Here is a 56,769-nt window from a genome sequence, read left to right as displayed (position 1 = left end):
CGGCGCCTTGGGCAGAGCCGACACGAAGTCCACGGACCGAGGCTTCTGGTACGACGCCAGGTTCTTCTTCGCGACATCGATGATGTCCTGCTCGGAGGCAGACGTTCCGGGCTTCAGCACGACCACGGCCTTGACCGCTTCGCCCCATTCGTCGTCCGGAATGCCGATGACCGCGCATTCGAGCACCGACGGATGAGCGCCGATCGCCTCCTCGACCTGCACACTGAAGATGTTCTCGCCGCCCGAGATGATCATGTCCTTGGCGCGGTCGACGATGTAGATGTATCGGTCCTCGTCCCACGTCGCGATGTCACCGGTCCACATCCAGCCGTCTCGCAACGTGTCTTTCGTCAACTCCGGACGGTTCAGGTATCCGATCATGTTCGATTCGGACCGAACGACGATCTCACCCGGCGTCCTGCCGTCGCGCGGAACTTCGTCACCGAACGCGTCGACCACTCGAATGGTCGTCACGAAACCCTCACGCCCGCAGGATTTCAGCCGATGAACATCGTGCCCCTTGACCGCCGCGAGGTGATCCTCCTGCGACAGGAAGGACATCGTCGTGCCCTCCGTCTGACCGTATCCCTGAATCAGCGTGCAGGGGAACGATTCCAGAGCAGACCGGACGATGGTCGACGGCATCGGTCCTCCGCCGTACTGGATATTGCGCAGACTCGACAGGTCGTAGGAGGCGAAGTTCGGTACCGCCATCATCCAGTTCAGCATCGTCGTGATCCCGAGAAATGCCGAGACCTTCTCGGACTCGATGATCTCCAGCGCTTGCTGCGCCTCGAAATTGACCAGCACGACCGGGCATCCGTGCTTCATGTAGTTCATCGAGAGCACGACGGGAATGTGGTACATCTGCCCGGTCAGCATGTAGACGTCGGTGGGGACGACGCGTTCTGCGACAGTCTGGTTCAGCATTCCGTTGGCCGCGCTGGTGTGGGTGTGAATCGCGCCCTTGGATTCACCCGTCGTACCACCGGTGTAGAGGATGAAGAAGGGATCGTCGCCGCCGATCGACGGTGTCCAGACAGGCTCCTCGGCGCTCGATCGTGCCAGGAGTTCGTCGTAGGAGCCGTCGGAACCGGGTCCGAATTCGAGCCAGTGGTCGACGTCGACCGTCCTCTGCATGTCATTTCTGACCTCGGACCATTCCGACGAAGTGATGATCACCCTGGGTCGAGCGTCCGCGATCAATCCGATGATCTGCTTCGTACCCAGGCGCCAATTCAGCGGCTGCAGAACAAGTCCCGCTCGGCCCACCGCGAAGTAGAGTTCCTGGAACTCGACGCTGTTGCGCGTGAGCACCGCGACGCGATCGCCTTTGTCCAGCCCCAACCCTCGCAGACCGTTGGCGAGCCGGCGCACGCGCTCGTCGAGCTCGGAGAACGTGATTCGTCGGTCGTTCGGAACGTCGAAGACAGCCTGCTTGTTCGGCGTCAGCGCCGCCCACTTGGCCGGTATAAGTCCTTGATTGAGCACGTCGTCTACCTCAGTACGGGAGGTCGAGGGCGATGTGCCGCTTGGAAATCAGCCACGTACCGTCCACCTCGGTGAACTCGTCCTCGTACTTGCCGCACGACAGAACGGTCAGGGCTCCGTCGGCGACCGAGACGATCGACAGGTAGGACACGACTTTCGCGTGTTCGGCATCGAGGTCGTCGATCAGGATATTGGTCGTCAGGTGCCGCCGCTGGTCGGACTGCGCATGCGCCGACCCGTTCATCAACTCCATGATGGCGTCGATTCCCTCGAACGGGCCGATGGGATCTCCGTCGGCGATCTTCATGGACAACACCGCGTCCTTGGTGAAGGACGCCTCGATCATCTCGGGATGATGATCGTCGTACCCCAGCGCATAGCGGCTGAGGGTGTTCTCGATTCCAGGGCGGGACGTCATGACAGGCTCCTCGCTACGTGATGGTTGTCACATCAAGGCCAATCATATTCATCAATTCCGTTGCGTCAAGGGCGATTTCGGCCACGGGCTGCCCATGCCAGGGCACGACGACACCGCCCACGGTGGATCACACGTGGGCGGTGTGAGAGCTACGCAGTAGCCGACCTACAGAACGTCTCCCTTGACGAGTTGCTTCGCCAGCGAATCGAGAATGACCTCGGTGGATCCTTCGTAGATGCGCATCGGGCGCGCTTCTCGGTACAGCCTTTCGATGACGCTTCCCCGCGTGATGCCGTAGCGGCCCATCACCTGCACGGCCCGATCCACCACACGGCCCGCGACTTCCGTTGCCGCGACCTTGGCCATCGACGACAGGTGCAGATTGGCACGTGCGTCGCGCGCCGACGCGGCAGCGGCCCGGTAGGTCAACGACCTGGCCATCTCGATGTCCGTCCAGCACAACGCCAGATGCTCGGGCACCGAGCCGAGACGAGAAAGACTGACACCGAACTGTTCTCGCGCGTTCGCGTGACGTAGCGCCTCTTTCAGGGCAGCCTCCGCCAGCCCGACCGCAGCGCCGGCGACCGACACACGGAACGTGGCAAGAGTAGCCAGGACGAGCGAGAAGCCCTTGCCCGGCTGACCGATTCGATGATCGAGCGGTACCCGAACATCGTTCAGGACGACGTCGGACAACACGTGCGGTGCGATGATCTGATGAGGGCGCTCGGTAGTGACGCCCGGAGCGTCTGCGGGAATCAGGACCAGCGAGTAACCGTCACCCTCCCGCCCGAGGATGCTGTAGAAGTCGGCGTCGCCGCCGTTGGTGATGAACGATTTGTGCCCGTTGACCACGAGCTGCCCGTCGACTTCCTCGATCGACGTCGTCAACGCCTTCAGATCGGAACCGACGTGTGGTTCCGTGAGCCCCAGCGCGGCGATCGCGTCGAGGTTCGCGACCTTGGGTAGCCAGTACTCCTGCATGGCGGGTGTTCCGCCGACCGCAAGCCCGTAGCTGCCGATCCCCTGCATCGCGAACAGCGAGTCCAGGTGCGCACACTCCGCAGCGAGCCGCTCGCGTACCACCGTGACCGCCAGCGAGTCGACCGCCTCGAACCGTCCCCCGAACGCCTTCGGCACCGTCACTCCGGCGAGCCCGGTCGCCTGCAGCCGTTTCCGCACGTCGACATCGATGCTGTCCGACTCGTCCGCCCGATCGGCGATGTCACGGACGGATTCGGCAAGTGCCCGTGCTTCAGCCTGTAGTTCGACATACTTACTCGGTAGGTCGAACAGTTTCTGTTCCGATTCCGACACAGCGCCTCCATTCATGTATCTATGATTACCATACTCATCAATTGCAGTCCGTGGTCCGAATCAGGAGAAATACATGCCCGAGTACGACGCCCCCGCCCAATTCGACCTCAGCGGACGCGTAGCGCTGATCACGGGCGGAAGCCGTGGTCTCGGTAAGGCAATGGCCTTCGGTCTTGCACAGGCAGGTGCGGACGTGATCATCGCGAGTCGGGACCTCGAATCCTGCCAGCTCGCCGCGAAAGAGATCTCGCAGTCGACGGGCAGGCGTGCCTTACCGATTGCGGCCCACGTCGGGAAATGGGACGCACTCGACGACCTCGTCGACGCGTCGTACGAGCACTTCGGGAAGGTGGATGTGCTGATCAACAACGCTGGTATGTCGCCGCTCTACGACTCCGTGGACACCATCTCCGAGACTCTGTTCGACAAGGTCCTCGGGGTGAATCTGAAGGGACCGTTCAGGTTGGCCGCACTGGTGGGAACGCGGATGGCCCAGGGCAACGGCGGCTCGATCATCAACATCTCGAGCGCAGCGTCGACGAAGCCCAGGCCGGATGTCCTCCCCTACGCCGCTGCCAAGGCCGGACTGAACGCGATCACCGTGGGGCTGGCGAAGACGTTCGGTCCGTCGGTGAGGACCAATGCCATCATGGCGGGCACCTTCCTCACCGACGTCTCGAACGCGTGGGACATGGACGCGTTCGCCAAGCGTGCCGAGACATTCGCGGCCAAGCGCGGCGGTGATCCGAACGAAATCGTCGGCGCTGCACTGTATCTCGCCAGCGACGCGTCCAGCTACACGACCGGTTCGATCATCACCGTCGACGGCGGAATGTAAGCGAAACGCCTGTACCCTCGACGGCGGCCGATCAGGCCCGCAGACCCCGCCACGCCATGGTCCCGCCGTCGACGGGGACATTGGCGCCCGTGATGAACGACGCGGCGTCCGACCCGAGGAAGCACGCCACCCGCGCGGCCTCGACCGGATCGCCCAACCGCGGGATCAGGTGCGCCCCACTCATGTTCCGTTCCTGTTCGATCGGGTCGGCGGCTGCGTCGATGTGCCGCTGCGACATCGACGTTCTGAAGCTACCCGGGCTGAAACTGTTGCACCGGACCTCGTTCGCCAGGTTGATCGCCGTGACCTTGGTCAACTGGATCACCGCTGCCTTGCTGACCGAATAGGCAGCAGTCCGGTACCCCATCATGCCGGAGACGGACGCCGCGTTGACGATCGACGGCCCTCGATCGGACGTACGAAGCTGCGGCGCAGCATATTTCGTCGCGAGCCACATGGACCTGACGTTGATCGTCATGACGGCGTCCCAGACGTCCTCGGGGAGGTCCACGACATTCGCTCGATCCGCGTGCACGAAGCCCGTGTCGATGACGCCGACATTGTTCACGAGCGTGTCGAGCCCACCCGCCGCGGCGACCGCGTCGTCGATCATGGACCGGACCTGGTCGCTCTCGGACACGTCGACACGAAGTACGACGCTCTTGGCCCCCGCTGCCGCAACGAGAGCTTCGGTCTCGGCCAACAGTTCTGCCGAGATGTCCGCGACGACGACGGTCTCGGCTCCCTGTGCAGCCGCCTCCACCGCGATGGCCCGTCCGATTCCCGAGCCACCGCCGGTGACGAGAACCCTCTTGTCCTGCATGCTCAGCCTTCCTTCACGAAGGGCGGGTGCCCCGAAATCGATTCGGCCACAGCGGTCGTCGGCGCACTCTCGCCGCGAGTGTGCTTCCACAGCAGATACGTGGCAACAGCGCCGACCGCCATCGGTACAGCAGAGAAGTAGTACAGAGTCTGCGGCGCGAACACGGCCAACGCGTAACCCACGGCGATCGGAGCGGATATGGAGAACAGACGACCGATCCCGAGCATCCACCCGATCGCCGTCGAACGCACCCCGACCGGGTACAGGAACGGCACGACGGCTGCGGCCGCGGTGATCGCGATGTACGTGAACAGGCCGACGGCGACGGTCAACGCGATTGCGATGCCCGGGTGACCGAACAGCGATGCGAACGCGAGGATCGCGACCGCAGCGATGGCCATGGACGTCCACAACAGACGGCCGGCCGAGATCTTCAGCGTCCAGGCGCCGAAGACGAGGGCGCCGACCAGTCCGCCGAAGCTGAGGATCAGTCCGGCGGTCGTGCCCAGGTCCGCGCTACCGCTGGACTCCTTGACCAATTGGGGTGTCCACGTGTTGGCGAAATAGAACGCGGACATCAAGCAGGAGTACATCACCCAGGTGAGCAATGTCCGGTAGTACGTTCCGCCGGCGAACAGACCGCGCACCGACGCGTTGTTCTCGACGACCGGAGCCAGCGCAGGCCGGGCATTCGGGTCGATCGTGGGGTTGTTCAGCTTCGCGACGAACGACCGAATTCGAGCGTCGGCTTCAGGGGTGTTCCTGTTGATCAGGAAGTCCACCGACTCCGGGATCATGGCGACCGTGACGACGACGGCGCCCGCCGTGATGATCGCACCGAAGACGAACATGACCTGCCACGCACCGTCGAATGCAGCCACGAGCAGCGCGCCGATACCACCGCCGACGAGGCTACCGAGAGGAAAGCCGATCGAATAAACACCCATGATGGTGTTTCTGCGCTTTTCCGACGACATCTCCTGGACGAGAACGATCAGGCTGGCGGCCATACCGCCGATACCGATTCCGGTGACGAAGCGGGCGGCGATGAGGGCTTCCACATTCGGAGACATCGCCGACGCGACCAATCCGGCGAGGTTGATCACCAAGCCCCAGAGGATGAGACGCCGTCGCCCGATCCTGTCGGCGAGAGGGGCGAGGAATATCGATCCCACCGCCATGCCTGCCAGGCCTGCACTGAGCAGGTAGCCCTTCTCGGCGTTGCCGTCGAAGAATCCGTCGGGCAGATGTGGGAGAACGAAGCCCATCACGAACACGTCGAACCCGTCGATGGTGATGACGAGCAGACAGGCTGCGAGCACTTTGTACTGATATCGGGAGATCGGCGACTTCTTGATCGCGGTCAGAACGTCCATCTTGGGTTCCATTCCGAAAAGGGTGTGGGTTCAGTCGAGCACGAAAACGGGCACGAACTCGTGCTCGTTGGCTGCGCCGGATTTGTGAAATTCGGCGTGGACGGACGCGCCGGTCGTGACGTCGGAGTCGGCGACGAGGCGGGTCCACCACCAGGGGCCCTCGTCGAGTTCGACGACGGCGAGCACATGTTGTGGGACGACCTCTCGTTCGGCGTTGCGGCCGTACACGGTCGTCCAGGAGATGACTCGTCCGCGGCCACTGGCGGGTACCCAGCGGTAGTCGGATTCGTCGGTTACTGCAGTCTGCGGCGTGAAAAGCTCTCCGGTGGAGATCTTCTCGCGGAGGAGAAATTGCCCGCGAGCGGTTCCGTCGAAGAAGTCCGCCGTCTGCGCGTCTCGGCGTACCGCGGTCAGCGGGATCGACAGCATTGCAGTCATCGGCCTGCTCCCAACAGAAGAGTCGAGTGGTGATCGAGTACGCCGCCGTTACCGGACACGAGCGCGGTGTCGTGCTTGTCGACCTGACGCGCACCGGCTTGACCCCGAAGTTGAATGATCGCCTCGGACAACGGCGTCATTCCCCACATGTAGTACGAGGACAACTGTCCACCGCCGGTGTTGACCTTGAGCGAGCCGTCGGGACCGAGAACGCCCGGTGTCGACACGAACTCCCCGCCTGCACCCTTGGCGCAGAAGCCGTAGTCCTCGAGCGAGATCATCAGCGTGTAGGTGTAGCAGTCGTAGAGCTCGACCACATCGATGTCGGACGGCGTCAGACCCGCTCGAGCAAAGGCCTTTGGCCCCGATTGTGCTGCGCCGCTGACCAATCCGAAGTCTTCGTTCCTACGCATGAAGTGACCCGGATGGCATTGCGCCGATGCCAGGATGTCCACGGGCGGCTGAGCAAGATCCCGCGCGCGTTCCCCACTGGTGACGATGACCGCAACACCACCGTTGGAAACCAGGCAGCAGTCGAGCAGGTGAAACGGCGAACTGATCATCCGAGATTCCTGATGGTCGGCGAGCGTGATCGGATCACGCATCTGCGCCAGCGGATTCAGGGCGGCCCACGCGCGCTGCGCCACGGCAACGGAACCGAGCTGCTCGGAGGTGGTCCCGTAGGTCTGCATGTGTCGGTTGGCGGCGAGTGCGTACAGCGAGTTGGCGCTGTTGACACCGGTCGAACCGAGAATTCCTTCCCACCCGACTCCACTGGAATTCGCCTGGGCGTACGACGCACCCGTCGACACGCGCTCCTTGAGCGGCGCGTCGGCGAACACGCAGGCGACAGTAGTTGCCTGCCCTGCTTCGATTGCGAGAGCGGCGAATTGGACCATGGCGCCCGCGGTCGAACCATACGACTGCATGACCGACAGCAGCGCGAGGTCCGTGAGTCCCAACTCCTGCGCGAGCGGAAGGCCGAGCTCGTCGGTGACACCACCGCTGATCAGCAGACCGTCGATCTCGTTCAGTTCGATGCTCGCGTCGGCAGCAGCTCTGCGCACCGCGTCGGCGCCGAAGTTGGTTGCCGTCTTCCCGTAGATTCTGCCCATCTCGGTGATGCCGAGACCGGCAATGGACGCCGTCATACGCGTACTTCCTGCAGTGGCAGTTCGACTTCGATCGTGCCGGGACCGACGGTCACGACACCCGAGTTACGACTCACCAACTCGACGGTGACGACGCCCTTGTCGCCACGAAGCTCCTTGGCGACGACGGTTCCGTGCACGGTGGTCGTCGTCCCCACCAGGTTGAACTTCTTCATCGAAAATCCCTTGACCGAACCGATCACTGCGCGATCGCCTGCCCAGTCCCGCACCGCGCGCTCCCACATCCCCATCAGGAACAGGACGTTCGCGTACGCTTCGGGCGCGCCGGACGCCTTCGCGTATTCGGAGTTGTGGTGAATGGAGTTGAAGTCGCGGTTCGATCCCGCGGCCATCACCAGTCGATACATCGACAGTGGGTACTCGGGCACCGGCAACTGCTCACCTTCGGTGACGTCGTCGAAATATGTCGTCATCTGTCTTCCTCGCTCACTGGGTTGTAGGCGTACACGACATTGCGGACTCGGGCGACGACGTCGCCGCGGTCGCTGACGATGTCGTTCTCCCACGAGAGAAATGCACCGCGTCCCAACGATGTCTGCTTGGGGCTGCACGAGATCAGACGCCGCCCCCGGTTGCCGAGTCGCTCGCCGAGAACGACGGGACGCACGAAATCGAGTTCCATGCTCGCCGTGAGAAATCCGCTCGTCGTGGGTCCCGGATAGGGGTCCTCGTTGTTGATCGGACTACGAGTCGGCTGAGCGTCGCGCGCCTCGTCGCCGTAGAGCGTCTCCTCGCCCGGGTTTCGCATCGCGGCGATCGCCCACGACAGAAGACCCGTCGCCGGGGCGATGACGCCCTCGAAACCCGCTGCGCGAGCCGCGTTCTCGTCGTGGTGGATCGGACTGTCGATCTCGAGCGGTTCGAGGTATCGGCGGACGGTACCCGATTCCACCGGGTCACCGCCCCAGCGGATACTGCCGTCCGAGAAGTCTTCGCCGACGCGGTCGACGAGTTCGTCCCACTCCGCCACCCACGACGGACGGGTATCCGTCAATTCTGCGGTCATGCCAGTGCCCCTTCGTTTTTCAGTGCGTCGATTCGTTCGGCCGAGAAGCCGAGGATGTCGCGCAATACGTAATCGTTGTCCTGGCCGCACACCGGCGCGGCACGGTCGACACTCAGCGGTGTGTCGCCGAGCTGGTACCGCGGACCCTCGACGGTGACCCTCCCGTGCAGAGGATGATTCAGTTCCACGAGGTGACCACGGTGACGAAGCTGCGGATCCTCACAGAAAGCCCGGCTGTCGGCCGACACGTGGGCTGCGATACCCACGCGCTGCAGCAGGTCTTCGAGATCCTGCGCTCGGTGACGCGCGGTCCAGTCGGCGACGAGGTCGTCGACCTCGTCGGCGCGGTCGATTCTGTCACCGGCAGCGCCGAACTCGTCGATCGCGTCCGGAACATTCATGATCGTGGCCAACATGCGCCACTGGTCGTCGTCGCCTGCGGTGATCGCGATGAAACGATTGTCCGCACACGGATACACCCCGTTCGGGGAGAGTGCGGGGTCGGAGTTCCCACGACGCTCGACCACATCGCCCTCCGCGAAATACTTGGCCAGGTAGGGAGATTGGAGATACGCGCCTGCTTCGACCTGTGAGATGTCGATGTAGGTTCCGACGCCGGTCTGTTGACGTCTCAACAGTGCCGCGAGAAGTGCCGCGAGCCCGAAACGTGGTGCGAGATAGTCGGTGTACGGCCCGAAGGGTCCGACGGGGAGTCGATCCGCCCATCCCACCACGGATTGGAACCCGGACAGCGCTGCGCCGACGTTTCCGTACCCGGCGAGTCCGCTGTAGGGACCGTCCTGACCGTTGATGGAACTGCTGACCATGATCAGACCCGGGTTGGTCTCGCGCAGCGTCTCGTACTCGAGCCCCCACTTCTTCATTCGACCCGGCGCGTAGGACTCGAGGACGACGTCGGCCCAGTTCGCGAGCGATCGTGCGACCTCACGCGCCTCGGGCACCCGAAGGTCCAGTGAGACACCGAGTTTGCCCGCGTTGACGTTTCCGTACAGCGCAGAGTTCTCGTGTCCCGCGATGCCGTTCTCGAACGGAGGCATCAGACGGGCCGTCTCGACCTTGGTCCCCGACTCCACTCGAACGACCGTCGCCCCTGCGTCGGCGAGCGCCCGCCCGACCAGCGGCCCTGCTACGACCCACGACATGTCGAGAACCTTGACCCCGTCCAGCGGCTTCACGACGCGTTCTCCATCGCCCGGTCGCCGACCCACTCGCCGAGTACTTCGTCGGTGTGCTGGCCGAGCGTCGGGGCCGCCGTGCGCACCGACAGTGTTTCCCCGGTGATCTTCGCGAACGCGCCTGGCAGTCGGATCTGCCGGCCGGCGGCGTCGGACACCGTCGAGTAGAACCCGCGTGCGCCGAGCTGAGGACTGGACACGACGTCGCCGGTGTCGTAGACCGGCACGCACAGAAGCCGGCGCTCCCGCGCAGCCTCGAGAACCTCGTTCTTGGTCTTGCCTGCCAGGAAACGGGCGACAGCACTGCGGGCCTCGTCCAGCCGAGTGCTGTCGAATTCCCCGCGAGCCGCCATCTCCGGCACCGTCCGCCAATCGATCGCGGCGTACTCTGCGTACTCCTCGTTCTCTGCCGCCATCCATTCGAAGAACGCCGTCGTGAACGCACCGGACGCCGGCCCGACGGAGAGGTGGAACTCGATCAACCCGTCGACGCAGATCCATTTCTTCTTCGCCGGATCCGTACCGGACCCACTGCCGGACTGGTCCATCTTCTTCGCGGGGCCGTCGACGAGCTTCTCCCACTCGGGCGCCACATCGCCTGCGGTATGGGCCAGAACCCTACCGAGAGTGGCGGTTCCGAGACACGCCTGCGCAGACACGTCGACGTGCTGGCCCCGGCCGGAACGCTCACGAGCCAGCAACGCGAACAGGGCGCCGTCTGCTGCATCGGCAGCCGCGTGCAGAAACGCCTGGGGAATAGAGATACGAACCGGAGGACGATCGCCCTCTCGGTGCGGATCGAGCGGGCCACCCGCCGCCCACACGGCAAGATCGCTCGCGGCGTACCGTGCTTTCGGGCCTGTCGAACCGAACGCCGAAATCGAGACGTAGATCAGCCGCGGGTGTCGAACGTGCAGCTTGTCGAAGCCGAGCCCGAGCGACTCCATTCCGCCCGGGCCCGCGGACTCGATGACGACGTCCGCCTGCGCGATCAGGTCGTCGAGATGCGCGCGCGATTGCGCGTCGTCGAAGTCCACCGCGATGCCGCGTTTGTTCGCGGCGTACGTATCCCAGAAGTAGGACCCGTGCGCACCCATCGGTTCCGCGGTACGAGCTGAACTGCCGGTGACGGGTTCCACCTGCACGACGTCCGCGCCCAGATCCGCGAGGATCCGGCCTGCGAGCAAGCCACGATCATCGGTGAAGTCGAGCACGCGGTATCGCTGCAACAGCGCCATTGCGCCCACCAATCATGAAGAGGGAGAACGCCTTCCCGAGTCATCGGAAGGCGGAACGTTTCTGAACGTTCTTCGTCCGTAAATGAGAACGTACACTCAGTCCAGGCCTGAATCAATGGTTTCGAGTGGTTCAGCTCACAAAATGTTCGAGCGACAGGAGACGGCAGTGTCGGACAATTCCAAGACGGGTCGCCCCCGCGACCCGGACCTGGAACGACGCGTGTTCGACGCTGCAGTCGACATCTTCGGAACCCGGGGATGGGCCAAGTTCTCCATCGAGACCGTTGCCAGGCAGGCATCCGTCGGCAAGGCGTCGATCTACCTTCGATGGCCCAACAAGACCACCTTGCTGCAGGACGCCATCGAGGACCGCATTGCCGTGGTAGCCACGCAGGACTCGGGAGACATCCGTACCGATCTCCTGGAGCTCGCCCGCCACACCATGGGTCTGTATCTCGGAAGCGCCGGTCGAGCCATCTTTCGCATGGCGATCGAGGGCAACACCATTCCCGGCGTCACCGACAAGTTCGCCGAGTTCCGGGATTCGCAGACCCTCGCCGCTCGCGACATGGTCCGCAGGGCCATCGCACGCGGAGAACTGCCCGCCGACACCTCGGTCACGCTGCTCCTCGAAACACTGCTCGGAGCGATCATTCTCCACACGCTCAGCACCCCGAAGTCGTTGGACGACGAAGTGCGGGCGCACTCCGAGGAGTACGCCCGCACGTTGGTCGACCACGTTCTCGGATCTATGCGCTGACGATCCCGCGACGCGCGAGTGCGCCGAGTTCGTCTGCGGTCAAGTCGAGTTCGCCCGTCAGGATCTCGGCAGTATGCTCGCCGATCCCGGGAACGCCGTCGTACACCGGGCCGTCGTAGCCCTTCATGTGCAGGACCGGCCCCGGCATCAGAACCTTGCCGAGGACGTCGTTACCGGTGATCTCCACCAGAGTCCGCTCGAGGAAGTGCGGGTCCTCTACGACATCGGACGCATCGTTGACCGGGGCGCTGACCACCTCGAACTTCTCGAGAGTGCTCAGTACCTCGGCTCTCGGCATCGTCCTGCACCAGTCGATCACCATCTTCTGAACGTCGTCGTTGTTGCGTAGGCGATCCGCGTTGGTCGCGTAGCGCGGATCCTCGATCACCTCGGCCTTCCCCATCGCGGCGAACAGCCGCTTGGCAATGGCCTGGTTCGACGCGGCAATGGACAGAAACTTGCCGTCGGCGGCCTCGTAGATTCCGCGCGGTGATGCCGCGCCGGTCGAGTTGCCGATTCGCTGCTGTATCTCTCCCGTCGCCGTGTACTTGAGAAACATGTCACCGACGATGAACATCAGCGGCTCGTACAGAGCTACGTCGACTTCCTCACCGACACCGGTCTTCTCGCGCTTGAACAGCGCCATTGCCACGCCCATCGCTGCGGCGAGGCCTGCGATCGAATCCGCGAAACCGAACGGCGGCGACGTCGGCGGGGATTCGGGCCATCCGTTGACGTTCGCGAAACCGCTCGCCGTCTCCGCAACCGTGCCGAATCCCGGCAAGAGCCGGTTGGGTCCGGTCTGGCCGAAGCCCGAAACCCGTGCCATCACCAAGCCCGGATTGTTTCGGCGCAGCTCGTCGAACCCGAGCCCCCATGCCTCGAGCCGGCCGGGACGGAACGACTCGATCACGACGTCGGCACCCGCGATCAGCTTCTCGACCAGCGCGCGCCCCTCTGCGTCACGGAGATCGATTCCGACGGAACGCTTCCCGGCATTGAGTCGTGAAAACCCGAGCGAGAGCCCCTCCTTCTGCGGAACCCATTGCCGCGCATAGTCGCCCGACGTCGGGTCTTCGACCTTGACGACGTCGGCCCCGAAATCGCGGAGCATGCGTCCCGCAGTCGGTGCCGCGTACATCGTGCCGAGTTCGACGACCTTCACCCCTGCCAGAGGTCCGGTGGCACCCATCAAATCCTCCACTGAATGTGCTTGACCTCTAGGTATTCCTTCATTCCCCATTCGCCCAGTTCACGGCCGACACCGGACCGTCCGTACCCACCGAACGGGGCGTCCGGACGCATCGCGCCGCCGCCGTTGATCCACACGGTGCCCGCACGCACTTGCTCGGCAACGCGCCGCGCCTCGATCGGGTCGTCGCACCACACGTTGGCGGCGAGTCCGTAGGCCGTGTCGTTTGCCAGCCGAATGGCTTCTTCGGTGTCCTTGAAGGGCACGATGACGGCCACCGGGCCGAAGATCTCCTGCTGTACTGCCCGAGCACTGTGCGGAAGGTCGCCCAGCAGAACAGGATTGACGAACCACCCCTTCTCGGGCAACGGCTTGGTGACCTCGAGCAGCTTCCTGCCACCGTCGTCGATCGCGCCGTCGACGAAACCGTTGACGCGAGCCTGGTGATCGGGACGAATCATCGGGCCGATGTTGGTGGCCGGATCCCATGGATCGCCGACGACCATCTGATCGAACGCCGACGCGCCCGCCTCGAGGAACTGGTCGTACACGCTGTCGTGCACGAGGAGCCGGGCCAGAGCCGCGCATCCCTGGCCTCCGTTACGTGCCCAGCGGAGATGCATCTCGACGGCGATCTTCTCGACGTCCACGCCTTCGAGGACGATGCTCGGCGACTTGCCCCCGAGTTCGAGCGTCACCCCCGCGAGGTTCGCTGCTGCCTGTTCCATGATCTTCGCGCCGACGCCGTCGGAGCCGGTGAAGGACACGCGATCGACGCCAGGATGCGACGAGAGCTGTTGCCCCACATCGGCGCCACCGACGATGACGTTCATGACGCCGGGCGGCAGCCCTGCTTCCTTGATCAGGTCTCCCAGGAAGAGGGTGGTCAGCGGAGTGCGCGGCGACGGCAGCAGCACCACGGTGCATCCCGCGGCGAGCGCGGCGCCGAACTTGAAGATCGCCAGATTGAGCGGGTAGTTGTACCCGGTGATGGCGGCGACGACTCCCACCGGCTGGTGAACGACGTCGCTCATCGTCGGGACCGGCTTGTCGTACTCGCCGAGATGGATCGTACGGTCGGTCTTCGCTGCCTCCGCTGCCCACCGAAGATGTTCGTCGACAGCCATTTTCACCTGCAGGTACGACGCCAGAGAGACCGGGCAGCCGACTTCGTTGACGATCGAGGGCAACAGGCGGTCGGCGGCCTTCTCGAGTACGTCGGCGAAGCGATGCAGATACTTCGACCGCTCGGCGCCGCTCAATGCAGCCCACGCCGGAAACGCTTTCCGTGCCGCGGCGACCGCAGCGTCGACCTGGCTGCTCGACGCTCCCCCGACCGTCGCGAGAACGTCCTCGGTGGCCGGGTTGTACACATCCCATGTCTCGCCCTGCGGCGACGCGTCGGTGTCCCCGATCAACAGAGTGCGCGTGCTCGGAACCCAATCCTGTTGTACCTCTGCCACTGCGGTCATCTCACGCACCTTCCTTCTGCAGGTCTTGCCCTGACAGGTCGTTCCTGCCGGCTCCGCTTCCCGGAAGCTTGGCCATGAGGCCGACGCGTTCGAGGAGGCAGACGAGCTCGTCTCGTTGATTGAATCCCTTGTGCTCGAACCAGACGATGCCCGAGTCGTCGCGACTCTTGGACTCGCGCTTGTCGAGGATGGTCGTCTCGGCCCGCAGTGTGTCACCGTGGAACACCGGGTTCGGGAACTTGACCTTGTCGTAGCCGAGGTTGCCGAGCGTCGTACCCATCGTCAGCTCGGGCACGTGGAACGCGCCGATCAGCGCCACGGTGAAGAGACTGTTGAAGACCCGCTGTCCGTGAATGGTCCCCTTGCAGAACTCGGCGTCGAGATGCAACGGCTGGATGTTCATCGTCAAGGACGTGAACATGACGTTGTCCATTTCGGTCACGGTTCGTGTCATTGCATGCTTGTAGTGCTTGCCGACTTCGAACTCTTCGAAATACAGTCCTCTCACTTACTTCTCGCCTCTTCTCGTGATGGCTTCGGCGCGCTCCAACCACTGGACGGCCTTTTCGTAGTGCGCCTTGTCGATGTGCAGTCCGCGATACCGCAGGGCGCCGGTCCCCTGCGCCTCCGCCTTCTCGTACGCCTCCGCCATGCCGCGGTAGAACTCGATGTCCTGCTGCGTCGGGCTGAAGACCTCGTTGACCGTCTCGACGTGCGACGGGTGGATCGCGATCATGCCGCGGAAACCGAGCTGCCGACCCCTCGTCGCGAAAGCTCGTAGACCATCGAGGTTTTCGAGGTCCTCCCACAGTCCGGTGAGCGCATGAATCCCGGCCTCGCGGCAGGCGAGCAGAACACGGCTGCGTAGGTACAGCGTCTCCAGTCCTTCGGCGGTCCATTCGTATCCGACCTCGCGAGCGATGTCGGCGTGTTCGGCCGACGGCCCGATCATCGCGCCGACGCGGGGTGACGCAGTCGCGACCTCCAGGCAGTTGTGGATCGCCTTCACCGTTTCGACCGGAACGATGTACTCGAGTCCGTCGACGCCGTTGCGCGCCTCGAAATGATCGAGCAAGGCATCGTATTGCAGGACGTCGACGGCTTTTTCGATCTTCGGTGCGAACACTCCCGTCAACCCGGGTACGACGACCGACTCCAGGTCGGCTCCCGCCAGACGGGTGGCCAGGGGGTTCACGCGAACGAACAATCCGACGTCCGAGTTCGTTTCCCTGACGCGTCGGATCGAGTCCGCGACGACGGCGCGAGCGGATTCCTTCTCGGCGGCGGGAACCGAATCCTCCAGATCGAGTACGACACAGTCCGCCCCGGACGCAACTGCTTTGTCCACCCATCGTGGACGATGGCCGGGAACGAACAGAATGGAGCGGTACGGCTGCATGTCAGCTGTCCTCTCAGTAGCTACGGGGAAGGCCGAGAACGTGTTCGGCGGTGTAGTTGAGAACCATCTCCTGGGAGATCGGCGCGATCCGCATCAGCCGTGACTCGCGGAAGTACCGTTCCACGTGGAACTCCTTGCCGAAGCCGAACCCACCGTGAACCTGCAGGGCCGCATCGGCGGCGAAGAATCCCGCTTCGGCGCACAAGTACTTCGCGGCGTTGGCTTCTCGTCCACACGGCAGACCGGCGTCGACCATCCAGGCAGCCTTGTCGACGACCGCGGTCGCGGCATCGAGCTTGATACGTGCCTCGGCGAGCTGGAATGCGATGCCCTGGTTCTTGCCGATCGGCCGGCCGAACACTTCGCGTTCCTTCGCATACTGCGTGCCGCGACGCAACGCGGCTTCCCCGATACCGAGCGCCGCGTTGGCGGAGATGACGCGTTCGGCGTTGAGCCCGCCCAGGATGGTGCGGAAACCGTGGCCGACCTCGCCGACCACGTCGTCGTCCGCGACGAAAAGTTCGTCGATGAACAACTCGTTCGTATCGACGGCGTTGCGTCCCATCTTAGGGATGGGACGAATCTGCACCTTGCTGCGATCCATGTCGGCGAACAGCAAAGTCATTCCGGCAGTGCGCTTGTCGCCGTCGGCTCGCGGGCTGGTGCGGCACAGCAGCAGCATCTTCTCTGCTTCCTGCGCCTTCGTGATCCACACTTTCTTCCCGGAGACGAGGAAACCGCCGTCGACCTTCTTCGCGAATGTCTTGATATTGGTGGTGTCGGTTCCCGCGTCGGGTTCGGTGACCGCGAACGACGTGTGCAGTTCTCCGGTGACGACGCGCGGCAGGTATTTCTTCTTCATCGCCTCGCTGCCGTGGTGGATGATCGGCTCGAATCCGAAGATCCCGATGTGCACTGCGCTGCATCCACCCATACCTGCGCCCGACGCCGAGATCTCGCGTTCGACGATCGCCGCCTCGGTCACGCCGAGACCACCACCGCCGTACTCCTCGGGAACGGTCAGCCCGAGCCAACCGCCCTCTGCGACAGCGTTGTAGAACTCCCAGGGGAATTCGTGACTCTCGTCGTGCTCCATCCAGTACTCGTCGGGGAACGCCTTGCACAGTGTCTTGACCGCTTGACGAATGTCGTCGTGCGTCGAGTTGCTCGAAAAGTCCATCGACTTGCTCCTGCTCTAGGCGACCGGCACCGCAGTGCGATCGAACGTATCCGCGGTGACGCCTTCGTCGCGGAGAACCGCCTTACGCACTTTCTCCGACGGCGTCTTGGGCAGCGCGTCGAGGAACCGGACGTAGCGCGGCGTCGCGAACGCTGGAATCCGTCCTTCGCACCACTCGAGAATGGCTGCGGGATCGGCATTCTCGCTGAGCACGACCGCGGCGAGCACCTCGTCCTCACCTGCTTCTACGTCGGCGGGAACGCCGATGACGGCGCATTCCACCACTGCCGGATGTCCGAGAACCGCCTGCTCGACCTCGTAGGAACTGATGTTCTCACCGCGTCGGCGCAGCGCATCCTTGTACCGGTCGACGAAGTAGAACCACCCGTCCTCGTCCCGACGCAACGCATCTCCCGTGTGGAACCACAGGTTCCGCCATGCTTCGAGCGTCTTTTCCGGCATCCCGTAGTAGCCCATGCTGCAAGTCCACGGCTGTACCGGGCGCACGACGAGTTCGCCGACCTCCCCGACCGGGACCTCGCGATCGGTTTCCGGGTCGACGAGCCTGATGTCGAACCAGTCCGACGCCACCTTGCCTGCCGCACCGGGCGGAATCTTCTCGCCGTACGGCGTCAGGATCGGGGCGCACGTCTCGGTCAGCCCGAACGCGTTGACGAACGCCTCGATACCGTAGCGCTCCTTGAACTGTTCGACGACCGTGTCGGCGATCGGCGCCGCGTACACCGCGCGGAGCTTGTTGTCGCGGTCGTTGTCGCGGGGTGCTTGCTTCCACGCGAAGTCCATCATCACACCGACGAAATTGGTGACCGTGACGCCCGAGTCGCGCACCATGTCGATCCACCGGCTCGCACTGAATTTCGGATGCACCACCGCGCTCGCTCCTGCGACGAGTGCCGGGTAGACGGCCATGAACTGGGCATTGCCGTGGAAGAGCGGTGTCGTCGTCATGTAGCGATCGGCGGGTGTCAGCCGGGTCAGCGACACGACTTCCTGAGCGAAGAAGTACAGCTGCGAATGCGGCATGGCCACACCCTTGGACGGGCCGGTCGTGCCCGAGGTGAAGAAGATGGCACCCAGATCCTGCGCCCGCGGTGCAGGCACCGAGACCGCAGTGCCGTTCTCCAGCTCGTCCCACTTCTCGGCCTGCCAGCCGTTCTCGCGCAACAGCGCGACCGCCTTGTCCGCCGTGCCGGTATCGATGACCCAGAACTTCTCGATGCCACGGCAGTGATCGGCGATCGCGACGAAACGCTCGGCGAACGTGTCGTCCACGACGGCCCACCGTGCCCCGACGGTGACGATCTGGTGGCGAAGGAACTCACCCTCGTAGTTGGTGTTGATCGGAACCTCGACCGTGCCGCCGACGGCAGCGGCGAACCAACTACGCACCAAGCGTGAGGAATTCATCGCCATGATGACCACGCGGTCACCTTGCAGGGCTCCGGCGGCGTGCCACGAACCGGCGATGCGTTCGGCGGCGTCGAGGATCTCGGCGTAGGTGAACTCGAGGCCCTCGTCCGGCGTCACCAGAAACGTCGCGTCCGGAGTCGCGGCCGCGTGCGTGCGCAGAACGTGATCGAGCGTCCACGTCTGCGGGTCGGCGAAATTCGGATGCAGATCCCGGTAGGTCGCGTTCACGAGAAGTCCCGGAAGGGTTCGAGAGCCAACATCGACGGAACGACGTCCTTGCCGAGCCGCTCGATGGCGGCGATGGTCTCGTCCCCGTCCATCGTCGGCCACTGCGGACGTAGCAGCAGTGGGTCGACTGGGAGCGTGGTCACCAGGTCCGTGAGCTTCCCGACGACGTCGTCCGCAGTTCCGACGATGACGTGATCGGAGACCGACTCGGCGAACTGGTTCGCAAGGTCGCGGCCGGCCATGACGTCGAGACCCTTTGCGGCGTAGGTCAGATAACGACCTTGGGCGACGCGCGCGTATTCGACCATCGCCTCTTCCTTGCTGTTCGCGACGAGCACGTTGCGACGGAGCGGCTGCGATCCGAATTCCTTGCCGCGGGCCTCGAAGAGCTCTTTCACGACGCGATAGCGCTCGATCACCTCGTGCTTCGGCGTTTCGGGTGGCACAGCGTAGCCGTCGCCGTACTTGCCTGCGCGGCGCACGCCTCCCATTGCGTGCGCGCCGATCCAGATCGGAACGTGCGGCTGCTGCACGGGATGGATGTGCGGCTTGACCCCGTCGAGCTGGAAGTACTTGCCCTCGAACGAGACCTCGTCCTGGGTCCAGAGCTGCTTCATGATCTGCAGGGACTCGTCGAACCTGCCTGCGCGCTCCCTGTAGGGAATCTGCAGATAGTCGAATTCCTCAGGCCGGTAACCCAATCCGGCGCCGAAGATCAGACGCCCCTCGGTCACGACGTCGAGGGTCGCGATCTCTTCAGCCAGGAGAACCGGGTTGTAGAGAGGTGCGATCATGATCTGAGTGACGAGCTTCGTGGTCGGCGCGACGTGCGCGGCGAGACGAGCGAGCAGCGGAACCGGCTGCAGCCAGCGAAGATCGCCGTACAGGAAGTGCTGGCCGATCGCGATGTAGTTGAAACCGTTCTCCTCCGCCGCCGCGACGATCCGGAGAATGTCGTTGAACTGCCTCGACGGTGACACCGACTTGGGAACGTCGCTGAGCAGTAGGCCGACCTGAACCATGAAAAGCCCTTTCCTTCTGTGCTATTGAGCGGTGAGGCCGCCGTCGACGGGGATGGTGACGCCGGTGATGTAGCTGGCGTCGTCACTGTTCAGAAACGCGATGACCGACGCGATCTCTTCGGGCTCGGCGCCGCGGCCGAGCGGGATGGTGGCGACGAAGTCCGCAGTCAACGCCGAGACGTCGGCACCGGGCTCGCGTCCGAAGAACTGGGCGAGCATGGGCGTCTTGACCTGCCCCGGGCAGATGACGTTGACACGGATGCCGTCCTTGGCACCGTTGAGGGCGAGAGCACGACCGAACGGGACGAGCGCACCCTTGGTCATCGAGTAGATCGGGCTGAACGGAGAACCGATCAACGCCGACGTCGAGGAGGTCAACGTGACCGATCCCTTGCCGCCTGCCTTCTTCAGCAACTCGAACCCGAGCGTCGTGGAGTAGTACGCACTCTTGACGTTGACGTCGATGTTCTTCTGCCACGCATCGTCGCCCACCTCGAGACCGCCGGGTCCCGGCATACCTACTTGCGCGTGCAACGCGTGCAGGACGCCCTTCTCCTCCTCGATCCGGGCGAACAACGCGCGGAGATCGTCGTTGTTCGTCGCGTCGACGGTGACCGCTGCGGCACGTCCACCCTCTGATTCGATCTCGGCGGCGACTTTCGACGCGGACTCCTCGCTGAGGTCGGTGACGTAGACGAACGCGCCTTCGGAGGCGAGTCGGTGACTGATCGCACGGCCCATTCCCGAACCGCCGCCGATGACCGCTGCGATGCGGCCTTCGTAACGCTGCATTGTTGTACTCCTTCTCAAGTTACTCGTCTATTCAAGCGCGTTGATCGAACGACCGTCCCAGTAATTCGGAAACTATTCGGGTCCGCTGCATCGTCGGCGTACCGCCGGCGAGTGCCCACCCGTGCGCGTCGCGGTGCATGCGCTCGATGCCGAACTCCTCGGTGTAGCCGTTGCCGCCGTGCAGCTGCATCGCGAGATCGGTGACTTTCTTCGCCATCTCGTTGGCAGTGCACTTGGCGAGCGACACGTGCAGCGAGTTGGGCAACTCTTCACCGTCGGTCACCGACGCCGCAGCCCGCTGCAACAGCAGCCGCGCGGCCTCGACCTGAAGCGTCATGTCGGCGATGGTCATCTGGACGGCCTGGAACTCGATGAGCGGCTTGCCGAACTGCATCCGCTCCTGGACGTAGCGGATCGACTGATCGAGGGCAGCTTGTCCCAGCGCGAGACTCATCGTCGAATTGCCGAGGCGCTCGATGGAGAACGCCGTGAAGAGCGTTCGGAATCCACCCGGCCGCACGACGATGTTGGACGCGGGCACCACGACGTCGTCGAAGTAGATGTCTGCGGATGGGATGCCTCGAAAGCCCATGAGCTTCTCCCGAGCTCCGAAACTGACACCTTCGCGATTCGCCTCGACGAGAACCGCGCCGATGCCTTTCGCACCCGGCGCGTCGTTCAACCTCGAATAGACGAGGTAGACGTCGGCTTCGGAACCGTTGGAGATCCACCGCTTGTTTCCGCTGACGCGGACCGTGTCACCGTCTAGCGTTGCCTTGGTGGTCAAGTCCGTCGCTGCCGAGCCTGCGTCCGGTTCGGAAATCGCAACGGCCATCGTGATGTCGCCGGCAATGATTCCGGGCAGGAAGCGCTCGCGCTGCTCTTCCGTGCCGATGCGGGCGACAACCTGGGCAGGTCCCGTGTTGGCCTCGAAGATCTGGAAGGCGGCCGGCCGGCAGTGGTAGGCGAACTCCTCGATCACGTTCAGTGCCAGCTGAAGTGGCGCCCCTCCCCCTCCGAATCGCTCGGGGAGGGCAATGCCCAGCAACCCCAACGACCCGAGGAACCGACGCTCTTCGAGCGGAAATGCCGTTCGGTCCGCGTCCCACTGTGCCGCTTTGGGCGCATACCGCTCGCGGGCGATCTTGGCGGCCACTTCTCTGATGGCGCGTTCGTCGTCCGTAAGAGTGCTGGCAGACATGGCCACCCCTTTCATGCTCATGATTATACTAATCTGGTGTGACCCACGGTACAAGATTCACACCGTCGGGCACTAGGTTCATGCTAAACATAATCATCAATCTCTCGAAGAGTTTCCAGAAACCTGCTTCAGGAGGGTTTTCATGACTCGAGCAGTCATCGTCGATGCCGTTCGATCACCGATGGGCAAGGGAAAGTCGGGCGGGGGCCTGTCGCACCTGCATCCCGCAGATCTGCTGGGCCAGGTGCTGCGGCACCTGGTCGATCGATCCCAGCTCGACGCCGGACTCGTCGACGACGTCGTCATCGGCTGCGTCGGCGGCAACGGCGAGCAGGCAGGCACGCCCGGGCGTCAGGCAGTCCTGTCCGCAGGGTTCCCGGTGCACGTCCCGTCCGTGACTGTCGAGCGAAAGTGCGGGTCAGGCCAGCAGGCAGTCGATTTCGCCGTCCAGGGGGTGATCGCAGGCGCGTACGAGATCGCGATCGCAGGTGGTGTCGAGTCGATGAGTCGGGTGCCGATGGGAAGTGCCTACGGCGACGCGGACCCCTTCGGCGAAGGCGTCCGCAATCGTTTCCCGACGCTCGTTCCCCAGGGAATTTCGGCCGAGCTCGTCGCCCGAAAATGGGCTCTCTCGAGGTCGGAACTCGACGACTACTCGGCGCGCTCGCACGAGCGGGCGTCCGCTGTCGACTTCTCGGGTGAGATCGTGCCGGTCGGCGGACTCGACGCCGACGAGACCATCCGAACGGGTACGACGACCGAGAAGCTGAGCGGGCTCAAGGCAGTGTTCGGAACCGACGAACGACGTGCACAGTTCCCGGATCTCGAGTGGACGGTGACCGCGGGCAATGCGTCTCAGATCACCGACGGTGCGGCGGCGCTGCTGGTCATGAGCGAGGATCGTGCGAAGGAACTGGGCCTGCGTCCACGCGCGAGGATCGTCGCGTCGGCCGTCGTCGGCGATGACCCGCTGTTGATGTTGACCGGTCCGATTCCTGCCACCGAGAAGGTGCTGAAGAAAGCCGGACTCACCCTCGCCGACATCGATACGTTCGAGGTCAACGAGGCATTCGCCTCGGTGCCGCTGGCATGGGCGAAAGAACTCGGCGTGTCGGAGGACGTCCTCAATCCCGTCGGTGGCGCGATCGCGCTCGGTCATCCACTGGGTGCGTCCGGGGCGCGGATCATGACCACCATGATCAACCACCTCGAACGCACCGGCGGACGCTACGGACTGCAGACCATGTGCGAAGCGGGCGGCATGGCAAACGCCACCATCATCGAAATTCCGAGATAAGGAGCCAGAATTCATGGATCTCAGCAACTCGTCCGCCGTCGTCACGGGCGGCGCGTCCGGCCTCGGGCTCGCGACGGTCAAACGGCTCACGGCCGCCGGAGTGCACACCGTCATCGTCGACCTCCCACAGTCCGCGGGTAAGGACGTCGCGCAGGAACTCGGCGACCTCGTGCAATTCGGTCCCGCCGACGTGGCCGATCCCGACGCCGTGGACGCGGCCCTCGACCTCGCCGAGGCGCGGGCGCCACTGCGGTCCGTGATCCACTGCGCCGGACGCGGGGGTACGGTGCGCGTCGTCGAGAAGGACGGAAGCCCAGGCTCGCTGGAGCTGTATACCTCACTGATCCAGACCAACCTGATCGGAAGCTTCAACGTCCTGCGCCTCGGCGCTGCGCGCATGGTGCGCAACGAGCCGGTCGACGGCGAACGAGGCGTCGTGATCATGACGGCCTCCGTGGCCGCATGGGAAGGCCAGATCGGTCAGATCCCGTACGCGTCGGCCAAAGCAGGCGTCGTGGGCATGACGCTCGTCGCGGCCCGGGATCTCGCCCGAAAACTGGTACGCGTCAACAGCATTGCTCCCGGCATCTTCGACACCCCGATCCTGTCACGGTTCTCGCAGGACATTCGCGACGGTCTGGCCGCTCAGATTCCGCACCCGGCACGGCTCGGCGATGCAGACGAGTACGCGAAACTTGCGCTGCACATCGTGGACAACGCGATGATCAACGGTGAGGTCATCCGTCTCGACGGCGCGATCCGAATGGCACCGCGATGACCGTGAAGATCGAGCAGATCGACGGTGTTCAGGTCGTGACCATCGCGCGCCCGGAGGTGCGCAACGCGATCGACACCGCCACGGCGCGGAGCATCGCCGACGCGATGGACGAGCTCGACGAACGTGACGACCTCGTCGCAGGCGTCATCGCCGGAGAAGGTAAGAGCTTCTGCACCGGTATGGACCTGAAAGCCTTTCTCGCAGGGGAGAAACCGTCGATACCGGGACGCGGTTTCGCCGGTCTGGCCGAGACTCCTCCTGCCAAACCGCTCATCGCCGCAGTCGAAGGACACGCCGTAGCAGGCGGTTTCGAGATCGTGCTCGCCTGCGATCTCGTCGTGGCGTCGGAGACCGCGGTGTTCGGACTGCCCGAAGTCAAGCGCGGACTACTCGCCGGCGGCGGCGGATTGCTGAGGCTCCCACAGCGGGTTCCACGTGCTCTCGCCGTGGAATGGTGCCTCACAGGCGATTTCATCAGCGCCCAGCAAGCAACCGACGCCGGACTCGTCAACAGACTGACCCCTGCCGGTGAAGCGTTGTCCACCGCGCTGGAACTGGCCAGGAAGATCGCGAAGAACGGGCCGCTTGCAGTCCGCGCGACCAAGGAGATCATCACCAAGGCACGCGACTGGTCGAACGACGAGCAATTCGCCGAGATGTGGAAGATCTACGAGCCCGTCCGCTCGTCGGAGGATGCCCGCGAAGGTGCGACGGCATTCAAGGAGAAGCGGCCACCCGTATGGAAGGGCCGGTGATGTCGGTCGCCATCGTCACGGGCGCCGCGAGCGGCATCGGCCGTGCCGTCGCTCTCGAACTGGCACGCGGTGGTACCCGAGTGCTGGCGGTGGACATCGATCTGTCGGGCGCCGAGGAGACCGCATCGCTGGCGGCGGGCACGGTGGTGCCGCATCGGGCGGACGTGTCGAAGCCGGACGAGGTGGAAGGTTACGTCCGAGCGGCACTGAGCTCGCTGGGCACGCCGGACAAGTTCTTCAACAATGCCGGGATCGCCGGTGCCAATCGCACGATAGTCGACATGTCCGTCGACGAGTGGTCGTCCACGCTCGCGATCAACTTGAACAGTATGTTCTACGGCCTGAAGTACGTTCTGCCACACATGATCGACGCGGGACGCGGCCAGGTGGTCAACACCGGTTCGATCGCCAGCCTTCAGGGCGCACCGAAACGGGGAGATTACGTCGCGTCCAAGCACGCGACGCTCGGCCTCACGCGGACAGCGGCCGCAGAAGTGCGACAGTTCGGGATCGCGGTCAACTGCATCTGCCCAGGGTCGACCGACACCCCCATCATCGGGAAGTTTCGGGCGTTGCTCGCCCGCGACGGGCAACCGATCCCCGCACAGGGCGTCGGCGGCCGCGGCATGGCGAGCGCCGACGAAATCGCACGCACCGCAGCGTTCCTGCTTCGCGACGACGTCCCCTTCCTGACCGGAACCATGCTCTCGGTCGACGGGGGCGCGTCGGGCCAGTATTGAACGGTCGCCCGATTCGTCCATTTGTATTGCTACGCATCATTAATATGGATAAGGTAATCCGCATCACATCATTCGAGCGGAGACTCCACCTTGACAACTCCTGCCGGCGAACGCCTGTTCAAGATCGTCGAGATTCCTGCCGTCGTCGGACTGTTCGCGATGATGGTACACACCGTCGCAAACGCATTCTCGCGCACCGTCTTCGGCGAGCCGATCACGGGAACACTCGAACGCGTCCAGTACTGGTACATGCCTCTGGTGGTACTGCTGGGCTTCGTCATTGCAATGCACCGCGGTGAACACGTCTGGGCCGACATGTTCTTCACACGGTTCCCCCGAGCATCGAAGCGCTACGTCGCGGCGGGCGCGAGCATCGTCTGCGCAGCGGTGTGCATCCTCGCAGCCGTGTACTCGTTCGCGCACGCCCAGCACAACCGCGCCATCGAACTGACCGCGGGCCTGACCGATATCGCAGCATGGCCGCTGACCTACCTGGTCCCGATCACGTTCGCGATCTTCGGCACCCAGTACCTCGTACTGACGTCGAAACAGTTGCGCAACAAAGAGATCGACGACGCCGGATCGGCTGTGGCCGTCGAGCCCGAAGCCGCCACGACCGCCGAAACGGAGACAGCCCGATGACCGCCGTCGCGACCCGGGAACGCCCTCGTCCCCTTCCAGGACGTGTCCGCGCAGGCCGATTTCCCACAGGATCGGTCACGCTGACGGTATTCGTGCTTGCCGCAGCGGGGTCGTCGGTCGGGATGTTCCTCGGCGGCTCGAAGGAAACCATCGGCGTGCTGTCGATCGTTCTGCTGCTGAGCCTGATCTTCCTGCGCATGCACATCGGATTCGCGCTGCTGGTGTCCGCCCTTCTCGGAATGTGGGCGTTGCGCGATTTCGGCGTGGTGACGAGTACCGTGAGCAAGCTGCCGTACCACAACGTCGCGCAATGGACGTTGAGCGTCGTTCCGATGTTCGTCTTCATGGGACTGCTCCTCTGGCGTTCGGGTGTGACCGAGAAGCTGTACGACGTAGCTCGCACGTGGCTCGGATGGATGCCAGGCGGTCTGGCCGTCGGCACCAATCTCGCCGGCGCCGGATTGGCGTCGGTCAGTGGTTCGACCGTCGGAACCACATACGCCCTCGCGCGCATCGGAATTCCCGAGATGCTCCGAGCGGGATACGACAAACGACTGGCGATCGGGTCGGTGATGGCCGCAGGACTTCCGGGCCAGCTGATTCCGCCGTCGATCACACTGGTGGTCTTCGCGGGCATCGCCGAAGTTCCCGTCGGAGAGCAGTTGCTCGCCGGCGTCGGACCCGGTATCGCGGTGGCGATCCTGTTCAGCATCGCGCTGATGGCCGCCGCGGCGGTCGTGAAACCCAAGACGCCCGAAAGGGTCTCGACAGACGTGGCGTCGCCAGCTGCCAAATGGCGTGCGCTGGCGTCGGTGTGGCCGGTACCGGTGCTCGTACTCGTCGTCGTCGTCGGTATGTTCTCCGGCTTCTTCACCGCGACCGAAGCAGGCGCGGCTGCCGCGATGGTTGCGTTGTTCGTCGCGCTGTTCGCACGTCGGCACGATCGTCCGTGGTCGGCGGTGAGCGAAGCAGCAGTAAGTGCGGTTGCCAGCACGGGATCGATCTTTTTGATGCTCCTCGGCGCCACTGCCCTGTCGCGCATGCTTCCGCTCACCGGACTGACCACCGGATTCACCGACTGGACAACGGGTCTCGGCCTCAGTGCGTGGCAGTTCCTGGGATTGATGACGGTGGTCTACCTCGTCATGGGCATGTTCCTGGACGCCCTCGCGATGATGCTGCTGACCGTTCCACTGCTGATTCCCACGCTCGCTTACCTCGACATCTCGTTGCTGTGGTTCGGAGTGTTCGTCGTCTTCATGGGCGAACTCGCGGTCATCACTCCACCCGTCGGGATCTTGTCGTACATAGTCCACGGTGTCGCCCAGGACCCGGAAGTCAACCTCGGCAACAAGATCAGCCTTCGCGACGTCTTCGCGAGCGTCGCCTGGGTCATGCCGATCGCGTTGATCTTCGTCGTCCTCATGGTCCTCTTCCCGCAGGTGGCGACCTTCCTTCCAAGCCAGATGGGTGGGTAAGAATACGGTGTTCGGCTACAGGAAGTCTCTCCCCTGCGCGGCTGCAGTCGCCGCGTCTCTCGTCGTCACATCGTGTGCGGCGATCTCCGCACCCGCAGGCGGTGGACCCGGAATCGAGTTCGGCGCAACCGCAGAGGAGTACCGTGACGCGTTCGACGAGATCGAGCCCATCCACCTCTACGCTCAAACTCCAGGCCCACAGGGGTCGTTCGTGAGCGACAAGATGGAGGTGTACTACGACGCGGTGACCGAGTGGTCCGGCGGCAAGGTCACATTCGAGATCTTCTATGCGAACGCCATCGCCGGGGCCACGGAGATCGACGACGCGCTCGGCGATGGCCGCACCGACATCGACGGGTTCGCCCCCGCAAACCAGCCGGCCGAATACCCCGCCGTCAACACGCTGATCAACGCGTCGTTCCTGGGCGACATGTCGCCTCTCGCCGGCATTCTGCAGTCGCACGCCTGGCTGCTCGAATCTGCTTATGCGACGGACGAAGTCGCACAGGAGTTCGAGGACAACGACATGCACCTGCTGATGCCGTCGTACAACGGCGGCGGGATGGCGCTGCTGTGCACCGACGAGGCGCGGACGCTCGATCAATTACGCGGACGGCAGATTGCTGCCGCCGGACGTACACAGGGTGCGCAGATCAGCGGACTCGGCGCGATCCCGGTGAGCGCCTCGTACTCCGAGCTGTACGAGAGTCTGCAACGCGGCGTCGTGGATTGCACGGCTACGTCGATACAGAATGCGGTCCTCGGTGGCTATCTCGACATCACCCCAGAGGTGATCATCGAGCCCGAAGCAGGATTCGCGCTCACCTTCGGGTCGGTCGCGTTGAATCAGAACCGCTGGGAACGCTTGCCACTACTCGTTCGGCAACTCTTGTTCGATCGGCTCGACGTATTCCTCGAGACCAACATCCGAACGGCATGGGAGGCGATGGTTCAGGGTGTGCACACCATCCAGAACGCGGGAGGGACGATCAGCGATTTCGCACCCGACGCACGCGATCGACTTCGGACGGTGAACGCCGAGCAATTGGAGACATTGAAGAATTCGACTGCACTCGAGGATGCGGCGTCGTCGTTGACCCAGTGGTCGGACACCGCGGACCGTTGGAGTGTCCTCGTCCGAGAGCTCGGATACGACGAGTCGATGACCTACACCGAGTTCGCGGATTTCTACGACGACGAAGCGGTCGATCTCGGACCGTATGTCGACGCCGTGTTCGACGAGATCCTGCTTGCCCACCGGCCGACCGCGCCGCAGGACGACGCATGAGCGATCCGGTAGCGGTCACGGTCGGCGCGGAAGCGGTGTCCATCTCTGCCATTCGACGTTTCGTCGAAGCCCACGAGATGACCGATCCCCGGTACTCGGACCCGGTGAATCCGATTGCCCCCTGGGCGATGCTGTCGTCGTTCTCGATGCCTGCCTACTGGACACCGGGTGACGCCACGCTGCCCGACGACGTCCTGCCGCCGCTGCCGTGGGATGCGTGCGGGATACCCGCGGCACAGTCGATGACCAATCGGATGGAGTTCGACTACTTCGAGCCACTACGGCCGGGCGACGTCGTGACCACCGAATACCGCGTCACCGGCGTGACTCCCAAGCGGACGAGCGTCGGCGACGGTTCGTTCGTCGACTTCGAGCTCACGTTCCTCCGACAGGACGGGGTCGTCGTCGCGATCGAACGATGCAGTGTGTACCGGTACTTTCCTTTCGAGGATCCACGATGACAGTGCAGTTGCCCGAAGTGCGGCTTCCTTTGACGTTTCAACGACTGATCATGTCGGCCGGGGCGAGCCGCGACTTCGCGCCCGCCCACATCGACCCCGACGCTGCCCGGGCCGGCGGCGCACCCGGGGCATATGCAGACGTCATGTTCGTGCTCGCCATGTTCGAGCGATGCGTCGGCGAGTGGGCCGGTGGACGTGGAACGCTGCAAAGTCTCGACGGGATTACGCTCCACGGATTCGTACTTGCAGGCGAGGACGTCGTCGTTCGAGGAGTCGTGACGCAGGAATGCGACACGTCGACGACGGTCGACCTCGTCCTCGTTCAAGCAGCCGATCGACGCGCCGCGTCGGCAACAGCCGTGGTGCGCTGGGAAGGTGCATGATGCTCCGAGCCAACAGCCGCATCGAGACGATGAGCGAGCAGGACGCACGGAGCTTCGTCGACGCGGCAATCGTACGCGCCGTACGTCTGGCCGCGGCCGAGTCACCGTTCCACCGGTGGTTCTACGCAGAGCACGGCGTCGACGTCGAATCCGTCACGGACGCAGTCACGTTCACGACATCGGTACCGGTGGTGCGCAAACGCGACTACCTCCGATTCCAGGAACGCTTTCCCGACGCCTGGCGGGCCGACGCACGACAGATCCACTCGACCAGCGGAACGAGCGGTGTGGGCAAGGAGCTGCACCGTCGAACGTCGCACGACCTGGCTTCGCTCGGAACAGGTGGTGCCTACCAGTACTTCTGGGCCGGGTTGCGACCGGGAGAGCCGATTCTGTTCACGATTCCGTACTCGCAGACGATGGCAGGCCCCTACTTTCAAGCCACGGCGACTGCGGCAGGCATGGTGCCGATCAACGGGTTCACCGGCTCGACCGTCGAACGGATCGAGATGCTGACGAGGTTCGGCTGCACCGGGGTGTCCATCACGCCGTCGTACCTGCATCGCATGACCGCCGAAGCCAAGCGAATCGGATTCGATCCCCGGCACGACGGGTGTGCGCTACGCGCGATTTTTCTGTCCGGTGAGCCCTACGGAGTCGAGTGGGCCATCGAGATGCAGCAGTTCTGGAACGCCACAGTCCACGAGGGATGGGGGGCGACCCAGACCCTCGGCGTGGTCATGGCGACCAGGTCCGGCGCTGTCTCCGGCCACGGACGCGGTGTCCTGCACGGGATCGGACACCGCTGCTTCATCGAGGTTCTCGGCGACGATGGAGCACCGGTTCCGCCGGGAGAACGCGGCGAGATCGTCGTGACGACGCTGCGCACCCGGGGCACTCCCAGTATCCGGTTCGGAATGGGTGACAGCATCAAGCTCCTGCGCGACGGCTTCTTTCCCGAGTTCGAGGCCGGTTCCATCGGTCGCATGGACGACATGATCAAGGTCAAGGGCATGAACATCTGGCCGAGCGCGGTCGATGCCGTCGTGTTGCGCGATCCCGTCCTCGACTACCGAGCCACCGTCCACACCACCGAACAAGGCAGCGAGACAGTCGATCTCGAACTCGAAGTAAGCGGAGACAGGCATCCGGCGTTGTGCGATCGAATCGCAGACGCGGTGAAGCGGGACATCGGTATCTCGATGACGGTGTCGGTGCTGCCGCCAGGGACGCTGGGAGAGCAGCACTTCAAGTCACGGCGATGGACGGACCGGAGGGCAGTGCGATGAGCGAACTGACAGACGAACTGGAGAAGGCACGTAGACATCTCGATGCCGTAGCGTCTCGCGTGGCTGAACTCCCCGAGTCGCCGATACTGGTCCAGTTCTGCGAACGAATAGATGCCCTCGTGGACGAACTGGCCTGGGAACTCGGCACACAGAGCTGATCGATCGCGTGGCCCGTCGAGAAACTGTCCGGCCCGAGTGCCCACCAACGCACTCGGGCCGGATCGTCTTCGGGTCGTCAGACCCCGAGTGCCGCTTCACCGAGGAACGCGAGGACCACCGAGGAATGTGTCCGTGCCTCTTCCGCGCTCCCGGAGTACACGGACTCGCCGCGGTTGACCACGACGACGTCGTCGGCGACGCGGAGCCCGGCTTCAGCGTTCTGCTCGACCATCAACACACCGAGCCCACGGTCGGCTATCTCGCGCACGCTCGACATGACGGTGTCGACGACGGCCGGAGCAAGTCCCATCGATGGTTCGTCCATCATGATGTATTTCGGGTCGGACATCAGTCCACGCCCGAATGCCAGCATCTGCTGTTCACCGCCGCTCAACAGGCCGGCAGGACCGTCCTTGCGCGTCCGCAGGATCGGAAACAGCTCGTACGCCAGCTCTGTGTTCTGTTCGCGTTTCGCGCGGGACGACGTGTAGCCCCCGATCCGGAGGTTCTCCGCGACGGTCAGGGATGCGAACACCTGTCTGCCTTCCGGAACCAACGAGATGCCCTGCCGGACCACCTTGTGTGCCTTCAGACCGACGAGTGATCGTCCATCGAGCTCGATGGTTCCGTGGACGGGCTCGACGAGACCCGCCACGGTCCGCAGCGTGGTGCTCTTGCCCGCACCGTTTGCGCCGAGCACCAACGTGATTCGACCTGGCCGAACAGTCAGGCCGATGTTCGTGACTGCACGGACCTTCCCATATCTGACATGCAGATCACTGACTTCGAGCATCCTGCGCTCCTCGCTTTCCGAGATAGGCTTCTTGCACGCTGGGTTCACGGACGACCGCTTGTGGTCTGCCCTGCGCGATCAGGACACCGAAGTTCATCGCGATCAACGTGTCACAGGTCTCCACCATCATCTGCACGTCGTGCTCGACGAGTAGTTGCGTCAGGCCCTCCTCACGCAGTTTCTTCAACAACGACGAAACTTCCTGGCGTTCCGTCTTGTTCATTCCTGCCGTCGGCTCGTCGATTAGTAACAGTCTCGGGGACATGGAGATCGCACGGGCGATCTCGACGCGCCGTTGCAATCCGTAGGACAGTTCGCCGGGCCGAATGTCTTCCATTCCCGTCAGACCGGTGCGTTCCAGTGCATCCTCGACGGCGTCGCCAGACCGCTTCAGCAGGCCTTTGCGGTCGAGCAACAGACTCCGCAGACCACCGGTCTCCGCCCCGAGATCGGCTCCGAGCGCGATGTTCTCGCGAACGGTCAAGTCCGGCAACAGCCGAACGGTTTGGAACGTACGAGCTATTCCGAGTTTTGCGACCTTCTGCGGCGGTACCGTCGCGAACGACGAACCCTCGAAGGTCAACCCTCCGCGGGTCAACGGGGTCAGACGGGTGATGGCAGCCAGCAGGGTGCTCTTCCCGGACCCGTTGGGTCCGAGTATCCCGAAGATCTTGCCGCGCGTGATATCGAACGAAATGCCGTCGACTGCCTTGATTCCGCCGTAATGGACTGCGACATCGGAGATTCGAAGAACGACGTCGGTTTCTCCGGCGTCGACGGCGCTCGCGCGTGATGCGGCGTCGGTGCTCATGACGTGCCTCCTGCTTTCGCGAGATCCAATTCCGGGGTCGGGTCGTCCGGCGGTGCCGTCGGAACTGCATGCCGCTTCGCCTTGGATTTGCGGATCAGGTCGAGCACCGTTCCATAGATTCCGCCCGGGACGTAGACGGCCGCGATCGCGACGATGATGCCGTAGACGATCGCCTGGTACTGCCCCACGATTTCCAGGTAGTACGGCAACCAGGTGAAGATGATCGCGCCGAGAACGATACCGAGCCACGAACGCCCACCACCCACGATGATGATCGTCAAACCGAGTACTACCAGGGGGAACCCGATGCTTTCCGGGGCTACGGTCGTGCGAAGTAGAACGTTGATCGCGCCGCCGAGCGCGCCGATGAAGCCACTGATGACGAACGACGCGATGCGATATCGGGACACGTTCACACCCATCGACGACGCAAGCTCCGGATCTTCCCGGACTGCATCTATCCGTCGTCCCATGCGCCCGCGTTCGGTCAGCGCCAGCAGTACGACCACCAGAACCGTGATCGCCACGATGTGCCAGATCGTCAACTGTGGGAACGCGAGTGCACCGAACAGACCGACCGAAGCGCCGGTCAACGATCCTCCGTTGTGTGCCACGACAGTGATGATGAGGTCGAACGACACCGTCGCCATTGCCAGATACAAGCCGTTCAACCGCTGTACCAGCAGTGCGAGCAGAAAGCCGATCGCCCCGCAGACGAGCATGATGGCCGCGATGGCCGCGAACGACGAGAAACCGTATCGGATGACGAAGATCGCCGCACCGTACGAGCCGATGCCGTAGAAACCTGCACCGGCGAACGAGAACACCCCCATACGCAGTTGGACCTGAATGCTCAGGGCCAGCAACAGAACGGTGAACGTGCTCTGAAAAAGGACGATGTGGGAGAAATAGAAATCGCTCATACCCGTCGAACCTCCTTGCGGCCGAACAGTCCCTGAGGCCGAAGGAGCAAGACCAGGAAGATCATGCCGAAGCACACCGCGTCGACCCACCCACCTCCGGTGAAGCGGAGGACGAGCGTCTCGGAAAGCGCAAGGATGTAGGCCCCGGCCGCAACACCGGCGGTGCTTCCGACGCCACCGAGAATGATCACGGCAAACGCCTTGATCAGCAGCGTCTCACCGCTCTCCGGTGTGATGGCACCCAGGTTGTACGTCAGCAGCGCGCCCGCGAGACCGGCCAGTCCGCCGGCGAACGCCATGGTGGACAGCGACAATGTTCTGCGATCGACACCCATCAGCGCGGCAGTCTCGGAATCGACGCCGATCGCGCGCAGAGCGAGACCCGACATGGACTTGCGCAGCCACACTGCCATACCGACAGTCAGCACCACCGCCGACAACACGATGATCAGTCCGGTGTTGGAGATTCGCAGGCCGAGGAACGAGAACACCTGTACGGCATAGGAACTGTTGGAGAAGCCGAACGGCTCGGATTTGGTGACGTACTGCGCGATCGCGAGTGGGATTGCGGCAACGCCGATTCCGCCGATCAGGATCTGCAGTTCGGCTATTCGGTGCGTCTTCGCGCGTTTCAGAATCGGCTGGAAGGCAAGCACCTCTATCGCCGTCGACAACAAGGCGCCGACGGCCACCGAGATCGCGATCACCCCGATCATCGGTAACTGCTGATCCTTGACCACCAGGTATCCGACGAACCCCGCGAACATGAAGATAGCGCCGTGGGCGAAGTTCAGGATTCCGACGGTTCCCCAGACCAGACTCATTCCCAGACAGAACAGTACGTAGATGGATCCCAGAATTGCAGCGTCGACGAGTGTCTGCCCCATATCGTCAGATCACCTCGTTCCGCGCTCGTCGGACGTTGGTCATTCCGCCAGCAACCCCTCTGCGCTTCCATCCCACTCGACGACGACGCCCTCGACGCGTTGGTCGTTGCCCTCGAACGTCACGGGCCCGACGGCACCGTCGAAACCTGCTGCCGCAACGGCATTCAGACCGTTCTTGATGTCCTCACGTGAGGCGCCACCGGATTCCTTGATGGCGCGCGCGATCATCCAGGTTGCGTCGTAGCCCTCGGCCGCGTAGTTGAGTGGGTTCTTTCCGTACCTCGTGGTGTACGCCTCGACGAATGCCACGGACGACGGCGCGGTCTGGAGATAGTTGAAGTCCGTTGCCCAGAACATACCTGCGCCTGCCGGGCCTGCGGGGGCGAGATTGCCCGCGCCGGCTGCCGGATTGCCGACGGCCGGGCCGTCGAACCCAGCTTGGCGCAATTGCGACATCGCGGTCGAATTCTGAGCGCCGACGAGGAGGAACACCACCGCGTCCGGCTTCTCGCCGACGATCTTGGTGATCGTGGCCGCGAAGTCCTGCGTCGTCGACTGAACGCTGGTACTGGACAGAATCTCGAGGTCCTCGCTCTCCTGCATTGCAGGTAGCTGATTCTCCGCGATTTCGGCAAGCGTCGGCTGGCCGGCGTTGTAGAGCACGCTGATTCGCTTGGCACCGAGGGACTTCAAGTGATCGATCGCCTTGGGAAAGTACGTCTCCTGCGGCGCGGTCGAGCGGAAGGTGTAGTCGCCGATGACCACGCCCGCGCTGCCGGATTGCGTGAACACGACGGGAGTTCTCGACGATTCGGCTATCGGTGCCACGGCAACGGACTGTGCACCGGACACCGTACCGAGAATGGCCGCGACGTCGGGGTTCGCGATCCCCTCGGTCACCTGACTCGCTGCGGTTTGGGCATCACCCGCCGTATCGCGGCTGTCGAGCTTCAGGGTGGAGTCACCGAGAAACCGCTGCTGGTTGATCTCTTCGACCGCCAGCTCGATTCCCTCGAGTTGGGATCCACCGACGTAGGCGAGCGTGCCCGTCTTGTCCGTCGTCGACAGCAGGGTGATCTCGCTCGGCATCTCGCCCGATGCGGTCGAACCAGATGGTCCCGACCCGCCGCAGGCAGTCACCGTCATCATCGCTGCGGCAACCCCGAGCAGGGCGAGCCTGCCTGGACCGGTGGCGTATTTCATCGCTCCTCCTATTTCATGGCAATGATGCGCATGAACTCGTGATCGGAGTCACACTAAGGCGTCTCGCGGGAGTTGTCCAGATCACACCTGAGATGAAATCCCTGCACAGCGGAGTGCGAACGAAAACGTTGCGGCGAATGATTATAACGGTTTAGAGTGAGCTCCATCACCTGAACGGTATCCGTCTGTAATCAGAGCACCCCGAAGGAGTCGATTCCATTGGCACTCGACGACGCCACCGCCGCGTTCCTCGCACAAGCCGCCGAGGGAGGCGGGAAAGCGCTGCACGAGATGACTCCAAGTGAGGTGCGGGCGATGAACGACACGTTCGTCGATCTCTACGGCGCCGGACCCGACATGCACAGCGTCGAGAACCTGACGGTCACTGCGGCCGACGGTCACGCGATCCCGACCCGAGTACTGACACCGAACGAGTCACCCCGTGGGTTCTTCGTCTATTTTCATGGTGGGGGCTGGGTCGTCGGCAACCCCGATCAGTTCGACACCCTCGCGAGGCGAATCGCCGCCGAGACCGGCTGCACCGTGATCTTGCCCGACTACCGTCTCGCCCCCGAGAACCTCTACCCCACGGCAGCCGATGACGCTTGGGATGTTCTGCAGTGGGCGGCATCTCGGCGTGATTCACTCGACTCTGCGCTACCCCTCGTCGTCGGCGGCGACAGCTCGGGTGGCAACCTTGCTGCGGTCGTGTCGCAACGTGCGGTACGTGACAACGGACCTGCCGTTGCGCTTCAAGTGCTGGTCTACCCGGTGACCGACCACGATTTCGACAACGACTCCTACGTTGACCCCGCCAACCAACTCATGCTCGACCGAGCTTCGATGATCTGGTTCTGGGACCTCTATGCACCTGACCGGAGTGTCCGAGACAACTGGAATGTCTCGCCGTTGCGCGCCGACCGCCTCACCGACGTCGCGCCGGCGGTGGTTCTACTCGCCGAACACGACGTACTACGCGACGAAGGCCAGCGCTACGCCGACAAGCTGACCGCCGCAGGGGTGTCCGTCGACGTGAAGGTGTTCGAGGGCCAGATGCACGGCTTCTTCCAGTTCGTGAACATCCTCCCCGGTGCGGATCTCGGAATCACGCACGTCGGCACCAGCGTTCGCGCTCACCTCGATTCACTCGTCGCGTAAACAGGAGTTTCAAATGAGCACACCAGATTACGATTCGATCGTCATCGGCGCGGGCTTCTCCGGCGTCTACATGACACACAAACTCCGGGAGCTCGGCCTCACGGTACACGGCTTCGAAGCTGCGGAAACCGTTGGTGGGACATGGTTCTGGAATGTCTACCCCGGCGCGAGATGCGACGTCATCAGCATGGAGTACGCGTTCACCTTCTCGCAGGAGATCATCGACGAATGGGCGTGGACCGAACGCTACCCAGCGCAACCGGAGATTCTCCGCTACATCGATTTCGTCGCCGACAAACTGGACGTGAAGAAGTACTTCGAGTTCGGCGTCCGTGTCGAATCGGCAGTGTGGGACGACGATTTCGCGCACTGGACAGTAGGAACCGACAAGGGAGAATTCGTCACCGCGAAGTACCTGATCACCGCGGCCGGGTGCTTGTCGACGTCGTCGACACCCGATTTCGCCGGACTCGACGCGTTCGAGGGCGAAACGATCCACACCAGCGCGTGGCCTCGCGACGGCGTCGACTTCACCGGGAAACGAGTGGGCGTGATCGGCACGGGTTCGTCCGGCGTGCAGGTGATCCCGAAGATCGCCGAGCAGGCCGAGCACCTGACGGTGTTCCAGCGAACCCCGGCGTTCAGTCTCGACTGCGGTAATCGCCTGCTGACCGAGGACGAGAAGGAATCCTTCAAAGCGCAGATCGAGAACTACAAGGTCGAATCGAAGGCGTCGGGTGGCGGCCAACCGGTCGACACGTTGGAGGTGAACACGTTCGATCACTCCGACGAAGAGCGACTCGCGGTTTTCGAGGAGCGGTGGAACCGCCACCGCGCAATCGATCTCATCGCAGCGTATCCCGACCTGCTCAGCGATCGCGAAGCCAACGAGACCATCTCCGAGTTCTTCCGCAGCAAAATTCGATCCGTCGTCGAGGACCCTGACCTCGCCGAACAGCTGTCCCCACGCGAACACCCGCTCGGTGCCAAGCGAATCACACTGGATACGAACTACTTTCAGACCTACAACCGAGACAACGTCTCTCTGGTCAGTGTGCGGAATGCACCGATCGAGGGTCTGACACCCGCGGGGCTGAAAACAGCGGACGCCGAATACCCGTTGGACGTGATCGTGTTCGCCACCGGATTCGACGCGATCACCGGGCCTCTACTGAAGATCGACATCCGTGGGCGAAACGGAAAAACGCTGCAGGACAAATGGTCGGACGGTCCCACCACCTATCTGGGGATCGCGGTCGACGAGTTCCCCAACCTGTTCACGCTGACCGGGCCCGGCAGCCCCAACGTGTTGACCAATGTCGTCTGCGCCATCGAGCAGCACGTGGAGTGGACCGCCGACACCATCGCGCATCTGGAGTCGATCGGTGCGCGGACCGTCGAGGCCGACGAGACCGCCGCCAAGGAATGGACCACCGGGGCGATCGAACTCGCGGATCAAACCCTGTATCCCGAGGGAAACTCCTGGTACACCGGCGCCAACATTCCAGGCAAACCCCGCGTCATCATGTCCTACGTCGGCGGGTTGAACGTGTACCGCGAGATCTGCGATTCCGTGGCAGCCAAGAACTACGAAGGCTTCACGATCACTCACTAGGAGGAGTTCAGTTGTTCCGCATCAGTATTGCCTACAACCATCCCGAGGACCCCGACGCGTTCCTCGCCCACTACCGCAGCGTGCACGCGCCGCTGACGGCCGCGATGCCCGGCATCCTGTCGTTCGAATGGGGCGTGTCCGAAACCCTCGACGGCTCGAAGCCCGCACACTTCGTCGTCGGAAATCTGAACTTCCCGTCGAAGGACGCCGCCGTCGCTGCTCTGGCATCGCCGGAGGGCAAAGCCGGCGCCGACGACATGCCCAATTTCGCCGGTGCGGGGTTCGTGATGGACATGCACGAAATCTGTTGAGCAACTGCCTCGTGCGCGCGAATGTACAGCCCGCTGTACATTCGCGCGCACGGGGCGAAAGTGCTTATAACGCTTCGGTAACCAAACCAACAGCCCTGGTTCAACAAGACTTTCTGGTCGGTTACGGTCCTTGAGAGCACTAAATCGTGTGACTCAGTAACGATTTCTCTGCGTCGGGGGCGGGGAAGAGGCGGCCTCGCGCCGCCGCCGACCGGAGGGCCAAGATTTATGTCGCAGAAGTCGATTGCTCGATTCCGACGAGCACGCCTTGCCGCCGCAGGTGCAGCCATGGTGTTGTCGTTCGCAGCCGTAGGACCGGGTGTCGCCGCAGCTCAGGAAGATCCCGCCACACCGGAAAGCACCGTCGAGCAGCCCACCGAGGAGTCACCGGCGCCCGAGCAGGAACAGGCGCCGAACACCGACACGGTTCCTTCCGACGTCGAGAGCTCGATCCAGCCACCGCCTGCACAGGTTCCCGCGGCGGGAACCGGCGACGCGGCAGCCGCTGCGGTACCGGCACCGCCCGATGCGCCGTCCACGACCCGTCCACTTCCTCAGGTCACCGGTGGTGTCGTGTTCAACGCCGACGGGACGGCGACGGTGGACGTCAGCATCGTTCCGCAACTGTCCGACGCCGAGCGGAAGGCGCTGGCGGACGCCGAAGCGAAGAGCAGAGCTGCCGCCGAGGCATCCACGGCAGCGCAGGCCCGACTGGACGCGGCCGTGGCGGCCGATGCCGCGGCGAGCACCGCCCTGACCAAGGCGGAAGTCGCCGCCGCAGACGCTGCGGCGAAGGCCACGCAGGCAGAAGCCGCGGCAGCAGCTGCAGAAGTGGACATGATGGCCGCCACGGCAGCGGTGAACCAGGCGAAGGCCGACGCCGCGGCTTTGCAGACCGCGGCCGATACTGCTGCGCAGGCCAAGACCGACGCCGAGGCCGAGGCGGCAGCTGCTGTCGCCGAGGCAGAACGCCTCGAGGCAGCAGCCGCCGGCGCGGGCGATCCGGGAGCGGTCGAAGCCGCTGCCACGGCCCGCGCTGATGCCGACGCCAAAGCAGCACTGGCAGCGACTGCCTCAGCGGACGCCGAGGCGTCGGCTCAGGCACTGCAGGATTCACTCGTCGCCGTGCAGGACGCGTTCAAGACCCTGAACATCACCAAGGTCAGCGCGGCAGTGCGTGCGGCTGCGGCACGGGCCGCCGAATCGCTGTCGGCAGCAACGGCGGCTCGAACAGCACTGGAAGCGTCGGCTGCTGCGGAGGCAACAGCCGGGGAACTCGAAGCCGCAGCGACGGCGTCGAACGAGGCCGTGGCCGCGGCGAACCAAGCGGCAACCGATGCACGGGCGACAGCGACCGAAGCGCAGGCGAAGGCCGACGCGGCAGCCGCTGCAGCCGCCAAGGCAGAGGCCGATCTGGCGGCCGGGCCGTCGGACGCCGATATCTCAGCCCTGGAAACAGCAGCCGCCGACGCGCAGAAAGCTCTCGACGACGCCGACGCCGCGTTGGCGACGGCAGAATCCGCAGCCGCTGACGCCGACGCAGCGCTCACGGCAGCTCAGGCCGACGCCGACGCGAAGACCGCCGATCTGAAGGCTGCACAGACGGCTGCCGCCGACGCCAAGGCAGCATCGGATGCCGCGACGAAAGCCGAAGCGGATCTGAAAGCGAAGGCCGCCGAACTCGCAGCGAGCGGACCGAAGTTCAGCTGGACGATCAATCTCGGTGACACCGTGAAGGAAGACGTGCCGGTCACCCAGATCGACGACACGACGGTCGTCGTGGACGAGACCGGTGTGGAGCTGATCGGCGTGTCGAACGACGACGGTTCGTTCACGGTGGCGGACTACTTCACCACCGACGACAACGGCGTCACCGTGGTCGCCGGCGAGCTGCCCGCCGTCTCGCTCGCGCTGGGCGATTCCGGTTCGACGGCCTCGGAGGGCTCGGACAGCTCGTCCGCGACGCCTGTGATCCTGGCCGGCGTAGGTGTCGTCGCCGTCGCGGCCGTGGGTGGCGCAGTCTACCTACGGCGACGCAATTCGACCGATGCATCTGCGTAGATCCGCAGTTGCAGCATCCGTCGCACTCGCCCTGTTCGGTTGCACGGCACAGGAACCGGGTCCGGCAGCACCCGATCGTTCGGCGGTGGAGTCGCAGATCTCTGCGGCTCCATCGGCGGCGGTCGGTGCAGGTCAACCGAATTGGATCGAGTTGCGGTCAGCCGACGGCCGGACTTTCATGAGCAGCACGGTCAATCCCGACGGCGTCTATCGTGACGCCTCACAGGTGCTGAACCCACCGGACGAACGTCCGGCGTGGTGGGCCGAGAGCGGTCTACCCGGAACCGACACCCAGCAGACGGTCGTCGTTGTCGGACACAACTATTCGACGCGGGATGCGCCGTTCCGATCGCTGAGCGTAACCGCACCCGGCGACCTCGTCGTGATGAGTACAGCCGCCGGTGTTCTGAACTACCGGGTCGAGACGACGGGGCCGCTGCCCAAAGGTTCCCTGTTGAGCGAGAACGAACTTCGCGCTCAGGTACCCGGCCGCTTGATTCTGGCCAATTGCGATGTCCGCGACGGGGAGCCGACGAACGACAACTTCTTCGTCGTTGCGCAGCTGGTTCCCTAGCGGAGGCGCTACAAGCCCAGGTCCCCCAGCCCGAGAAGCGAGCGGTATTCGAGCCCCTCGGCGGCGATGACGTCGTCGGCCCCGGTTGCACGGTCGACGACGGTCGCGACTCCGACGACGATTGCCCCGACGTCACGCAGCGCCTTGACGGCGGTCAGCGGCGAGTTACCCGTGGTCGTGGTGTCCTCGACGACCAGAACACGCTTTCCGACGACGTCCGGCCCCTCGATCTGTCGCTGCATCCCGTGCGCCTTCGCGGCCTTGCGAACGACGAACGCGTCGATGGGACGGCCCTGCGCATGCATGATCGACAGCGCGACCGGGTCGGCTCCCATCGTCAACCCGCCGACGGCGTCGAAGTCCCAGTCGGCAACCAACTCACGCATCAGCGATCCGATCAGCTCGCTCGCGCGGTGGTGCAGCGTCGCACGACGAAGGTCGACGTAGTAATCGGCTTCCTTGCCCGACGACAACGTCACCTTGCCGTGTACGACGGCGAGTTCACGAACGAGCTCGGCCAGTTCGGCGCGGTCGGCACTGTCGGACATGAGAGATCCCTTCGATCGAATTCCTGCCCGATGAATCTACCGACCTAGGCTGCGACGCTCGTAGGCTGGTCGTCGCCGGCGAGATCGACGTGCTCGACGAACGGCTCCGGCGCGTCGACCTTCAGCGCCTTCGCGACGAACTTCGACGGGAACGACGTCCGCAGCAGCGAGAGCCGGTACGCGTTGTCGTTGTAGACACGGACCGCGCCCGCGATGCGCTTCTCGGTGGTCTCCAGATCACCGGCCGGCCCCTGGAACGCCCAGTTGGACTTGAGTTTCGGATGCCGATCCGACTCGGCGAGCACGGTGTGCACCGCCGCGGACAACGCGTTCTCGGCGGCGGCCTGCGACGTCAGTCCGAGCCCACGCTCACGCACTGCCTTCGACCACGACCGCGCCCCGACGAGTTGGCGGACGGCGTCCTGATCCATGCCCGACGACTCGATCGCCGCGATGAGCGGTTCCAGCTGCGTGTACCTGCGGTCGAGTTCGACCGTGACCAGTTGTCGACTTGCCGCGGTGTGCGAGCGGAAGCGCCGGATCCGTCGCTCGACGCTCACCGTGTAGGCAAGAACCAGGACTACGACAATCGCCACGATCACGAAAACAGTCACGAGGTACGAATTTAACGGGGTTCTCCGCGACACGCCCGCAGGCACGCCAGAACCGTTTGGCTATGTTCGCCCGCGACCGCGTCCGACGACGTTGGTCAGCTTGCGCACGACGCTCTTCGGCACCTTCGTGCCGATCGCGGTCAGCACCTTGTACTGGGCACCCGGCACGCTGATGACCTTGCCCTTGTCGAGGTCGTTCATCGACGTCTGCACGACCTGATCGACGTTCAGCCACATGAACTTCGGAATGGTCGACATCTCGATGCCTGCCCGCTGATGGAATTCGGTCTTGATGAATCCCGGGCACAGCGCCTGCACCTGCACACCGGTTCCCGCGAGACCACCGGACAACCCCTCGGAGAACGAGATGACGTACGCCTTCGACGCCGAGTAGGTCGATCCACGCCCGGACAGCAGACCTGCCACACTCGCGACGTTGACGACGGTTCCCTTCGCCCCCGCGACCATCGACGGAAGTGCGGCGCGCGTCAGCTGCATGACCGCGGTGACGTTGACGTCGAGCTGCGCCTGCAACAACTCGGGCGACGCGGTCCAGAACTCGCCCGACGTACCGAAACCTGCGTTGTTGACGAGGAATTCGACGCCGCGTTCGAGCCGTTCGATCACCTGATCCCGACCCTGCTGAGACGCGAGATCCGCCGCGAGGATTTCCGAGTCGGTGCCGAATCCGAGGCGCAGCTCGTCGGCGAGCGAACGCAACTTCAGTTCGTTCCGCGCCACGAGCACCAGGTCGTAGCCGCGGGCGGCGAGGTGCCGGGCGTACCCGGCCCCGAGACCCGACGTCGGGCCGGTGACGAGCGCAACAGGGCGAAGCTTCCGAGAGATCTCCGGTTCGATCGGATCAGCGGTCATGCGAGAAGGTTATAGCGTTCTCAGGAGTCCGTGGGACGACCTTCGGACGAGTCCGCCGCACGACGGCCGGCCGCACGATTGATCGGCGTCGGCCGCGCCCCCGACGGTTCCGGGCGCCTGGGCTCCTGCACGCGGGGAGCAGGTGCCGGACGCTGCTGCGGTGCCGGTGCCGGTCGCTGCTGAGGTGTCGGCGTCGGACGCTGCTGAGGTGTCGGCGCCGGACGCTGCTGCGCCGCACGTGGCGTGGGGCTTGCTCGGCGGGACACCGGTGGTAGAACGTGCAGCATGCCGGACAGGCGTGCGACGGAGTCGATCGCGGCATCCCACTCACGGCCGCTGCTGCCGAGCGGCATCGATCCGAGGGTCCAGTCGTTCTCGCTCCACAGCAGGTTCAGGTGCGGCGGCACCGATTCCGTGAAGGCCGCCATCCGCTGATCGCAGACGCGTCGCGCGATCTCCACGTCGGTGGCGAACACGACGCGCGGCCCGATCGAGCCGAGCAGTTCGAGGTCCTGGTCCTTCGGCGGCGGCGTCGACTTCAGTCGTAGATCGATGTCGACGTCGGACCCCACGGGCCGCTGAACCGCGACGATGGTCGTCTCTTCCTCGACGTCGAACAGAACGAAGTTCTCACCGCGGCGCACACCCCGAACGACGTCGAGCGCAACGTCGTGTTCCGGCTTGGCGAGTGCGGCTCGACGGAAGCGCCGCACGAGGTCGTCGCTGTCGGCCTCGTAGGTGTAACCCTGCGCCTTCGCCCACATCTGGCGAACGCGTCCGAGCTGGTCGCGGCGCGACCTGTCGATGTAGAGAAGTGCGACAGCACCCACGAGTGCGATCGCTGCAAGTCCGAACCACATAGCCGTCATCGCCCGTCAGCCTAACGCTTCCACGATGTCGCCCATCTGCCGACTTACGGCGTTTCGACGATGATGTCGGCCGTGATGGCACCGTCGGCGGCCGGACTGCCGTTGACGACGACACGCGACCCGACCTTCAGAGCCGACAGGTCGAATCCGGACAGCGACAACACCTGGGTCGCGGGCGTCGTCAACACCGTCACCGGGGCACCGTCGATCCCCTGCAAGGTCAAGTTCGACCCGTCGATCGCCGTGACGGTACCGATCGCAGCGCCCGAGCTACCGAGGATCTCGGGGATACCACCGGGCACCAGACCACCGGGGGTGGACGGCGGCGCCGAGGGCTGCAGGCTGGGAGTCGGGAGAGGCGCGAGCGTCGTCGGCAGCGGGCGCACGGTCGTCGGTGCGGATGCGGTGTTCGAACTCGACGGCTGATTGGTCACGAAGAAGACACCCGCCAGCACGACGACGACCAACGCGGCCAGTCCCACCAGCGCGAACAGCACCTTTCGCGACGAATTCCCACCCGTCGGCGGTTCACCGGTCTGCTGCGGCTGGTACTGCGGCTGCTGGAATTGCGGCTGCGGCTGCTGGAAGTTCTGGGGCGGTCCGTACGACTGGGTGTACTGGTGGCCGGGCCCGTACTGCTGGTTCGGATCGTAGGGCGGCAGCGCCTGCGTCGGATTCGGCTGCTGCTCGGCATACTGCGGATAGCCGTACTGCTGCGTCGGCTGATCCGGGTACGGCTGCGAATCTGGATACTGCTGGTAGCCCTGGTACTGCTGCGGTGGGTAGTTCTGGTACTGCTGGGTCGGCTGATCCGGGTACTGCTGCCACGACTGGGTGGGCTGATCGCGGTCGTAGGGGTCCGGTGGCGGATTCGCCGTCCCGTCCTCCCACGACCGCTCCCGCGGATCGTCCGAATTCGTCATTACCCGAGGGTACGTTGCCCGCATCCTCGATCCGCCGAGATCGACGTCACGCACGCATGTCGATCTCGGCGAGCCGCGAATCAGCCCAGTACCAGCCCGTCTCCGTCGGGCGACACGGCGACAGGAACGACGTCGCCGTCGCGGACCGTGCCTGCCAGCAGCAACTTGGCGAGCTGGTCGCCGATCGCCTGCTGAATCAGCCTGCGCAGCGGGCGAGCGCCGTACAGCGGGTCGTACCCACGCACCGCGAGCCACATCTTCGCTGCGGACGAGACGTCCAACGTCAACCTGCGCGCAGCGAGCCGCGTCGCCAACTGGCCGAGCTGGATGTCGACGATCGACTCCAACTGGTCCTCGGACAAGGCGTCGAACACGACGACGTCGTCGAGCCGGTTGACGAACTCGGGCTTGAAGGCGCGCCGTACCGCATCCATGACCTGGTCCTTCGTGCCGCCCGCACCGAGGTTCGACGTCAGGATCAAGATGGTGTTGCGGAAGTCGACCGTGCGGCCCTGACCGTCGGTCAACCTGCCCTCGTCGAGGACGGCGAGCAGGATGTCGAACACGTCCGGGTGCGCCTTCTCGACCTCGTCGAACAGGATCACACTGTACGGACGTCGTCGGACGGCCTCGGTGAGCTGGCCACCCGCCTCGTACCCGACGTAGCCGGGAGGTGCCCCGACGAGCCGCGCGACCGCGTGCTTCTCGCTGTACTCGCTCATGTCGATACGGACCATCGCCCGTTCGTCGTCGAACAGGAAGTCCGCGAGGGCCTTCGCGAGCTCGGTCTTACCGACACCGGTCGGGCCGAGGAACAGGAACGACCCCGTCGGACGATTCGGATCGGCGACGCCTGCGCGAGCACGGCGGACGGCGTCGGACACTGCTTGAACGGCGTCCTTCTGCCCGACGACACGCTTGCCCAGCTCGTCTTCCATGCGCAGAAGCTTCGCTGTCTCGCCTTCCAGCATGCGGCCTGCAGGAATGCCGGTCCATGCTGCGACGACGTCGGCGACATCGTCAGGCCCGACCTCTTCCTTCAACATGACGTCGTCCTGCGCGGGACTGGCCTCGGTCTGCTGTTCGAGCTGCTTCTCGAGAGCAGGGATACGGCCGTAGCGCAGCTCGGCGGCCTTGCCCAGATCGCCGTCGCGTTCCGCTCGTTCGGACTCGCCGCGCAGGTTCTCGAGCTCCTCCTTCAGCACCCGGACCGAGTCGATGGCGTTCTTCTCGTTCTGCCACCGTGCACTCAGCTCGCTGAGCTTCTCCCGGTCGTCGGCCAGTTCGGCGCGCAACTTCTCGAGACGGGCTTTCGACGCGTCGTCGGTCTCCTTCTCGAGTGCCATCTCCTCGATCTCGAGGCGACGCACGGCGCGCTCGACCTCGTCGATCTCGACAGGACGGGAGTCGATCTCCATGCGCAACCGCGACGCGGCCTCGTCGACCAGGTCGATTGCCTTGTCCGGCAGGAAGCGCGCGGTGATGTACCGATCGCTCAACGTGGCGGCGGCCACCAGCGCCGAGTCGGTGATGCGGACACCGTGGTGCACCTCGTAGCGCTCCTTGAGGCCACGCAGGATGCCGACGGTGTCCTCGACCGTCGGCTCTCCGACGTAGACCTGCTGGAAGCGACGTTCCAGCGCAGCATCCTTCTCGATGTACTTGCGGTACTCCTCCAGCGTGGTCGCGCCGACGAGCCGCAGCTCACCGCGGGCGAGCATCGGCTTGATCATGTTGCCCGCGTCCATCGCGGACTCACCGGTGGCGCCTGCACCGACGATGGTGTGCAGCTCGTCGATGAACGTGATGACCTGGCCGGCCGAGTTCTTGATGTCGTCGAGAACGGCCTTGAGCCGTTCCTCGAATTCACCGCGGTACTTCGCGCCGGCGACCATCGATCCGAGGTCGAGGGAGATGACGGACTTGCCACGCAGGCTCTCCGGCACGTCGCCGTCGATGATGCGCTGCGCGAGCCCTTCGACGATGGCCGTCTTGCCGACGCCGGGCTCACCGATGAGAACCGGGTTGTTCTTGGTCCGGCGCGACAGAACCTGCACGACGCGTCGAATCTCGGTGTCACGCCCGATGACGGGATCGAGCTTGCCTTCCCGCGCGCGGGCGGTGAGATCGGTGCTGTATTTCTCCAGCGCCTGGTACGTGCTCTCCGGGTCCGCGCTGGTGACGCGGGCGCTGCCGCGGACCGTCTGGAACGCGTCGCGCAGCTCGCTCGGGCCTGCCCCGTGTCCGGTGAGCATCTTCGCGACGTCCGAATCGCCGGTGGCGAGGCCGACCATGAGGTGCTCGGTGGAGACGAACTCGTCGTCGAGTTCCGTCGCGAGGTTCTGTGCCGTCGTGATGGCGGCAAGTGCTTCGCGTCCGAGCTGCGGTGTGGTCGTCGAACCGGTTGCCGACGGCAGACGCTCGACCATCGTCTGAGCTTCTCCCCGTACCGTCACCGGGTCGACGCCGACAGCCTTCAGCAATGGCGAGGCGATACCGTCTGTCTGATCCAGCAACGCCACCAACAAATGTGCCGGACGGATGTCCGGGTTACCTGCCGCGGATGCGGCCTGCAGAGCCGCGCTGAGCGCAGCCTGGGTCTTCGTGGTGGGGGTGAAACTGTCCACCGGTCACCTGCTTTCTTCTGAGAACAACTGATGTCGGTGAGTACAACGATAGCGAAGTTGAGTCTGTTCCGCTCAACTCTGAAAATTTGCGCGAACCCGGCCGGCCCAGGCATGTGGCCACCGTTCGCCAAACGGGATACCCTCGACCGGTCTACTTCGGAACCGTCTACCTGGGACGGAGGTCGATTCGGTGCTCGATGCGCGAACACTCTCCCTGGTTCGTGCCGGTTTCAAGGCGGTTCTTGCAGCGGACGACGGCCCCGAGCGACTCGCCCGATCCTTCTACGCGCACCTCTTCGCGGAACATCCGGAGTTCCGAGCGTTCTTCCCGGCTGCCATGGATCAGCAGCGCGAACGGTTCGTCAAGGCGCTCGCGTGGGTGTTCGACAACCTCGACCGCGACGAGCGCGTCGTCCCGTTCCTCGAACAACTGGGGCGCGACCACCGCAAACACGGTGTCGACGGGTCGCACTTGCGTGCCGGCAGCTCGGCGTTGACCTCGGCGTTCCGGACCTTCGTCGGCAACGAGGTATGGACCGACGAGATCGAAGCCGCATGGACGTCCACACTCGACCTGGTCAGCGGCAGCATGGCCGTCGCAGCGGATTCGGACGAGATGCCGCCGTACTGGGGAGCGACGGTTGTCGATCACCAGCGGCTGCTCGACGACCTGGCCGTCGTGCGGCTGCAGCTGGACGAGAGCATCCCCTATTTCCCGGGCCAGTACGTCAGCGTCCAGATTCCGCAGCGCCCCAAGCTGTGGCGCTACCTGTCCCCCGCCATTCCGAGCAACCCGCAGGGCGAGATCGAATTCCATGTCCGACGCGTCTCCGGCGGCTGGGTCAGTCCCGCGATCGTGGGCGAGACCGTCGTCGGAGATCGGTGGGCGGTGAGCCCGCCGCTCGGTGGACTGCACGTCGACCGGTCGATCCCCGAGGACGTGTTGATGATCGCGGGCGGAACGGGCCTGGCGCCGCTGCGCGCGCAGATCATGGACATGGCTCGCATGAGTCGCAATCCCCGCGTGCACCTCTTCATGAGCGGGATCTACCCGCGCGACCTGTACGACGCGCAGACCATGTGGCAACTGTCGCTGTCGAACCCATGGCTCACGGTCGTACCCGTCACCGAGGAGAACGAGGACCCGTGGTGGCACGCGTCGCCGACCCCGGAATTGCCTGTAGGCATGCACCACCGGCTGCACGGACCGATCGGCAAGGTCGTCACGCAGTTCGGATCGTGGGCGGACCGTCGAATCCAGGTCTGCGGTTCACCGTCGATGGTGCGCACGACGCTGTACGCACTGCGCAAGGTCGGTACGCCGATGGAGCACGTGCAGCACGATCCCCTGTAGGCAGCTCCGCTGCACGTGTACGAAAATACATAGCGGGCTATGCATTTTCGCGCACGTGCGCCGCAGGCGCCTACCAATACGGGTCGCGGAGTCTGCGCTTGTACAGCTTTCCGTTCGGGTCGCGCGGCAATTCGTCGGTGTAGTCGATGGACTTCGGGAGCTTGTACTTCGCCAGCCGCTCGCGAGCGAAGTCGAGAATGTCCGCGGTCAGGCGATCGTCCGGTTCGACGCCTACTTCCGGTTGTACGACCGCCTTGACCTCCTCACCCCAATCTTCGTGCGGCACACCGAACACCGCGATATCGGCCACACTGGGGTGCGTGATCAGCTCCCCTTCGATCTCGGCGGGATAGATGTTGACCCCGCCGGAGATGATCATGTCGGACTTGCGGTCGCACAGAAACAGGTAGCCGTCCTCGTCGAGATAACCGATGTCGCCGAGTGTGAACAGATCTCCGACGCGTGACGCCTCGGTCTTCTTCTTGTCGTGGTGGTATTCGAAGCTCGAACCGCCCATACGCATGTACACCTGGCCGGGTTCGCCTGCGGCGAGCTCGTTTCCGTCGTCGCCCAGCACCTTGACGACCGAATTGGGCCACGGCAGTCCGACCGATCCGGGCTTGCGCAGCCACTCGTCACCCGAGATGACCGTTCCCCCACCTTCGGTCGCAGCGTAGTACTCGGTGACGACAGGACCCCACCACTGCAGCATCTTTCGTTTCACGTCCAGCGGACACGGCGCGGCACCGTGGATCATGACGCGCAGCGACGACACGTCGTACTTCTCGCGGGTCGCGTCGGGCAGGGCGAGCAACCGGTGGAACTGCGTCGGGACCATGTGGCCGTGCGTCACGCGATGCCGTTCGATGAGCGCGAGCATCTCCTCGGGATCCCATCGGTCCATCAGAATCACCGTGTGGCCCAGTTGAATCGAGATCGCGACGAAGTTCAGCACGGCCGTGTGATAGAGCGGCGAGCCGCAGATGTGCACGTGGTCGTCGAACGGTCGTATCCCGAAGATCGCGAAGAACCCACTCGACGCGAGCGGCACCTGATCCGGGTCGGCACCGGTGAGCGGGCGTCGCACGCCTTTCGGTTTTCCCGTCGTTCCCGACGTGTACAGCATCGGCCCACCCGCAGTGCGGATGTCGGGTCGCGCGTCGGAAGCACCGAGATCGCGCAGCGGCATGAACCCGTCGATGTCGCCGACCGAGAATCGCGCAGGCACACCGGATTCGTCGGCGGCCCGGCGTGCCGCGTCGGCGAATCGTGCCGACGCGACAAAGGCTTTCGCGTCACTGTCCTGCAGTATGTACGCCACTTCGGAGCCGGTCAGGTGCCAGTTGACGGCCACGATGTAGAGACCGGTCTGGAACGCGGCGAAGTAGAACGCGACGAGATCTGCGCTGTTGTGGAGCATCATCACGACGCTGTCGCCCGGCCGGAGCCCCATGTCCTGCAAGCCGCGACCGTAGCGGTTCGCGTCGGACACCAACTCGCCGTAGGTGTGCGGTCGCCCCTCGGGATCGACGAGCGCGATGCGTTCCGGTTCCTCGGCGGCGATGTTCCACAACCCACCCGTGCGCATTCCAGCCTTCTCTTCGACCGTCATGCCACACAATCTAGAACGTGTTCTACCTCTTCAGCAAGGCCCCGAGCTCCCGCACTCGCGACGCGGTGGGCGCAGTCACGAGCAGCATCGTCACGCCGGCGTCCTCCCAGCGCTTCACCTCGCCGCGCACGTGGTCGGCGTTGCCGATGATCATCGTTTCGGCAACCATCTCGTCCGGCACGACGGCGGCCGCCTCGTCCTTGCGTCCGGACTGGAACAGCCTGCCGATCTCGGCGACCTCCTCGTCGTAGCCCATGCGCCGGTACACCTGCGCGTGGAAGTTCAGTTCCGGTGCGCCCATTCCGCCGACGTACAGCGCGACGGTCGGCTTGAGCTGCGCGATCGCCGCGGGCCGATCGTCGGTGAGCACCACCTGACAGGTCGCGGCGACCTCGAAATTCTCCCGTGTCCGACGCGCGCCGGGACGCGCGAATCCGTCGTCGAGCCACTCGTCGTACATCGGCGCGAGCCTCGGCGAGTAGTAGATCGCCAGCCAACCGTCGGCGATCTCGGCGGCCAACGCCACGTTCTTCGGACCCTCGGCGCCGAGCCAGATCGGCAGGTCGGCGCGGAGCGGGTGCGTGATGGATTTCAGCGGCTTGCCCAGGCCGGTGCCGTCGGCCGGCAGCGGGTAGTGCGGTCCGTCGCTGGTGACGGGACGCTCTCGAGCCAGGACCTGCCGCACGATGTCGACGTACTCGCGCGTGCGTGCCAACGGTTTCGGAAACGGCTGGCCGTACCACCCCTCGACGACCTGCGGTCCGGACACACCGAGGCCGAGGACGGCCCTCCCACCGCTGAGGTGGTCGAGGGTCAGCGCGTGCATCGCGCAGCTGGTCGGCGTACGTGCGGACAGCTGCGCCACCGACGTGCCGAGAGCGACGCGCGACGTGCGCGAACCCCACCAGGCCAGCGGCGTGAATGCGTCGGACCCCCACGATTCGGCGGCGAAGACGGCGTCGAAACCCGCCTCCTCCGCCGCGTCGACGAGGTCCGCCGTTCCCGTCGGGGGCTGTGCACCCCAGTAGCCGAGCTGCAATCCGAGCTTCATTTCCAGTGCCCTCCGTCGACCGGTCTTGCCTCCATAATAAGAACCTGTTCTACTGAAAAATGTGACTTCGGTGAATGCACCACTCAGCGCGCCGCTGAACAATGCTTTCGATTACACACGCTCGGTCGGGCCGACCATCGGAGCGTTCCTGACGGGGTTGCGTCGCAAACAGATTCGTGGCGGACGCACGAGCGACGGCCGCGTTCACGTACCGCCACCCGAATTCGACTCGGCGACAATGGAACCCGTCACCGATTTCGTGGACGTCGCATCGACGGGCACCGTCGTGTCGTGGTCCTGGGTGCCGACGCCCTATGACGGGCAACCTCTCGACCGTCCCTTCGCGTTCGCGCTCGTTCGACTCGACGGCGCCGACACGGCGCTGCTGCACGCCGTCGACGCGGGAAGCCCGGACCGTATGTCGACCGGCATGCGCGTACATGCGCGGTGGGCCGAGGAGCGAGTCGGCGATATTCACGACGTCATCTGCTTCCAGCCGGGAGTGGAGCCTGCGGAACGACCCATTGGGCCGGGAGTGGAGCCTGCGGAACGACCCATTGGGCCGGGAGTGGAGCCTGCGGAACGACCCATTGGGCCGGGTGAGGGTGCCGAGGACCCGCAGTCCGCCGGTGACCCCGTCGAGATGATCACCACCCCAGTCCGCCTGGAGTACACGCATTCCGCGTCGGCCGAGGAGAGTTACTACCTCCGTGGACTGAAAGAGGGACGCATTCTCGGCGGACGGACGGACTCTGCCGGCAAGGTGTACGTACCTCCTCGCGGGGCCGATCCCACCGACGGGCGGCCGACGGCGGAGCAGGTGGAACTGCCCGATCGTGGCATCGTGACGACCTTCTGCATCGTCAACGTGCCGTTCCTCGGCCAGCGGATCAAGCCCCCTTACATCGCGGCCTACGTGCTGCTCGACGGCGCCGACATCGCGTTTCTGCATCTGATCCTCGAATGCGACCCGGCCGATGTCCGAATGGGGATGCGCGTCGAAGCGAAGTGGAAGCCGCAGCAGGACTGGGATTACACACTCGAGAACATCGAATACTTCCGCCCGACGGGTGAACCCGACGCGGACTACGACACCTACCGACACCACCTGTAAGGGGCGGCCATGACCGATATCGCAGTGGTGGGGTTCGCGCAGGCGCCGAACGTCGCCGAAACGGCGGGCACCACCAACGGCGTCGAGATGCTGGTGCCGTGCTTCCGGCAGCTGTACGACGAACTGGGAATCGACAAGTCCGACATCGGTTTCTGGTGTTCCGGCTCGTCCGACTATCTCGCCGGACGCGCCTTCTCGTTCATCTCGGCGATCGACGCCATCGGCGCGGTCCCGCCGATCAACGAGTCACACGTCGAGATGGATGCGGCATGGGCGTTCTACGAGGCGTGGGTCAAGTTGATGACGGGTGAGGTCGAAACAGCACTGGTGTACGGCTTCGGCAAGTCGTCGGCAGGAACCCTGCCGAAGATCCTCGCGATGCAACTCGACCCCTACCTGGTGGGCCCGCTCTGGCCGGATGCGCTGTCGTTGGCCGGAATTCAAGCCCGAATGGGTATCGACGCCGGCAAGTGGGACGAACGCGCGATGGCCGAAGTCGCGGTGCGCAACCGAGCGAACGCGCACCCGCTGGCGCAGCTGACTGCGCCGTTGGATGTGGAAACGCTACTCGCCTCGGACTACATCGCGGACCCCCTCCGCGCGCACGACTGCGCACCGGTGACCGACGGCGCTTCGGCGATCGTTCTTGCGGCGGGCGACCGTGCGCGCTCGCTCCGCGAAAACCCAGCTTGGATAACGGGAATCGAGCATCTCGTCGACTCCCCCGAGATCGGTGCCCGAGATCTGACGACGGCCCCGTCGGCACACAACGCGGCGCTGAAGGCGTCGGGAGGCGATCTGGCGAGCATCGTGTCCGCCGAACTCCACGCGCCGTTCACACATCAGGAAATCATTCTCACCGAGTGGCTTTCGGACCGAACCGCTGTGAATCCGTCCGGCGGAACCCTCGTCGGGAACGCGATGTTCTCGGCCGGGCTCGAACGCATCGGACACGCCGCGACACGCATCTTCGACGGGCACGACGACCGCGTCCTCGCGCATGCAACGAGTGGTCCTCTGCTGCAACAGAATCTGGTCGCCGTGATGGAGGGGAGATAGATGAGCAAGCACCCCGCGGCCGTCCTCGGGACCGGCCAGACGCACTACGTCGCCAAGAGACACGACGTGTCCATGTCCGGACTGCTGCGCGAAGCGATCGACCGCGCGATGACCGACGCCGAGGTGACCTGGGACGACATCGATGCCGTCGTCGTCGGGAAGGCACCCGATCTGTTCGAGGGCGTCATGATGCCCGAGTTGTTCATGGCCGACGCCATCGGCGCCACCGGAAAGCCGCTGCTCCGCGTGCACACCGCCGGTTCCGTCGGCGGCTCGACCGGGGTGGTGGCGTCGTCGCTCGTGCAGTCGGGTGTGCACCGACGCGTCCTGGCCGTGGCGTGGGAGAAGCAGTCGGAGAGCAATGCCATGTGGGCGTTGTCGATTCCGATTCCGTTCAACATGCCGGTCGGTGCGGGCGCGGGTGGGTACTTCGCGCCGCACGTGCGGTCGTACATCAGGCGCTCGCATGCGCCGGACCACATCGGCGCAATGGTCGCGGTGAAGGACCGACTGAACGGTGCGAAGAATCCGTACGCGCATCTGCGGCAACCGAACATCACGCTCGAGTCGGTACAGGCGTCGCAGATGCTCTGGGATCCGATTCGCTACGACGAGACCTGCCCGTCGTCCGACGGGGCGTGCGCCATCGTCATCGGCGACGAGGAATCGGCACGTGCTCGCGTCGCCGACGGGAAGCGGGTCGCGTGGATTCACGCGACGGCGATGCGCACCGAGCCGACGACGTTCTCGGGCCGTGACCAGGTCAGTCCGCAGGCAGGCAAGGATGCCGCCGCTGCACTGTGGAAGGCTGCGGGTATCACCGATCCGCTGACCGAGATCGACGTCGCCGAGATCTATGTGCCGTTCTCGTGGTTCGAGCCGATGTGGCTCGAGAACCTCGGGTTCATGCCGGAGGGCGAAGGCTGGAAGCTCACCGAAGCGGGAGACACGGCACTCGGCGGAACCTTGCCGGTCAATTGCTCCGGTGGTGTGCTGTCGTCGAATCCGATCGGTGCGTCGGGCCTGATTCGGTTCGCCGAGGCCGCGATGCAGGTGATGCACCGGGCAGGCGATCATCAGGTCGACGGCGCCCGGACAGCACTCGGCCACGCGTACGGCGGTGGTTCACAATACTTTTCGATGTGGGTCGTAGGGAGTGAGCAACCGTGAAGTACACCGTCGGAATCGCCATGACGCCGTTGAACGAGTTGACGACGCTGGCGCGAACGGCGGAGGAGTGCGGGTTCACGTCGATCGCGCTACCGGATTCGTTGTTCTACATGGAAACTCAGTCGGCGGACTATCCGTACACCCCGGACGGGTCACGCATGTGGACGGCCGACACCCCGTGGGTCGACCCACTCATCGCAGCAGCCGCGATGGGTGCGGTGACGACGCGCATCGAGTTCTACACGCAGGTGCTCAAGCTCGGCTCCCGCAACCCCGTACTGCTGGCTCGCCAGGTCGGCTCGGTGGCCGCGATGACCGGTGATCGATTCGGATTCGGCGTCGGAATCGGCTGGGCACCCGAGGAATTCGAATGGTGCGGGGTGCCGTACGCGAAACGCGGCAAACGAGTCGACGAGATGATCGACGTCATCAAGCTGATTCTCGGCGGCGGAATGGTCGAGCATCACGGCGAGTTCTACGATTTCGACAAACTGCAGATGAGTCCCGCGCCGGCGAAGCCCGTGCCCTTCTACGTCGGCGGCCACACCGACGTCGCGTTGCGGCGAGCGGCGCGAGTCGGCGACGGCTGGACGTCCGCGATGATCACGTTCGACGACCTGGTGGGCGTCATCGCACGGCTGCGCGAGTTGCGCGCCGAGTACGGAAAAGCCGACGAGCCGTTCGAGATCCAGACCGTGTGCATCGATCGCTTCGGAAAGGACGGATACGCCGAGCTGGAGGAAGCAGGCGTCACCGACATCATCACCGTGCCCTGGGTCTTCGACGGCATCGGGTTCGACGGGCCGCTCGAGGCGAAGCAGGAGTCGATGCGGAAGTTCGCGGAAAACTTCATGTGAGTGGCAATGTACAGCGGGCTGTACGGCGGTCTCAAGCGGTCATCGCAACGAGCGTCTTGTCGTATGCCTTCAGAGGAGTATCCCATCCGAGGGTCCTACGGGGACGGTTGTTGAGTAGGTCCTCGACCTCGGCGAGCCGTTCTGGGGAGTGAACGGACAGATCGGTGCCTTTGGGAAAGTACTGACGAAGCAGTCCGTTGGTGTTCTCGTTGGTGCCACGTTGCCACGGGGAGTGCGGGTCACAGAAGTAGACCTGCACCCCTGTGTCGACGGTGAACTGGGCATGCCCGGACATCTCCCGTCCYTGATCCCAGGTGATCGAACGCCGAAGCGCAGCAGGTAATTCCATGATYTTCGCGGTCATCGCCTCGGCGACCTGGGTAGCGGAATGACCGCACGGTAGATGCAACAGCAACACCAGCCGTGTGGTGCGTTCGACCAACGTCCCGATCGAGGATCCGCCGTTCTTGCCGATGATCAAATCGCCTTCCCAATGCCCGGG

General features: G+C 64.3%; 57 protein-coding genes (1 of these 57 only partly in view). 23 read left to right on the top strand and 34 right to left on the bottom strand.

What is annotated here, in order from left to right; all coding sequences use genetic code 11:
- The 3 genes from A3K89_RS03355 to A3K89_RS03345 all read right to left on the bottom strand — a co-directional run.
- Positions 1–1,491, bottom strand: the 5' portion of a protein-coding gene (locus A3K89_RS03355) for an AMP-binding protein (RefSeq protein ID WP_068421798.1). Its footprint begins 66 nt before the window's first position; the window shows 1,491 of its 1,557 coding nt (coding positions 1–1,491); its start codon is at positions 1,489–1,491; its stop codon lies off the left edge, out of view.
- A gap of 10 nt (positions 1,492–1,501) precedes the next feature.
- Positions 1,502–1,909 (bottom strand): nuclear transport factor 2 family protein, encoded by a 408-nt coding sequence (locus tag A3K89_RS03350; protein ID WP_068421795.1) that lies wholly within the window; start codon positions 1,907–1,909, stop codon positions 1,502–1,504.
- 165 nt (positions 1,910–2,074) lie between these two features.
- Positions 2,075–3,241, bottom strand: coding sequence for an acyl-CoA dehydrogenase family protein (locus tag A3K89_RS03345; protein ID WP_206030777.1), 1,167 nt, complete (start codon positions 3,239–3,241; stop codon positions 2,075–2,077).
- A 58-nt stretch (positions 3,242–3,299) separates the two neighbouring features.
- On the opposite strand from A3K89_RS03345, the gene A3K89_RS03340 reads away from it, so the two are divergent.
- On the top strand, positions 3,300–4,064 hold the full coding sequence (locus A3K89_RS03340) for an SDR family NAD(P)-dependent oxidoreductase (RefSeq protein ID WP_068421792.1): 765 nt from the start codon (positions 3,300–3,302) through the stop codon (positions 4,062–4,064).
- 31 nt (positions 4,065–4,095) lie between these two features.
- Here the strand turns inward: A3K89_RS03340 and A3K89_RS03335 are convergent, their stop codons facing one another.
- From A3K89_RS03335 to A3K89_RS03300, 8 genes are read right to left on the bottom strand one after another with little or no spacing between them, the layout of a single operon-like run.
- On the bottom strand, positions 4,096–4,887 hold the full coding sequence (locus A3K89_RS03335; protein WP_068421789.1) for an SDR family NAD(P)-dependent oxidoreductase: 792 nt from the start codon (positions 4,885–4,887) through the stop codon (positions 4,096–4,098).
- A gap of 2 nt (positions 4,888–4,889) precedes the next feature.
- Positions 4,890–6,275: an MFS transporter gene (locus tag A3K89_RS03330; protein WP_240931025.1), complete on the bottom strand. Its 1,386-nt coding sequence runs from the start codon at positions 6,273–6,275 to the stop codon at positions 4,890–4,892.
- Positions 6,276–6,293: 18 nt separating this feature from the next.
- Positions 6,294–6,701: a Zn-ribbon domain-containing OB-fold protein gene (locus tag A3K89_RS03325; protein ID WP_068421787.1), complete on the bottom strand. Its 408-nt coding sequence runs from the start codon at positions 6,699–6,701 to the stop codon at positions 6,294–6,296.
- Positions 6,698–7,852 carry a thiolase family protein gene (locus tag A3K89_RS03320; RefSeq protein ID WP_068421784.1) on the bottom strand — a complete coding sequence of 385 codons (1,155 nt, stop codon included), beginning with the start codon at positions 7,850–7,852 and terminating at the stop codon, positions 6,698–6,700. Before A3K89_RS03320 ends, A3K89_RS03325 begins: the two co-directional genes overlap by 4 nt.
- A complete protein-coding gene (locus A3K89_RS03315; RefSeq protein ID WP_068421780.1) occupies positions 7,849–8,286 on the bottom strand; it encodes a MaoC/PaaZ C-terminal domain-containing protein in 438 nt (145 codons plus the stop codon). The genes A3K89_RS03320 and A3K89_RS03315 overlap by 4 nt, the downstream gene beginning before the upstream one ends.
- Positions 8,283–8,879 (bottom strand): FAS1-like dehydratase domain-containing protein, encoded by a 597-nt coding sequence (locus A3K89_RS03310; protein ID WP_068421778.1) that lies wholly within the window; start codon positions 8,877–8,879, stop codon positions 8,283–8,285. The genes A3K89_RS03315 and A3K89_RS03310 overlap by 4 nt, the downstream gene beginning before the upstream one ends.
- Positions 8,876–10,075 (bottom strand): CaiB/BaiF CoA transferase family protein, encoded by a 1,200-nt coding sequence (locus A3K89_RS03305; RefSeq protein ID WP_254303394.1) that lies wholly within the window; start codon positions 10,073–10,075, stop codon positions 8,876–8,878. The genes A3K89_RS03310 and A3K89_RS03305 overlap by 4 nt, the downstream gene beginning before the upstream one ends.
- Positions 10,072–11,313: a CaiB/BaiF CoA transferase family protein gene (locus tag A3K89_RS03300; RefSeq protein WP_068422219.1), complete on the bottom strand. Its 1,242-nt coding sequence runs from the start codon at positions 11,311–11,313 to the stop codon at positions 10,072–10,074. The genes A3K89_RS03305 and A3K89_RS03300 overlap by 4 nt, the downstream gene beginning before the upstream one ends.
- Before the next feature lie 166 nt (positions 11,314–11,479).
- Between A3K89_RS03300 and A3K89_RS03295 the strand changes: the two genes are divergently transcribed.
- Complete coding sequence (locus tag A3K89_RS03295) at positions 11,480–12,073, top strand: TetR/AcrR family transcriptional regulator (RefSeq protein ID WP_084423564.1); 594 nt, start codon at positions 11,480–11,482, stop codon at positions 12,071–12,073.
- On the opposite strand, the gene A3K89_RS03290 is transcribed toward A3K89_RS03295, so the two are convergent.
- Genes A3K89_RS03290 through A3K89_RS03250 form a run of 9 tightly spaced genes read right to left on the bottom strand, consistent with a single transcriptional unit; the run spans position 12,063 to position 22,011 of the window.
- Positions 12,063–13,265 carry a CaiB/BaiF CoA transferase family protein gene (locus tag A3K89_RS03290; protein ID WP_068422216.1) on the bottom strand — a complete coding sequence of 401 codons (1,203 nt, stop codon included), beginning with the start codon at positions 13,263–13,265 and terminating at the stop codon, positions 12,063–12,065. The two genes, A3K89_RS03295 and A3K89_RS03290, sit on opposite strands and share 11 nt — an antisense overlap.
- Complete coding sequence (locus A3K89_RS03285) at positions 13,265–14,737, bottom strand: aldehyde dehydrogenase family protein (RefSeq protein WP_068422213.1); 1,473 nt, start codon at positions 14,735–14,737, stop codon at positions 13,265–13,267. The genes A3K89_RS03290 and A3K89_RS03285 overlap by 1 nt, the downstream gene beginning before the upstream one ends.
- A gap of 1 nt (position 14,738) precedes the next feature.
- Complete coding sequence (locus A3K89_RS03280; protein ID WP_068421766.1) at positions 14,739–15,245, bottom strand: MaoC family dehydratase; 507 nt, start codon at positions 15,243–15,245, stop codon at positions 14,739–14,741.
- A complete protein-coding gene (locus tag A3K89_RS03275) occupies positions 15,246–16,136 on the bottom strand; it encodes an HpcH/HpaI aldolase/citrate lyase family protein (RefSeq protein ID WP_068421759.1) in 891 nt (296 codons plus the stop codon).
- A 13-nt stretch (positions 16,137–16,149) separates the two neighbouring features.
- Complete coding sequence (locus tag A3K89_RS03270) at positions 16,150–17,316, bottom strand: acyl-CoA dehydrogenase family protein (protein WP_068421758.1); 1,167 nt, start codon at positions 17,314–17,316, stop codon at positions 16,150–16,152.
- A 15-nt stretch (positions 17,317–17,331) separates the two neighbouring features.
- The gene (locus A3K89_RS03265) at positions 17,332–18,975 is read right to left on the bottom strand and encodes an AMP-binding protein (RefSeq protein WP_068421756.1); all 1,644 of its coding nucleotides are present in this window, start codon (positions 18,973–18,975) and stop codon (positions 17,332–17,334) included.
- Entirely contained in the window at positions 18,972–19,997 is a 1,026-nt protein-coding gene (locus A3K89_RS03260; protein WP_068421753.1) for an LLM class flavin-dependent oxidoreductase, read from the bottom strand. Before A3K89_RS03260 ends, A3K89_RS03265 begins: the two co-directional genes overlap by 4 nt.
- Positions 19,998–20,018: 21 nt before the next feature.
- Positions 20,019–20,789: an SDR family NAD(P)-dependent oxidoreductase gene (locus tag A3K89_RS03255; protein ID WP_068421750.1), complete on the bottom strand. Its 771-nt coding sequence runs from the start codon at positions 20,787–20,789 to the stop codon at positions 20,019–20,021.
- 31 nt (positions 20,790–20,820) lie between these two features.
- The gene (locus A3K89_RS03250; RefSeq protein WP_068421748.1) at positions 20,821–22,011 is read right to left on the bottom strand and encodes an acyl-CoA dehydrogenase family protein; all 1,191 of its coding nucleotides are present in this window, start codon (positions 22,009–22,011) and stop codon (positions 20,821–20,823) included.
- A 121-nt stretch (positions 22,012–22,132) separates the two neighbouring features.
- Between A3K89_RS03250 and A3K89_RS03245 the strand changes: the two genes are divergently transcribed.
- The 11 genes from A3K89_RS03245 to A3K89_RS25935 all read left to right on the top strand — a co-directional run bounded on the left by A3K89_RS03245 (position 22,133) and on the right by A3K89_RS25935 (position 31,259).
- Positions 22,133–23,287: a thiolase family protein gene (locus A3K89_RS03245; RefSeq protein WP_068421744.1), complete on the top strand. Its 1,155-nt coding sequence runs from the start codon at positions 22,133–22,135 to the stop codon at positions 23,285–23,287.
- A gap of 13 nt (positions 23,288–23,300) precedes the next feature.
- Entirely contained in the window at positions 23,301–24,065 is a 765-nt protein-coding gene (locus A3K89_RS03240) for an SDR family NAD(P)-dependent oxidoreductase (protein ID WP_068421741.1), read from the top strand.
- Positions 24,062–24,820 (top strand): crotonase/enoyl-CoA hydratase family protein, encoded by a 759-nt coding sequence (locus tag A3K89_RS03235; protein ID WP_068421735.1) that lies wholly within the window; start codon positions 24,062–24,064, stop codon positions 24,818–24,820. The genes A3K89_RS03240 and A3K89_RS03235 overlap by 4 nt, the downstream gene beginning before the upstream one ends.
- A complete protein-coding gene (locus A3K89_RS03230) occupies positions 24,805–25,560 on the top strand; it encodes an SDR family NAD(P)-dependent oxidoreductase (protein WP_240931026.1) in 756 nt (251 codons plus the stop codon). Before A3K89_RS03235 ends, A3K89_RS03230 begins: the two co-directional genes overlap by 16 nt.
- Positions 25,561–25,650: 90 nt before the next feature.
- The gene (locus tag A3K89_RS03225) at positions 25,651–26,202 is read left to right on the top strand and encodes a TRAP transporter small permease (protein WP_068421734.1); all 552 of its coding nucleotides are present in this window, start codon (positions 25,651–25,653) and stop codon (positions 26,200–26,202) included.
- Positions 26,199–27,680, top strand: coding sequence for a TRAP transporter large permease (locus A3K89_RS03220; RefSeq protein ID WP_068421732.1), 1,482 nt, complete (start codon positions 26,199–26,201; stop codon positions 27,678–27,680). The genes A3K89_RS03225 and A3K89_RS03220 overlap by 4 nt, the downstream gene beginning before the upstream one ends.
- Positions 27,673–28,968 carry a TRAP transporter substrate-binding protein DctP gene (gene dctP / locus A3K89_RS03215; protein ID WP_254303393.1) on the top strand — a complete coding sequence of 432 codons (1,296 nt, stop codon included), beginning with the start codon at positions 27,673–27,675 and terminating at the stop codon, positions 28,966–28,968. Before A3K89_RS03220 ends, dctP begins: the two co-directional genes overlap by 8 nt.
- Positions 28,965–29,429, top strand: coding sequence for an FAS1-like dehydratase domain-containing protein (locus A3K89_RS03210; protein ID WP_068421731.1), 465 nt, complete (start codon positions 28,965–28,967; stop codon positions 29,427–29,429). Before dctP ends, A3K89_RS03210 begins: the two co-directional genes overlap by 4 nt.
- Positions 29,426–29,812: a MaoC/PaaZ C-terminal domain-containing protein gene (locus A3K89_RS03205; RefSeq protein WP_068421730.1), complete on the top strand. Its 387-nt coding sequence runs from the start codon at positions 29,426–29,428 to the stop codon at positions 29,810–29,812. The genes A3K89_RS03210 and A3K89_RS03205 overlap by 4 nt, the downstream gene beginning before the upstream one ends.
- Positions 29,809–31,101 (top strand): phenylacetate--CoA ligase family protein, encoded by a 1,293-nt coding sequence (locus A3K89_RS03200; protein ID WP_254303392.1) that lies wholly within the window; start codon positions 29,809–29,811, stop codon positions 31,099–31,101. The genes A3K89_RS03205 and A3K89_RS03200 overlap by 4 nt, the downstream gene beginning before the upstream one ends.
- Complete coding sequence (locus tag A3K89_RS25935; RefSeq protein WP_167674225.1) at positions 31,098–31,259, top strand: hypothetical protein; 162 nt, start codon at positions 31,098–31,100, stop codon at positions 31,257–31,259. The genes A3K89_RS03200 and A3K89_RS25935 overlap by 4 nt, the downstream gene beginning before the upstream one ends.
- Positions 31,260–31,336: 77 nt before the next feature.
- Here A3K89_RS25935 and A3K89_RS03195 read toward each other — a convergent pair whose 3' ends face one another.
- From A3K89_RS03195 to A3K89_RS03175, 5 genes are read right to left on the bottom strand one after another with little or no spacing between them, the layout of a single operon-like run.
- The gene (locus A3K89_RS03195; protein ID WP_068421726.1) at positions 31,337–32,053 is read right to left on the bottom strand and encodes an ABC transporter ATP-binding protein; all 717 of its coding nucleotides are present in this window, start codon (positions 32,051–32,053) and stop codon (positions 31,337–31,339) included.
- Positions 32,037–32,864: an ABC transporter ATP-binding protein gene (locus A3K89_RS03190; RefSeq protein ID WP_068421723.1), complete on the bottom strand. Its 828-nt coding sequence runs from the start codon at positions 32,862–32,864 to the stop codon at positions 32,037–32,039. Before A3K89_RS03190 ends, A3K89_RS03195 begins: the two co-directional genes overlap by 17 nt.
- Positions 32,861–33,787, bottom strand: a complete 927-nt coding sequence (locus A3K89_RS03185) for a branched-chain amino acid ABC transporter permease (protein WP_068421721.1) — start codon at positions 33,785–33,787, stop codon at positions 32,861–32,863. Before A3K89_RS03185 ends, A3K89_RS03190 begins: the two co-directional genes overlap by 4 nt.
- Positions 33,784–34,674 carry a branched-chain amino acid ABC transporter permease gene (locus A3K89_RS03180; protein WP_068421718.1) on the bottom strand — a complete coding sequence of 297 codons (891 nt, stop codon included), beginning with the start codon at positions 34,672–34,674 and terminating at the stop codon, positions 33,784–33,786. The genes A3K89_RS03185 and A3K89_RS03180 overlap by 4 nt, the downstream gene beginning before the upstream one ends.
- Positions 34,675–34,713: 39 nt before the next feature.
- Positions 34,714–35,877 (bottom strand): ABC transporter substrate-binding protein, encoded by a 1,164-nt coding sequence (locus A3K89_RS03175; protein WP_068421717.1) that lies wholly within the window; start codon positions 35,875–35,877, stop codon positions 34,714–34,716.
- A 219-nt stretch (positions 35,878–36,096) separates the two neighbouring features.
- Between A3K89_RS03175 and A3K89_RS03170 the strand changes: the two genes are divergently transcribed.
- The 5 genes from A3K89_RS03170 (at position 36,097) to A3K89_RS03150 (ending at position 41,596) form a co-directional block, all read left to right on the top strand.
- Positions 36,097–37,035 (top strand): alpha/beta hydrolase, encoded by a 939-nt coding sequence (locus A3K89_RS03170; protein WP_068421716.1) that lies wholly within the window; start codon positions 36,097–36,099, stop codon positions 37,033–37,035.
- Positions 37,036–37,048: 13 nt separating this feature from the next.
- Positions 37,049–38,650 carry a flavin-containing monooxygenase gene (locus A3K89_RS03165; protein WP_068421713.1) on the top strand — a complete coding sequence of 534 codons (1,602 nt, stop codon included), beginning with the start codon at positions 37,049–37,051 and terminating at the stop codon, positions 38,648–38,650.
- An 11-nt stretch (positions 38,651–38,661) separates the two neighbouring features.
- Positions 38,662–38,961: an EthD family reductase gene (locus tag A3K89_RS03160; RefSeq protein WP_068421710.1), complete on the top strand. Its 300-nt coding sequence runs from the start codon at positions 38,662–38,664 to the stop codon at positions 38,959–38,961.
- 288 nt (positions 38,962–39,249) lie between these two features.
- On the top strand, positions 39,250–41,022 hold the full coding sequence (locus A3K89_RS03155; RefSeq protein ID WP_240931028.1) for a hypothetical protein: 1,773 nt from the start codon (positions 39,250–39,252) through the stop codon (positions 41,020–41,022).
- 178 nt (positions 41,023–41,200) lie between these two features.
- Positions 41,201–41,596: a class F sortase gene (locus tag A3K89_RS03150; RefSeq protein WP_254303391.1), complete on the top strand. Its 396-nt coding sequence runs from the start codon at positions 41,201–41,203 to the stop codon at positions 41,594–41,596.
- Between the two features lie 8 nt (positions 41,597–41,604).
- On the opposite strand, the gene pyrE is transcribed toward A3K89_RS03150, so the two are convergent.
- From pyrE to clpB, 6 genes are all read right to left on the bottom strand, one after another.
- Positions 41,605–42,144: an orotate phosphoribosyltransferase gene (pyrE, locus tag A3K89_RS03145; RefSeq protein ID WP_068421701.1), complete on the bottom strand. Its 540-nt coding sequence runs from the start codon at positions 42,142–42,144 to the stop codon at positions 41,605–41,607.
- A 44-nt stretch (positions 42,145–42,188) separates the two neighbouring features.
- Entirely contained in the window at positions 42,189–42,758 is a 570-nt protein-coding gene (locus A3K89_RS03140; RefSeq protein WP_068421698.1) for a LemA family protein, read from the bottom strand.
- A 60-nt stretch (positions 42,759–42,818) separates the two neighbouring features.
- Entirely contained in the window at positions 42,819–43,631 is an 813-nt protein-coding gene (locus A3K89_RS03135; RefSeq protein WP_068421682.1) for an SDR family NAD(P)-dependent oxidoreductase, read from the bottom strand.
- A gap of 20 nt (positions 43,632–43,651) precedes the next feature.
- On the bottom strand, positions 43,652–44,491 hold the full coding sequence (locus A3K89_RS03130) for a hypothetical protein (protein WP_068421679.1): 840 nt from the start codon (positions 44,489–44,491) through the stop codon (positions 43,652–43,654).
- Positions 44,492–44,544: 53 nt separating this feature from the next.
- A complete protein-coding gene (locus A3K89_RS03125; protein WP_068421676.1) occupies positions 44,545–45,423 on the bottom strand; it encodes a DUF5666 domain-containing protein in 879 nt (292 codons plus the stop codon).
- Between the two features lie 80 nt (positions 45,424–45,503).
- Positions 45,504–48,050, bottom strand: coding sequence for an ATP-dependent chaperone ClpB (gene clpB, locus A3K89_RS03120; RefSeq protein ID WP_068421673.1), 2,547 nt, complete (start codon positions 48,048–48,050; stop codon positions 45,504–45,506).
- A gap of 190 nt (positions 48,051–48,240) precedes the next feature.
- Here clpB and A3K89_RS03115 point away from each other — a divergent pair, with 190 nt between their 5' ends.
- Complete coding sequence (locus A3K89_RS03115) at positions 48,241–49,404, top strand: globin domain-containing protein (protein WP_068421669.1); 1,164 nt, start codon at positions 48,241–48,243, stop codon at positions 49,402–49,404.
- Positions 49,405–49,474: 70 nt separating this feature from the next.
- On the opposite strand, the gene A3K89_RS03110 is transcribed toward A3K89_RS03115, so the two are convergent.
- Positions 49,475–51,016, bottom strand: a complete 1,542-nt coding sequence (locus A3K89_RS03110; RefSeq protein ID WP_254303390.1) for an acyl-CoA synthetase — start codon at positions 51,014–51,016, stop codon at positions 49,475–49,477.
- A gap of 22 nt (positions 51,017–51,038) precedes the next feature.
- Positions 51,039–52,067 (bottom strand): LLM class F420-dependent oxidoreductase, encoded by a 1,029-nt coding sequence (locus A3K89_RS03105; RefSeq protein ID WP_068421665.1) that lies wholly within the window; start codon positions 52,065–52,067, stop codon positions 51,039–51,041.
- Between the two features lie 70 nt (positions 52,068–52,137).
- Here A3K89_RS03105 and A3K89_RS03100 point away from each other — a divergent pair, with 70 nt between their 5' ends.
- The 4 genes from A3K89_RS03100 to A3K89_RS03085 are packed head-to-tail and all read left to right on the top strand — an operon-like array spanning position 52,138 to position 56,267.
- A complete protein-coding gene (locus A3K89_RS03100) occupies positions 52,138–53,181 on the top strand; it encodes a Zn-ribbon domain-containing OB-fold protein (protein WP_068421663.1) in 1,044 nt (347 codons plus the stop codon).
- 9 nt (positions 53,182–53,190) lie between these two features.
- Positions 53,191–54,240: a thiolase domain-containing protein gene (locus A3K89_RS03095; RefSeq protein WP_068421661.1), complete on the top strand. Its 1,050-nt coding sequence runs from the start codon at positions 53,191–53,193 to the stop codon at positions 54,238–54,240.
- Positions 54,241–55,410 carry a thiolase domain-containing protein gene (locus A3K89_RS03090; RefSeq protein WP_068421659.1) on the top strand — a complete coding sequence of 390 codons (1,170 nt, stop codon included), beginning with the start codon at positions 54,241–54,243 and terminating at the stop codon, positions 55,408–55,410. It abuts the gene before it with no gap.
- Positions 55,407–56,267, top strand: coding sequence for a TIGR03619 family F420-dependent LLM class oxidoreductase (locus A3K89_RS03085; RefSeq protein ID WP_068421657.1), 861 nt, complete (start codon positions 55,407–55,409; stop codon positions 56,265–56,267). Before A3K89_RS03090 ends, A3K89_RS03085 begins: the two co-directional genes overlap by 4 nt.
- Positions 56,268–56,298: 31 nt before the next feature.
- Here A3K89_RS03085 and A3K89_RS03080 read toward each other — a convergent pair.
- A partial coding sequence (locus A3K89_RS03080) for an IS30 family transposase (RefSeq protein WP_157105207.1) occupies positions 56,299–56,769 on the bottom strand: 471 nt, incomplete at its 5' end.

It is taken from the genome of Rhodococcoides kyotonense, from assembly GCF_001645385.1.
In the GTDB taxonomy this organism is placed as follows: Bacteria; Actinomycetota; Actinomycetes; order Mycobacteriales; family Mycobacteriaceae; genus Rhodococcoides; species Rhodococcoides kyotonensis_B.
This window is presented reverse-complemented; position numbering and strand designations above follow the sequence as displayed.

Excerpts from the sequence above, each read along its gene's own strand:
- A3K89_RS03350 (WP_068421795.1), bottom strand. The coding sequence starts at position 1,909 with ATGACGTCCCGCCCTGGAATCGAGAACACCCTCAGCCGCTATGCGCTG.
- A3K89_RS03345 (WP_206030777.1), bottom strand. The coding sequence starts at position 3,241 with ATGAATGGAGGCGCTGTGTCGGAATCGGAACAGAAACTGTTCGACCTA.
- A3K89_RS03340 (WP_068421792.1), top strand. The coding sequence starts at position 3,300 with ATGCCCGAGTACGACGCCCCCGCCCAATTCGACCTCAGCGGACGCGTA.
- A3K89_RS03335 (WP_068421789.1), bottom strand. The coding sequence starts at position 4,887 with ATGCAGGACAAGAGGGTTCTCGTCACCGGCGGTGGCTCGGGAATCGGA.
- A3K89_RS03330 (WP_240931025.1), bottom strand. The coding sequence starts at position 6,275 with ATGGAACCCAAGATGGACGTTCTGACCGCGATCAAGAAGTCGCCGATC.
- A3K89_RS03325 (WP_068421787.1), bottom strand. The coding sequence starts at position 6,701 with ATGACTGCAATGCTGTCGATCCCGCTGACCGCGGTACGCCGAGACGCG.
- A3K89_RS03320 (WP_068421784.1), bottom strand. The coding sequence starts at position 7,852 with ATGACGGCGTCCATTGCCGGTCTCGGCATCACCGAGATGGGCAGAATC.
- A3K89_RS03315 (WP_068421780.1), bottom strand. The coding sequence starts at position 8,286 with ATGACGACATATTTCGACGACGTCACCGAAGGTGAGCAGTTGCCGGTG.
- A3K89_RS03310 (WP_068421778.1), bottom strand. The coding sequence starts at position 8,879 with ATGACCGCAGAATTGACGGATACCCGTCCGTCGTGGGTGGCGGAGTGG.
- A3K89_RS03300 (WP_068422219.1), bottom strand. The coding sequence starts at position 11,313 with ATGGCGCTGTTGCAGCGATACCGCGTGCTCGACTTCACCGATGATCGT.
- A3K89_RS03290 (WP_068422216.1), bottom strand. The coding sequence starts at position 13,265 with ATGGGTGCCACCGGACCTCTGGCAGGGGTGAAGGTCGTCGAACTCGGC.
- A3K89_RS03285 (WP_068422213.1), bottom strand. The coding sequence starts at position 14,737 with ATGACCGCAGTGGCAGAGGTACAACAGGATTGGGTTCCGAGCACGCGC.
- A3K89_RS03275 (WP_068421759.1), bottom strand. The coding sequence starts at position 16,136 with ATGCAGCCGTACCGCTCCATTCTGTTCGTTCCCGGCCATCGTCCACGA.
- A3K89_RS03270 (WP_068421758.1), bottom strand. The coding sequence starts at position 17,316 with ATGGACTTTTCGAGCAACTCGACGCACGACGACATTCGTCAAGCGGTC.
- A3K89_RS03260 (WP_068421753.1), bottom strand. The coding sequence starts at position 19,997 with ATGGTTCAGGTCGGCCTACTGCTCAGCGACGTTCCCAAGTCGGTGTCA.
- A3K89_RS03255 (WP_068421750.1), bottom strand. The coding sequence starts at position 20,789 with ATGCAGCGTTACGAAGGCCGCATCGCAGCGGTCATCGGCGGCGGTTCG.
- A3K89_RS03250 (WP_068421748.1), bottom strand. The coding sequence starts at position 22,011 with ATGAGCATGAAAGGGGTGGCCATGTCTGCCAGCACTCTTACGGACGAC.
- A3K89_RS03245 (WP_068421744.1), top strand. The coding sequence starts at position 22,133 with ATGACTCGAGCAGTCATCGTCGATGCCGTTCGATCACCGATGGGCAAG.
- A3K89_RS03240 (WP_068421741.1), top strand. The coding sequence starts at position 23,301 with ATGGATCTCAGCAACTCGTCCGCCGTCGTCACGGGCGGCGCGTCCGGC.
- A3K89_RS03235 (WP_068421735.1), top strand. The coding sequence starts at position 24,062 with ATGACCGTGAAGATCGAGCAGATCGACGGTGTTCAGGTCGTGACCATC.
- A3K89_RS03230 (WP_240931026.1), top strand. The coding sequence starts at position 24,805 with ATGGAAGGGCCGGTGATGTCGGTCGCCATCGTCACGGGCGCCGCGAGC.
- A3K89_RS03220 (WP_068421732.1), top strand. The coding sequence starts at position 26,199 with ATGACCGCCGTCGCGACCCGGGAACGCCCTCGTCCCCTTCCAGGACGT.
- A3K89_RS03210 (WP_068421731.1), top strand. The coding sequence starts at position 28,965 with ATGAGCGATCCGGTAGCGGTCACGGTCGGCGCGGAAGCGGTGTCCATC.
- A3K89_RS03205 (WP_068421730.1), top strand. The coding sequence starts at position 29,426 with ATGACAGTGCAGTTGCCCGAAGTGCGGCTTCCTTTGACGTTTCAACGA.
- A3K89_RS03200 (WP_254303392.1), top strand. The coding sequence starts at position 29,809 with ATGATGCTCCGAGCCAACAGCCGCATCGAGACGATGAGCGAGCAGGAC.
- A3K89_RS25935 (WP_167674225.1), top strand. The coding sequence starts at position 31,098 with ATGAGCGAACTGACAGACGAACTGGAGAAGGCACGTAGACATCTCGAT.
- A3K89_RS03195 (WP_068421726.1), bottom strand. The coding sequence starts at position 32,053 with ATGCTCGAAGTCAGTGATCTGCATGTCAGATATGGGAAGGTCCGTGCA.
- A3K89_RS03190 (WP_068421723.1), bottom strand. The coding sequence starts at position 32,864 with ATGAGCACCGACGCCGCATCACGCGCGAGCGCCGTCGACGCCGGAGAA.
- A3K89_RS03185 (WP_068421721.1), bottom strand. The coding sequence starts at position 33,787 with ATGAGCGATTTCTATTTCTCCCACATCGTCCTTTTTCAGAGCACGTTC.
- A3K89_RS03180 (WP_068421718.1), bottom strand. The coding sequence starts at position 34,674 with ATGGGGCAGACACTCGTCGACGCTGCAATTCTGGGATCCATCTACGTA.
- A3K89_RS03175 (WP_068421717.1), bottom strand. The coding sequence starts at position 35,877 with ATGAAATACGCCACCGGTCCAGGCAGGCTCGCCCTGCTCGGGGTTGCC.
- A3K89_RS03165 (WP_068421713.1), top strand. The coding sequence starts at position 37,049 with ATGAGCACACCAGATTACGATTCGATCGTCATCGGCGCGGGCTTCTCC.
- A3K89_RS03155 (WP_240931028.1), top strand. The coding sequence starts at position 39,250 with ATGGTGTTGTCGTTCGCAGCCGTAGGACCGGGTGTCGCCGCAGCTCAG.
- A3K89_RS03150 (WP_254303391.1), top strand. The coding sequence starts at position 41,201 with ATGAGCAGCACGGTCAATCCCGACGGCGTCTATCGTGACGCCTCACAG.
- pyrE (WP_068421701.1), bottom strand. The coding sequence starts at position 42,144 with ATGTCCGACAGTGCCGACCGCGCCGAACTGGCCGAGCTCGTTCGTGAA.
- A3K89_RS03135 (WP_068421682.1), bottom strand. The coding sequence starts at position 43,631 with ATGACCGCTGATCCGATCGAACCGGAGATCTCTCGGAAGCTTCGCCCT.
- A3K89_RS03130 (WP_068421679.1), bottom strand. The coding sequence starts at position 44,491 with ATGTGGTTCGGACTTGCAGCGATCGCACTCGTGGGTGCTGTCGCACTT.
- A3K89_RS03125 (WP_068421676.1), bottom strand. The coding sequence starts at position 45,423 with ATGACGAATTCGGACGATCCGCGGGAGCGGTCGTGGGAGGACGGGACG.
- A3K89_RS03110 (WP_254303390.1), bottom strand. The coding sequence starts at position 51,016 with ATGACGGTCGAAGAGAAGGCTGGAATGCGCACGGGTGGGTTGTGGAAC.
- A3K89_RS03105 (WP_068421665.1), bottom strand. The coding sequence starts at position 52,067 with ATGAAGCTCGGATTGCAGCTCGGCTACTGGGGTGCACAGCCCCCGACG.
- A3K89_RS03095 (WP_068421661.1), top strand. The coding sequence starts at position 53,191 with ATGACCGATATCGCAGTGGTGGGGTTCGCGCAGGCGCCGAACGTCGCC.
- A3K89_RS03090 (WP_068421659.1), top strand. The coding sequence starts at position 54,241 with ATGAGCAAGCACCCCGCGGCCGTCCTCGGGACCGGCCAGACGCACTAC.